Here is a 56,706-nt window from a genome sequence, read left to right on the forward strand (position 1 = left end):
CAATGATCATCAATCCCTCGAGAAACTATCCAGTCAAACCCAGACTTTCTCAAGAACGAAGGACTTCGTCGCCAGCAGCGCCGCCGCCCTCGTCAGTGACACGGCTTATACAAACCACCCCACCAAGCGTCAACACCTCATTTTACAAATTCGTCGCAAAACTAACAACTCACTGAAATATAAACGTAATTTCCGTACAGCCACAATAACCCACCCAATTCAACAAAACCCAAGCCGCCAAAACAACCAGCAATCAGGCCAAAACAGCACCCTCCGCACCCGATGCGATCCCCTNACAGCCACAATAACCCACCCAATTCAACAAAACCCAAGCCGCCAAAACAACCAGCAATCAGGCCAAAACAGCACCCTCCGCACCCGATGCGATCCCCTCGCCCGCGAATCTTCACAATCTGTCTCTAGAGCACGCTTTCAATGTCTGTTCGTGGCTGGTTTTGACATGCCGCCTTGAATTTGGCACACCGTAGGGGAATGACCGCGATAGACGGTTGGAAACGGGGATGGCTTCACGACATGGTTCCGCCACGCAACATGGTCTCTTCGCTCGGCAACGAGGAACCGATACTGGCGGATGGCCGTCGTTCTCCTGATCGGCGCGAGATATCACTTCGGTGGCTCTCCGGTACGTTCCTCACCGGAATAACCTCTTCAGTACTCATGGGTGTTGCTCTGTTTGCAGCGCTGGATGGGCGTCAGCGCTTGGCAATCCCGGCGGAGGCTTTCGCATCCATTCCATCTCACCCCAATGATACGGTCTCGCGTGGCAAGCGCCTGTTCGCTGGCAATGTCATCGCCATGCCGACAGACCGCAAGGTTATGGAAGTCTCTACCATGGTGAAGGAGGGAAACCGTGAGGTGGTTCGCAGGCAACCCTTCTCGCATGTTCGGATGACGCTCGCTGCGAACCATGTCACCCAGGAAAATTACCCTAACTTTGACCCGCTGACGATCTTCTCCACAGGCGAATCCCAGCCGGATCCGGGCGGACCGTCCACGGGCGTCATCTATGGCGCGCAGGTCGAGTCTGAAATCAGTCTGCAAACGGTAGCCTTTCCGACAACAAAGGCACCTCTGGATTATGCTCCTGGAATGACCGTCGACGAGGTCGAGGAAAACGTTCGCTCCAACGGCTCCCTTCTGACGGATGGCAGCAGCCAGATCGCGGCGATGTATTATGTCGATCCGCAACGCTTTGACGGTGACGACGAAGACGATGTGCTCTCGCTCGGCTCACAAATTTCTGCGCGCATCCTCGAACAGAACATGACCGTGTCTGTGCCGGAACCTGTGACACCCAAAACACGTGATTATGCGGATGACGTAATACCGATCCGAAGAAATACCACGATTGCAGATGCGCTTGTGGCCGTGGGTTATCCCAAGGAGAAATCGATTGAGATCGGCCGGGAACTCTCCTCGCGGCTGGTCAGCCCCAATCTCGAACAGGGCGATGTCCTGCGCGTCGGTCTTATCCAGGAAGGGGAGATGGTGTCGGTCATTCGCGTCAGCGTCTACCGGCAGAACGGTCATCTCGCGACCATCGCACTTGATGACCGGGGTGCTTACAAGACCGGCCTTGAGCCAAGCCATCTGGATGCCGTGGACACGGCCTTCTCAAATGACAAGCCAGTCATTCTTGCCGGTCGCGACCTCCCGAGCGTCTATGATGGGATCTACAAGGCTGCACTTTCCTACGGGATGACGCAGGACATGACATCGCTGATGGTCAAGCTGCTTGCAAGCACCATAGATCTCCAGGCGCAGTTGAAGCCGAGCGACACGATCGAGGCGTTCTTCTCTGCCGCGAACGACAAGGGTGCGGCCGGCCCGAAGTCCGAACTTCTCTATGTCAATGCACGGTTCGGGGATACGACGACACGCTTCTACCGTTTCCAGAATCCTGATGACAATTCGGTGGATTATTTCGATCAGGATGGCAAGAGCATCCGGCAGTTCCTCCTTCGCAACCCCGTTCCAAACGGTCGTCTGACCTCCGGCTTTGGCATGCGGCGGCACCCTATTCTGGGCTATTCGCGCATGCATACGGGAACGGACTGGGCGGCCTCTCGTGGCACACCCATCATTGCAACGGGTAACGGTGTGGTTGAAAAGGCCGGATGGGCTTCCGGTTACGGTAACCAGACGATTATCCGTCACCCTAACGGCTATGAAACCTCCTACAACCACCAGAGCGCCATCGCCAAAGGTGTCCGCGAAGGGGCCAAAATCACGCAGGGCCAGGTCATAGGCTATGTGGGCTCGACTGGTTCCTCGACCGGCGCGCATCTGCATTACGAGCTCATCGTCAACGGAACAAAGGTAGATGCCATGAAAGTGCGCCTGCCCGGTGGCAAATCGCTCAGCGGCACAGCGCTTGCCAAGTTCGAGGACGAACGCAAACGCATCGATGCGCTTTTGGCATCCAATACGGGCGAAATGGTCGCAAGCCGTTAAACCACTTGGCGCGGCCAAAATGCGAAATGGCGGCCGGAGCCGCCATTTCAATCTTCCATCACGCTGCTTCGGCGACGTCTTTCCTGACATAGAAGAGCAATCGGTCAGACCCGGCAGAAACCTTCACCGTTGCGCCGTCCACGATCTGGCCGCCCAAGATCTGTTCCGCCAATGGATCCTGGAGATACTTCTGAATGACCCGCTTCAAGGGACGCGCACCGTAAACCGGGTCATAGCCCTTATCTGCAAGCCATTCACGGGCATCTTCGCCAAGCTCAATTGCGATCTTGCGATCTGCCAGAAGCGACAGCAGCCGCTTCATCTGGATATCCACAATCGTGCCCATTTCGTTTCGACGCAGGCGATGGAACAGAATGATCTCGTCCACGCGGTTCAGGAACTCAGGCCGGAAGGACGCCTTGACGACATCCATCACCTGCTCCCGAACGCTATCGACATCCTGATTTTCGCCAAGGCCCGTGAGATACTCGGCGCCAAGGTTCGACGTCATGATGATGATCGTGTTCTTGAAGTCGACCGTCCGACCCTGTCCATCCGTCAGGCGGCCATCATCCAGAACCTGAAGCAAGACGTTGAACACGTCAGGATGGGCTTTCTCGATCTCATCGAACAGGACCACCTGATAGGGCTTGCGACGAATCGCTTCCGTCAGTGCGCCGCCTTCATCATAGCCTACATAGCCGGGAGGAGCGCCAATCAACCGAGATACGGAGTGCTTCTCCATGTATTCCGACATGTCGAGGCGAACCATGGCGGTTTCGTCATCGAACAGAAAGCGCGCCAGCGACTTGGTCAGCTCCGTCTTGCCCACGCCTGTCGGGCCCAAGAAGATGAACGAACCGATTGGCCGGTTCGGATCCTGAAGCCCTGCACGGGAACGGCGAACGGCACGGGAAACAGCCTGTACGGCATCGCCCTGCCCGACGACCGATTTCGCCAGCTCGTCTTCCATCCGAAGAAGCTTGTCACGCTCTCCTTCCAGCATCTTGTCGACCGGAATACCCGTCCAGCGCGACACCACATGGGCAATCGCATCCGGGGTCACAACCTCCTGAACCATGGACGTACTAGCCGAATCGCGGTCCTCCGCCTCCTTCAAAGCCTTTTCCAGGTTCGGAATGACACCGTAAGTCAGCTCTCCAGCACGCTGATATTCGCCCTTGCGCTGGGCAATGGCGAGTTCATTGCGAACTTCATCCAACTGGCGCTTCAGATCGGCCGCCAGACCAAGCTTCTGCTTTTCAGACTGCCAACGGGCGGTCAGCGCATCGGCCTGCTCTTCCAGCGCGGTCAATTCCGTTTCAAGCCGCTTCAAACGGTCCGCAGACGACTGATCGGTTTCTTTCTTCAGCGCCTCACGCTCGATCTTGAGCTGGATGATACGACGATCGAGTTCATCGAGCTCCTCCGGCTTGGAATCGACCTGCATCCGCAGGCGTGATGCCGCCTCGTCCATCAGGTCGATGGCCTTGTCCGGCAGAAACCGGTCCGTAATGTAGCGGTTGGAAAGCGTTGCAGCAGACACCAGTGCCGAATCGGAGATCCGGACCTTGTGGTGCTGCTCGTACTTTTCCTTCAGACCGCGCAGAATCGAGATCGTATCCTCAACCGTCGGCTCATCGACCACGACGGGCTGGAAACGACGGGCAAGCGCCGGGTCCTTTTCCACGTGCTTGCGGTATTCTTCAAGCGTCGTGGCACCAACGCAATGCAACTCACCGCGGGCGAGCGCAGGCTTCAGCAGGTTCGAGGCGTCCATGGCGCCATCGGCCTTGCCAGCGCCGACAAGCGTGTGCATCTCGTCGATGAAGAGGATGATTTCACCATTTTCAGCCTGAACTTCGTTCAGAACGCTCTTCAGGCGCTCCTCGAATTCACCGCGATACTTGGCGCCCGCAATCAGGGCACCCATGTCGAGCGCCATCAGCCGCTTGTCTTTCAGGCTTTCGGGAACATCACCGTTGATGATGCGCAAGGCGAGGCCTTCGGCGATCGCCGTTTTACCGACGCCCGGTTCACCGATCAGAACGGGATTGTTTTTCGTGCGACGCGACAGAACCTGGATCGTGCGACGGATTTCATCGTCGCGACCGATCACGGGATCGAGCCTGCCATCGCGCGCCTCAGCGGTCAGATCACGAGCGAATTTCTTCAGAGCGTCGAACCCCTGCTCGGCATTGGCCGAGTCAGCAGTGCGCCCTTTTCGGATATCATTGATGACCTGATTGAGCGCCTGGGCAGAGACGCCTGCCTTCTTCAAGCTGGCGGAGGTCGACGCAGTGCCTTCGATGGCTAGCGCAAGCAGCAGGCGCTCGACGGTCACGAAGCTGTCGCCAGCCTTCTTGGCGGCATCTTCTGCTGTCGAGAAAACACGAGCAAGCGGCTGCGAGAGATAGACTTGCCCGTTACCGCCGGAAACCTTCGGCAGCTTGGCGAGCGCCGCATCATTGGCCAGCCGTGCTTCCTTCGCGTTTCCGCCAGCGCGCTCTATGAGAGAGGATGCCATGCCTTGGTCATCGTCGAGCAGCACCTTGAGCACATGCTCCGGGGTGAACTGCTGATGGCCTTCCGAAAGAGCATGCGTCTGGGCTGACTGCAGAAAACCGCGAACGCGCTCGGAATATTTTTCGATATTCATAGTGAACCTCCGTAGATCGCCCTGCCCTTATAAGGCACAGGCCGATGGTTGGGTTTGAGCTCCCTCAAAGGCGAGCCCTTCCTGTCCGGTCATTTCCAAACAGGACTTCGATGAAGATATGGGAGGATTTTTTTCGAGTTTAAAGACGTCTCAAATGAAAAACCCCGGCTTTCGCCAGGGTTGCTCAAAAATCAAATTCGGCACGCCAGTGTCGCTTGGACAGCGCACGCGTTTCCTTCCGTCACCTTATTCCGAGGCCACGTCTTCAAGCGCCGGTGCATCGGAAGCTGCAGCTTCGGCACCTTCCTCGCCTTCCGCCGTGCGGCGTGGACGACGTGGACGGGTGCCCGGGGTGCGACGACGGGTCTGGCGCTGCGGCTGAGCGGTGGCACCTTCTTCTTCCAGGGCGACCTCGGCCGGAACACCTTCGATGACTGGCTGCGGACCAGTGCCATCGACAACCGCGTTCTCATCGAGAATCGGCGCAGGAGCGGCCTGAACGGGAGCACGTCTTGGTTCACGCGGCTCTCTCTGCTCTCTAGGCTCTCTAGCCTCTCTCTGTTCACGAGGCTCGCGAGGCTCTCTACCCTCACGCGGTTCTCTGGCCTCACGAGGCTCTCTGCCTTCGCGCGGCTCTCTTTGCTCACGCGGCTGCTGGTCACGCTGTTCGCGCTGCTCGCGAGGTTGCGGCTGAGGAGCGCTGATCTGCGGCTGGCTGCCGCCGTTATCGTCAAGATCGCCGCCGTCCGTATCGTCCTGCTCACGCTCATTGTAGTCGTGGCGATCATCGCGCTGGTAGCGTTCCTGCATCTGGGCCTGAGCCGCAGCAATGATACGATTGTAGTGTTCGGCGTGCTGCAAATAGTTTTCAGCCATGACGCGGTCGCCAGCGCTTTGGGCATCGCGAGCCAATGTCGCGTATTTTTCGGCTACATGCTGAGCCGTACCACGAATTTTTATATCTGGGCCTGAACTGTCATAGGTCCGGGTCAGTGGATTGGAACCCTTGCGGTTGAAATTATTACCGCCGCCGCCGCCGCCACCGCCGCCATTCTGGTTGTTATTGTTACCACGCCCCCGACCACGCTTATTCTGCTGTCCTGGCCTCATCGATTTTTCACCTGAATTCTTTGTGCTTTGCTGATTAAGGGCCACGCGGCTGCCCGTTCTTTCGGTGCAGTCTTCACGTGCCGCAAGCAAGCGGATCAATCCGTCCTGCTGCTGGTGGAAGTCAGTTTATCTGATGCACGCACCAGGTCTTGTTCAACCTCGGAAGCTCTCCAAGGAGAGCAGTTTGCGGTTGAGCTTAAATTGAACGAATCTCCGTTCACTCCCAGCCGCCTAATGCGTGCGTGCAAACTAGCCCGCTTCTTGTCCAATTCCAAGCCTTTTCTTTCGCGACTGCAACAACCTGCTAAACCGTGGCAGAATCATCGCTTTTTCGCGCAAAAACAAGAACGCGGTCATTTTCGCCGTAGTCTCGTACGGCGCATTCCAAAGTATATCCACAGCTGATGAAGATGGCCGTCACCGTTTGCTTTTGATCATAGCCAATTTCGACCGCTATAATTCCACCATGTTCAAGGTGGTCTCCTGCAGCACTGGCAATGTTCCGATAGGCATCGAGCCCATCCTTGCCACCATCGAGTGCAAGGTGGGGATCGAACATCCGCACCTCAGGTTCCAGCTGTGGAATGACCCCTGTCTCGATATACGGCGGATTCGACACGATTATGTCGAACCGGCCAGTAACATGCTCGAACCACCAACTTTCGAGCGTCGTGAAGCGTTGGCCCATCCCATTCAGGTCGGCATTGACCTTGGCCGTTTCAAGGGCGTCCGTTGAAATATCGACACCCAGGCCCGTGAACTGCGGCAGTTCATGCAGCAATGCAAGCGCAATGGCGCCCGTTCCCGTACCGAGATCCAGAAGCCGGGGAGAAGATACTCGCTGTGCGATTTCCTGACCGAGGGGAAGAAGAGCCTCGACAAGAACCTCTGTATCAGGACGCGGCTCCAGTGTGCCCGGAGACAATTTCAGCCTGAGATCTCTAAACTCCCGCTCGCCCAGAATGCGGTGCACAGGCTCGCGCGCCAGGCGCCGCCGAATTGCGCCTTCAATACGCGCAACGTCTGCAGCCGCAATCTCCTGATCTCCCTTGATCAGCAGATCCTTTGTTTCCAGCCCCAGCAGACTGAGCACCAGCATGCGTGCATCGAAGGCAGCGTCAGCAATTCCGGCCTCCGCGAGGCGGGCCTTGCATTGCGCCACGAGCTGCGCGAGCCGCATCGTCAACCCTGCTCGCCCAATTGAGCCAGCTGACCTGCCTGATAATCGGAGATCAGGGCATCCACCATCTCGTCGATATCACCCGCGATCATCCGATCCAGCTTATAGAGCGTCAGATTGATGCGGTGATCGGTCACGCGGCCCTGCGGAAAATTATAGGTACGAATGCGCTCCGAACGGTCGCCTGAACCGACTTGGCTCTTGCGATCGGCGGAGCGTTCGCTGTCCGCCTTTTGTCTCTCGATATCATAGAGCCTGGACCGCAGCACCTGCATGGCCTTGGCCCGGTTCTGGTGCTGTGACTTTTCGGAACTGGTCACGATCAGGCCGGTCGGCAAATGGGTGATTCGCACCGCGGAGTCGGTCGTGTTGACATGCTGTCCGCCTGCGCCGGAGGAGCGCATCGTATCAATCCGGATGTCTTCCGGCCGGATTTCAATGTCGATGTCTTCCGCTTCAGGCAGAACGGCAACCGTTGCTGCGGAGGTGTGGATTCGGCCACTGGCCTCGGTTTCAGGAACGCGCTGAACCCGGTGCACACCCGATTCGAACTTCAGCTTTGCAAAGGCGCCGCGGCCGGACACCGTCGCGATGATTTCCTTGTAGCCACCGGCCTCACCCTCGCTTGCAGAGAGAACTTCGACTTTCCACCCCTTTGTGGAGGAAAAGCGCTCGTACATCCGGAAAAGATCGCCTGCAAAAAGTGCCGCTTCCGAGCCTCCCGTCCCTGCCCGGATTTCCAGGATGGCGCTTTTTTCATCCGCAGCATCCTTGGGCAGCAGCAGGATCTGCATCTGCTGCTCCAGCGCTTCCACTTTTTCCTGGGCTTCCGGCAGCTCCAGCTCGGCCAGTTCACGCATTTCGCGATCCGTCGCCTTGTCGGCCAGGAGAGCACGTAGATCTGCTTCCTCTGCAACGGCTTTCTGGTATTCGCGGATTTTCGTCACAACCGGCTGCAGCTCGGAATATTCCGAGGCCAGCTTGACATAGACATCAGCAGCAGGGCCTTCCGCCATGCGTGCCTCGATCTCACCAAAGCGGCGCTCCAGCTCGCGCATCTTGTCGACAGGAAGCTTCGCCACCCTACTCAACTCCAGTCATGTCTGTGATCACGACAACGGAATATTGTGGGAAGCCGCAAAGCTTACCAACAGTTCCCGTATCGACGTGTTGGAACGGTGATCGTCCAGCACTTGGTTCAATTGTTCTGCCAGGAGATCGACGTCAAGACCGAGCAGCATGGCCTTGACCGGTCCGATGGACGTCGGCGTCATGGAAACCGAGCGGAAGCCGATTGCCAGCAGCGCCATTGCAGAGAGAGGTTTGCCAGCCATTTCACCGCACAGCGTCAGTGGCGTCTTGTTGCGATCCGCCGCCCGCACGATGTCGCGCAGGATCCGCAGGAACGGCTTGCCCAAAATATCGAAGCGATCGGACACACGGGCATTGCCACGATCCGCTGCCATCGAGAACTGGAACAGATCGTTGGAACCGACCGAGACGAAATCCACCTCCGTCATCAATTCGTCCAGCTGCCACATCAGGGCCGGCACTTCGAGCATGGCTCCGAACTGCAACTTGCGGGGCAGGCTGTGGCCAAATTTCGAGAGATGCTGAACTTCCTTCTGCATCAGGTCGCGCACCGCCCGGATTTCGGAGACTTCCGTCACCATGGGCAGCATCATCTTGAGCTCTGCGCCGGCAGACGCCCGCAGCAGCGCGCGCAACTGGGTACGCAGAAGACCTGGACGATCGAGCGACAGGCGGATTGCGCGCCATCCCAGAGCCGGATTTTCCTCTTCCTGGGCACGGAAATAGGAAACGACCTTGTCTCCGCCAATGTCCAGCGTCCTGAACGTCACGGGATGACCCGCCGACTGACGCAACACATTGCGGTAGAAGGCTTCCTGCTCTTCCAGCTTCGGCATCTGCGAGGCGATCATGAACTGCAGTTCTGTCCGGAACAGACCGATACCATCGGCGCCCGATTCAGCCAGTTGCGGCAGGTCGACCAGCAGACCTGCATTCATCAGGAGGCTGATCCGCTTGCCGTCACGCGTGACGGGATCCACATCGCGCAGAGCCCTGAACTGCTCCTGGCGCCGCGCCCGCAGACGAACCTTTTCCTCATAGGCCTTCACGAGGTCCGTCACCGGACGCAGATGAACCTGACCCTCATCCCCATCAATGATGACCGAATCGCCGTTTTCCGCCAGCGCCACAACACCGGCGGCCTGACCGATGACCGGAATTCCCATCGCACGGGCAACAATCACCACATGGCTTGTGACGGCTCCATCTTCCAGCACGAGGCCACGCAGATTGGCGCGGGGATAATCCAGAAGCTCGGCGGCACCCATCGCGCGGGCAAAAACGATTGCATCGCTCGGGAAGCTCTGATCCATGGCCCGGCCGGAAAAGCCGGTGAGCTGCCGCAGCAGACGGTTCGCCAGATCATCGAAATCGTGCATCCGCTCTCGCAGATACGGGTCCGTCAGGCGCATCATCCGCGCCTTGGTGTCGCTCTGTACCTTTTCGACAGCTGCTTCCGCCGTCAAACCGTTGCGGATGGCTTCTTCCATCCGTCGCACCCAGCCCTGATCGTGCGCGAACATGCGATAGGTCTCAAGGACCTCGCGGTGCTCGCCCTCTTGCGCCACTTCGCGACGCGACAGCATGTCATCAATGGACAGCCGGAGCGAACCGATGGCTTCCGCCAGACGGCTGATTTCCTTGTCAGCGTCCTCGTTCAGGAGATTGGTAACGACGACGCGCGGCTCATGCAGAACAACATGGCCGAGACCGATACCTTCATTATAACCATCGGCGTCGATGGTGATGGCACGCGTGAGATCCAGCTCCAGACCCGGCTGGGTAATCTTCTTCAGTTCTCCGGTCGCAATCATCTCGGCGATCACCATTGCGGTGGTTTCCATCGCCTCTACCTCGTCTTCGCGGTAGTTGCGCTGCGCCTTGTTCTGAACGACGAGAACGCCCAAAGTGCGACCAGCTCTCAGGATCGGCACACCGAGGAACGAATGGTAGATTTCCTCTCCCGTCTCAGGGAGATAGCGGAATGCTGGATGCGCCTGCGCATCCGAAAGATTGAGTGGTTGGGCAGATGCGGCAATCGTGCCGACAAGACCCTGCCCCATTTTCAATTGGGCAAGGTGAACGGCATCCTTGTTGAGACCTTCGGTAGCATAAAGTTCGAGCACGCCATCCGAACGCAACACATAGACCGAACACACTTCGGCCACCATGTTGCTGGCAATCTGGCGAACGATCCGGTCAAGACGCTCCTGCGGCTCGAGCGGTTCAGCCATCAGTTCCCGCAATCTTTTAAGCAGGACGCGCGGGCCCGCCGACAGGTCTCTCATCGGCATCTGTACTCCCGAATCTCTCATTCACTCTATCCGGAAGATCATGCGCCGCCCATTCGGACGACGCAACCGCGCCGGTTCGATATCAACTCTTATCGAGACCGTAAGCAGAATGCAAAGTGCGAACCGCAAGTTCCGAGTAGGCGCCGTCGATCAGGATCGAGATCTTGATCTCGGATGTGGTGATCGCACGGATGTTGATGCTCTTCTCGGCCAGCGCCTTGAAGGCCGTTGCGGCAACACCAGCATGGCTGCGCATGCCGATACCGACAACGGAAACCTTGCACAGGCCGGTTTCGTTCTGCACGACGTCGAAGCCGATCTTGTCCTTGTTGGAATGCAGAACCTGCATTGCCTTTTCAACGTCACCAAACGGCACGGTGAACGTCATGTCGGTCTTCGAACCGTCTTCGGAAATGTTCTGGACGATCATGTCGACATTGATATGCGCTTCGGCCAGCGGACCAAAGATAGCGGCTGATACGCCGGGACGGTCTGCTACGCGGCGCAACGAAATCTGCGCTTCATCCTTGGCATAGGCGATGCCGGTGACGACTTCCTGTTCCACGATCTCTTCCTCGTCGCAAATCAAAGTGCCGGGCGGATTGATGAGGTCACCCATGCCCGGCGCATCGGGATCCTCGAAACTGGAGCGAACGAAGGTGCGAACCTTGTGCACCATGGCAAGCTCGACAGAGCGAACCTGCAAAACCTTCGCGCCGAGGGAGGCCATTTCCAGCATTTCCTCGAACGAAATCTTCTTCATGCGTCGCGCCTTGGGCACGATGCGCGGATCCGTAGTGTAGACGCCATCGACGTCTGTGTAGATGTCGCAACGGTCAGCCTTAACGGCTGCAGCGATGGCGACGGCCGACGTATCGGATCCACCACGGCCCAGCGTCGCGATCCGATTGTCCGGGCCGAGACCCTGGAAGCCGGCGACCACAGCCACCTGGCCCTCGCCCATGCGGCGGATGATATCGGAACCATCGATATCGAGAATGCGGGCGGCGCCATGCGCATTGTCGGTTCTGATCGGGATCTGCCAACCCTGCCAGGAACGGGCATTGATGCCCATGGATTGCAGCGCAATCGCCAGGAGACCGGACGTCACCTGCTCGCCAGATGCCACGACGGCGTCATATTCGCGCGCATCGTAGAACGGCGAAGAGGCACCGGCCACCTTCGGCGTATCCTGTACCCAGCCTACAAGTTCGTTTGTCTTGCCCGACATTGCGGAGACGACAACGGCCACTTCATGGCCTGCGTCGACTTCGCGTTTTACATGGCGCGCAACGTTGTGGATGCGCTCGAGATTGGCGACCGAGGTGCCGCCGAACTTCATGACAATGCGTGCCATCGCTGATCAAAACCACCTTTGCGCGCCGTTGGGAGCGGGCGCGACTTGAACCCCGTTGGCGCTGGCCTTGGCGGCCAGAGCTTGCGGCGTCGTCTTAGCGAAAAGGTTAGTTAGGCGCAACGGAAAAGCGATTCGTTGCGGAAGGTCGCTCGGATGCGAAAGAAATGGCAAAGCAGGGTTGCGTGGGCCGCCTCTGCGGCAGCCCACGCAGTCTACAATCAGTTGCCCGGAATTTCGCACGGATTGCCCGGCGTGCAACCCCGGAAGCCGCCGCGGAACTGACGACCGGGGTCAGCCTCCTCGACCTGCGGCTGCGGCATCGGACGGGGACGCTCGAACTCGCCCTGACGATTGTCCCAACGCGGATCCCGACGTTCTGGCTCTCGATTATCCCACCGCGGATCGCGACGGTCGCCATTGTCATAGCGGTTACGGTCTTCGTAGCGATACCGATCGCGGTCGCGGTTCCAGTCTGGTTCCGGCCTGCGATCGCTCCAGCCCGGAGGTGGAGGCGGCGGCAGATCACGACGGTAATCCCAGCTGCGCCAGCGATCCCGCTCGCGATAGAAGTCGCGATCGCGATAGTAGCGGCCCCAGTAGGTATCCACGTCAAACGTAATGGTTGGAATGCCGAGCGAGCGATAATAGTTCGGCGCAACATAGACGCGGTTCTGACGGAACGTTGCCTGGATATAGTTGCCGGAAACCCAGCCGCGGCCACGTGCAAACGTCACGTCGCACCAGTTGACGGCATTCAGGCAACCATTGATGACGATCGGCGCACCGACCGGGATGACCACCACAGCCGGATAACGCGTGCTGGGTCCGGACCGCATGTTGACATTGGCCGTGGCAAAACCATTGGTCGCGGCGGATGCGACAGCCGGAACCGCACATAGACCCGCGACTGCCAAAGCCTTCAAAATATGACGTCTCACAGGTTTCCTCCTCGGGAAATCTTGTTTTCGCTTGTTCAACGTCCCTTCTGCGCTCACAGAACCATGTTGAATTTGGTTTTTTTAAGTCGTTCGATAACAGAAGAGAATCGAAACGGGCCCACCCCATCGCCAAGAGATGTGCCCGATTAGCCTCTGCGACAAGACGGCAGGCTTGACAAGTGAGCCGCTCCAACCGACTTGACGTACAATCAAGGATCAAGGAGCCGAACAATGTCCGATACCGCGACCACAATTGATCAAGGTGAAGTGGATCGTTTCTCCGCCATGGCGGCAGAATGGTGGAATCCCACCGGCAAGTTCAAGCCGCTCCACAAGTTCAATCCGGTACGATTGAGCTATATTCGCGATCGGGTCTGCGAAAACTTTGGCCGCGATCCCAAAAGCAGCCGTCCCTTCGAAGGTCTCCGCTTTCTGGATATCGGTTGCGGCGGCGGTCTCCTGTCAGAGCCGATGGCCCGGATGGGCGCAACCGTCGTCGGAGCAGATCCTTCCGAGAAAAACGTCCGGATCGCCCAGACGCATGCAGCCGAAAGCGGGGTTTCCGTCGATTACCGTGCGGTAACCGCCGAGCAACTTGCCGAAGCGGGCGAAAGCTTCGATGTCGTGCTCAACATGGAAGTCGTCGAGCATGTTGCGGATGTGAACCTGTTCATCAGCACCTGCGCTTCCATGGTGCGTCCAGGCGGGCTGATGTTCATCGCCACCATCAACCGCACCTTCAAGGCCAATGCGCTGGCGATCTTCGCCGCGGAAAACATCCTCCGTTGGCTGCCCAAGGGTACACATTCCTACGACAAGCTGGTCAAGCCGGAAGAAATCGAACGTCCCCTCACCGCCAGCGGCATGGATGTCATTCATCGCACCGGCGTGTTCTACAATGTTCTTCAGGACCGTTGGAATCTGTCGAGGGACATGGATGTGAACTATATGCTGCTCACCAAGCGGCCGCCTTCTGCCTGAAGGATCAGTTGGCATCCTCCGGCAGCACCGGAAGCGGCGCGACCTCGATCCCCTCGTCAATGAGCTCGCGCACCTCGTTCAGGCTCGCCTGACCGATGATACCGCGCTGCTCCGTCTCGCCGTAATGGATTTTCCGCGCCTCTTCGGGGAACCGCTCGCCCACATCTTCAGCGGAGGAGCGAATGGTCTGAACCGCCTCGCGCAGCTTCGCAATCGCCTCCTGCCGCGCAATATCCATGGCAACCTGCTGCCGTTGTTCCTGTTTGCGGGCGGTGGAAACAGATGGAGCCATCAACGCCTTGTAGACGGACGCGGAATTGCAGACCGGGCACGTTAGAAAACCGCTTTCCACCTGCTGATCGAAATCGGAACTCGAAGAGAACCAACCCTCGAAGGAGTGGGCGTTGTCGCAGACAAGGGTGTAGCGGATCACACTGCGATCCTCTCCGCCGTGAGACCTACCTCCTCGAGCGAAAAGTCTCTTGCATTGCGTAGGTTGGGAATCTTGCGCCGTGCTGCAGCCACCTCGCCCACATCTACATCCGCAACCAGAACCGCTTCGCCTTCGCCGGGCGCTTCGGCCAGCACGCGCCCCCATGGATCGATGATCATCGAATGGCCATAGGTTTCGCGACCGTCTTCATGCTTGCCGCCCTGGGCAGCGGCCAGCAGGAAGGCGCCGTTTTCGATCGCGCGGGCACGCAGGAGAATTTCCCAATGCGCCTCACCCGTCTGGCGGGTGAAAGCGGCGGGAACAGTCAGAATTTCGGCACCGGCCAGGGCTTCGCTGCGGAACAATTGCGGAAAGCGCACGTCATAGCAGATTGCGAAACCGAGCTTCCCGAAGGGAAGTGATGCGACGCGCGCCGCCTCACCTGCTTCATAGGCAGAGCTTTCCCGCCAGCTTTCACCATTGTCCAGATCGACATCGAACATATGGATCTTGTCATAGGCACAGACTTTGGCACCATCCGGTGCTGCCAGAAAACCACGATTGGCGATCTTGCCGTCCGGGCGGCCGATGGCCGTCGAACCGACATGAACATGGACGCCCAGTTCCTTTGCCAGCGACCGCGCACGGGAGATGATAAGATCACTTTCCTCATCGCGAAGGCTGGCGCGCAAGGCAGCACGATCGCGTTGCAGCGCTCCTGTCATCTCCGGTGTCTGGATATAGACGGCACCCTGGTCAGCCGCATCTCGAACAAGTCGCTCCATGGCGTCGGCATTTCGACCGACATCAACGCCTGAGCACATCTGAACCACAGCAAGCTTTGCCATGTCATTCAACCTCACGCCGCCAGAAGCGGATCCAGCTTGCCATCGCGATCCAGCGCGTGGATATCGTCGCAACCGCCAACATGCTGACCATTGATGAAAATCTGCGGAAAGGTCGTCCGGCCATTGGCCTTGCCGATCATCTCCTGGCGCAATTCCTGGGAGAAGGTAGCGTCATGCTCGACGAAATCGACGCCCTTCGACTGGAGAAGCGACTTCGCCCGCGCGCAGTAGCCGCACATCTGGCGCGTATAGATGACAACTTCAGCCATATCCTCATTCCCCTTATCGAGCACGTCCATATTGACTGTCATATAGGCTCAGGAACAGCCATTGCAAAGCTCAAAACCGTGATATCGACTGCACCTGCGCGCCGCAAAACCCGCGATGCCGCCGAAATTGTCGCACCCGTTGTATAGACGTCATCCACCAGCACGACGCGCTTTCCAAAGACATCGTTTTCATGGCCCTTCGCCATCCTGAAAGCGGCGCGGAGATTTTCCTCGCGACCGGACGCTGTCAGGCCGACCTGGCGGCGGGTCCGCTTTCGCCGGATGAGGGATGCCGCCATCATGGGACGATCGGAAAGGCGCGCCAGATGACGACATAGCTCCTCCGCCTGGTTGAACCGGCGCGAGAAGAGCCGCGTCCAGTGCAAGGGAACCGGAATGATGATGTCGCAGGCCTGTAATTCGCTCTGGGCGGCGCGCATCATCCAGGCGGCCAGCATGGGAGCAAGCTCCGTCCTGTCCTTGTACTTGAGAGAATGGACGAGACGTCGCGCCGGGCCTTCATGCAAGGCCACGCTTCTGAGGCGATCAAAGGGAGGCGGGTCGGCAATGGCCTGCGCTGACACCATGCCCTCTCCGTGATCCCGTCGAAATGGAATGCCAAGCACTTCGCAATAGGGACGTTCGATGAAACGCATGTCGCGCCAGCAATTGGGGCACAGCGCATAATGTCGCCTGGTCCGGATACCGCAGGCAGCACAGGCTGGCGGATAGATCGCGTCGAGAACGGGGCGGACCAGAACCGTCGCCCATCGCTTTACAAAATTCCTGTCGTGTCCGGGCAAAACAAAGCCCATATGAACAGATCTCCAGAAATGCTCTATCGAATTGTTTTTATGCAGTCCGGACGTAAACCGCTGACTCACTTTGACTGGACGTGCTTTGGAGAGACACTCAAACGGCATTGATAGAAAAGACAAACGAATTCAAATGAAGACGCTATCTATCATGCTGAACCCCAACGCGATAGAAGACGCATGCCGCGCGGACCTTCGACATTATCGGGTAAGTATCATCATGGACATTCTCTTCGATCTGGATCTGATCACCGCGCGACGGGAGCGCGCCGCACGCATGTTACAGCCCGGCAGTGACTTCCTGCTGAACATCGTGGCGCAAGAACTGGCGGAAAGACTGTCCGTGGTGGAGCGACAGTTTGACGACGCCGTGGAATTGCATGGCGCCACAGGTCTTGCTGCAGCGCATGCCCTGGCGACTGGGCGCATCGGAAAGCTGACCAGGATAGAGACCGGCAGCGCGTTCGCAACACCTGAGAGCACAACCGAGCTCGCGGGTCTCGAAGAGGTGCCGCTTGAGGACCAATCGGTCAACCTCATTCTCTCTCCGCTCTCGCTTCATGTCACCAATGATACGCCCGGCATGCTCATCCGCATGCGCCGCGCCTTGAGGCCCGACGGCCTGCTGCTGGCAGCCATTCCCGGCGCGGGAACCCTGCAGGAACTGCGCGAGGTATTGCTGGCCGCGGAGGCCGAGATCTACGCAGGCGCCAGCCCACGCGTCATTCCGTTTGCGGATGTGCGCGATATTGGCGGACTGCTGCAGCGGGCGGGCTTTGCGCTTCCGGTGATCGACGCGGAAAACTACACTGTTCGTTACGACACGATCTTCGATCTCATGCGGGATCTGCGTGCCATGGGCATGACGAATCCGCTCAGTGGACGCAGCCGCAAACCTGTCTCACGTCAGTTCTTCATGCGAGCCGCGCAAATCTATGCGGAGCGGTTTTCCGATGCGGACGGCCGCATACGCGCAACGTTCTCCATCGTTTATGTGTCTGGATGGGCGCCGCATGAAAGCCAGCAGAAACCGCTGAAACCCGGCTCCGCCAAAATGCGCCTCGCCGACGCACTGAAACCAAAATAGGCTGGAAGATCTCGGTCGACGAACCGTCAAACTTTGATGAGATCATTGATGGTTGTAAACATTGCGCTGAGATTGTCTGAAAAGGCGCCGATCCCAAGAATGAGCGCTCCTCCGATGATACCGGCAATAAGCCCATATTCGACGGCTGTTGCGCCTTCTGTGTGACGGAGACATCTTAGAATCCAGTACAATCCACTCTCCGTCAACACCGCATTGATTGTCGGTCACAGCGCTGGGCTTACTCCATTTGCAACCGCTTGCGCCAGGATATTAGCCCTGGCCAGTTAACAGGGGGTGGACGCGCCGTAACCTTGAACGATGCAGACGGAGCCAGGTGTATCCTGCAGAACGCTCTTGCGGATGGTATAATGTTTGACGCCACGGTCTGCGGGTTTGTCCGCTGGCTTTACTGATCCGGTCGTAATCAGATCGAAATCCTGCTGAACGTTGGCCAATCGTTTGCTGTCCTGCCGATTGGCAAGCATGGGAGTCACGATGAGCGACAGGGCGATGGCAGCCGTACCAAATAGGAGTGCTATATTCAGAACGCCGGTTCTACCGGTTCTGCCCGATCTGATCGAAGCCCGTTGCTGAGCACGGACCGTCTTCCAGAATTCGTCATCCATCGGAGCCTCGTCAATTTAGTTCAATAGCGCCTTATCTTGTATCGATCCCTTAAAGGATCTGTTAACGCGCGACTGATCTTATGCGTGAGCGCACCGTGTCTGTGGATAACTGAATCCCTGTCATATTCTTTTTTGAGATCAGAGTAGATCCTGCAGAAAAGGAATGAGCGGCTCATCCGCGGGCGGCATGGGATAGTCGCGAAGATTGGCCGGACGCACCCATTTAATGGCCTGTCCTTCTTTCCCAACGGGAATTCCTTCAAACCGCCGGCACACATAGAGCGGCATCAGCAAGTGGAAATCCTCGTATGTGTGGCTGGCAAAGGTCAGCGGCGCCAGGCACGGCACCTTGGTGGCAATACCGAGTTCCTCGTGAAGTTCGCGCACGAGCGTTTCCTCCGGGGTCTCGCCGGGCTCCACCTTGCCGCCAGGAAACTCCCAGAGACCCGCAAGGTTCTTTCCTTCCGGCCTTTGCGCCAGAAGGATGCGGCCGTCTGTGTCCACAAGGGCGCAGGCAGCAACCAGGAGCAGACGGCGACCTGGAGAGCTCATACAGTCGAATCCTTCTGTCGCCAGTAACGGTAATGATAGGCATTACGGAAGCCGAACTTGCGATACAACGCGATGGCTGCAGCATTGTCGGCATGAACCTGCAGCCAACTGCTTCTTGCGCCACTGATTCGTGCCCATCGAAGCGCAGCGGACAGCATTTCGGTACCGATCCCCTGACGACGGCGCCCTTCGAGCACGGCAAAGGAGAGGATACCCGCAAGATCATTGTCCTGCACGCAAAGTGCCGCCGCAAGCGGGCCATCCGTTGCATGCTCGGAGGTGAAGAACCCCGTCGCAGGACGGATCGCGGTCAGGATCTCGGCGAGCGCAGGCTTCAGAGAGAGATCATCCCCCTGAACGGCAAGAAGTACGTCGATGAAGCGGCCCACATCATGGCTCGGAATATGGTCGAGCGTATCCGGCAGCTCCAGAACAGTCAGGTCAGCCGTCATCACCTGAACGGTCTCGAATGGCTCCCAGCCGGATTGCGCCAACCGTCCAAGCAGAGGCTGGGGTGCCAATGGCGTTTCACGAACCACAAGCGGGCGACCGTAATGCTCGAAGCGCTTCCGGGCCTTTTCGATCCGCACTTCGGCATCATGATAGTCCGACGGGTCGAGCGGCACGACACAGTTGAGCCGTTTGGAGGGATGTCCGCCCGTCAGACGCACCTGCCAGCTGCCATCATAGACCACGGAGGCCGCTGGCCAGGCCCGGAAGCCCACAGCTTCCAGACGGCGCACGAGCGGCAGGTTGCCGTGGAAGGATGTCGCCTGCATCAATCGATCAGCTCCGGTAATCGCCATTGATCGCGACATATTCCTTGGTCAGGTCGCAGGTCCAGACCGTCGCCGTACCATTCCCGAGACCGATATCGGCGCGGATCGAGATGTCTTCCTGCTGCATGACGGCAGTCGTCGCGGCTTCGGAATAGTCCGGATCGCGCTCACCGTTGACAGCTACCCGGATATCGCCGAACCAGATCGCCAGCCGATCACGGTCCGCCATTTCTCCGGACTTGCCGACAGCCATTACAACGCGGCCCCAATTGGCGTCCTCACCGGCAACCGCGGTCTTGACCAGAGGAGAGTTGGCGATGGATAGGGCGATACGCTTTGCAGCTGCATCACTCTCGGCACCGGTCACCGTGACGGCCACCATCTTGCGGGCGCCTTCACCATCGCGCACGACCTGAAGTGCCAGATCCTTGAGGAGGTCGTTCAGCGCATCGCGGAAGGAAACGAGGCGCGGATCATCCGCCTTCTCGACCTTTTTCTGGCCGTCTTCACCCGCCTTGCCTGTTGCAAACAGAAGAAGCGTATCGGATGTGGAGGTGTCGCTGTCGACGGTCACGGAATTGAATGTGGGGCCAACGCCCTCGGACAAGAGCGCCTGAAGGGCGGCGGGCGCGATGTCCGCGTCGGTCACGACGAAGGACAGCATCGTGGCCATGTCCGGCGCAATCATTCCGGCGCCCTTGGCAATACCGTTGATCACGACTGGAACGCCGTCGATTTCGGCGGTACGCGTGGCAACCTTCGGATAGGTATCGGTGGTCATGATGGCTTTGGCCGCTTCCAGCCAGAAGTCACCGACCGCAGATCCATGCATGTCACCCAGTACACCAGCGAATTTCGTGGCATCCAGAGGTTCGCCGATAACGCCGGTCGAAGCCAGGTAGACCTCGTTCGTCTGGCAACCCACCGCCTTTGAGGCTGAGTCTGCCGTCAGCTCGGTCGCGGCCTTGCCCTTCACGCCCGTGAAGGCATTGGCATTGCCGGAATTGACGACGACTGCGCGCGCTACGCCATGGGGCAGGTTCGTGCGGCAGAAATCAACCGGAGCGGACGGGCATTTCGACCGGGTAAACACACCCGCAACAGAAGCGGGCTCATCGAATACCATCAGCAGAACATCGGTCCTGTTCTTGTACTTGATACCAGCGGCGGCTGTTGCCATCCGCACGCCGCGCACAGTCGGCATCTCTGGATAGGTTTTGGGAGCGAGGGGAGAAACAGCTGACGACATGGCTCAGTTTCCAGACAAGGATTGGCTTCCGGACAAGAAAAGGCCCGCCAAAGCGGGCCGGTGCAGGCTTGTTAAGAGCTATTACTCGCTCTTGGTCAGTTCGTCATAGCCCTTGCGCAGATTTTCGTCCACGATTTCCACCTTCTGGGCCTTCTTGGCCTCATCGATGATGGACGAATACTTTTCCTGCATCACGATCTGGCGAACCTGCGGCTCGACCTGGTCGAAAGCTGGCGGCTGGGCATTGCGCTTATCCTCGACCTTGATGACGTGATAGCCGAACTGCGACTTCACCGGGGTCTTGGTGTAGCTTCCCTTTGGAAGCGAGAAGGCTGCCTCTTCGAATTCAGGAACCATGCGGCCCTTGGTGAAGTAGCCAAGATCGCCACCGTCGGACTTGCTGGAATCTTCCGACTTCGCCTTGGCCAGTTCGATGAAGTCCTTGCCGGCATCAAGCTGCTTGATGATGTCCTTGGCTTCGTCTTCGGTCTTCACCAGGATATGACGTGCGTGAACTTCTTCTTCCTTCGGCATCGCTGCGATTTCCTTGTCGTAGCGTGCCTTGACCTCTTCCGGCTTCAGCTTGTCGAACTGATCGCGCAGATAGGCATTGTGCAGTTCGCGTTCCTTGAGGAACACCATGCGTTGCTTGAAATCATCGCTGTTCTGGATTCCGGCATCTTCAGCCTTCTTGGCCACCAGCTTGATATCGATGACCTGCGAAAGCGCCGCGACGGTCTTCTGTTCGTCCGGCAGCTGCTGATACTGCGCGCTCAGATTTGCGATTGCCGTATCGAGGTCGGACTTGCGAATTTCCACCGAACCCACTTTCGCAACGACAGGGTTGTCCTGCGCAGCGAGAGGCGAGTGGAACGTGAACGCTGCGGCCAGGGTCGCCGCTGCGACGAATTTGGAGCGAAACATAAGGTAGGACCTTTCAAGTAAAGCACCGGTTTCAGTCTGCCCGATTCCGGCCATGGCACCTTCAGAAACACCGGATTGTGGCCATTCTGTATCGGCCAGAACCGTTGACATCATTCAACCCCCCTCTTATCTGTCACGCTACTTCGCGTCTAGAACAGTTTCCGGGCGGGTACTGTAATTTGTCTGTGAAAATTTCATCGACTGAAGCAGTAACCAGGAGCGCTCGGCAGCCTGATGCCAAATCGATTCAGAAAGGACCATGTGCATGGTCAGCCTTGGTGCGATTGCACGCAAATTTTTCGGCTCCGCCAACGATCGCCGCGTGCGCGGCTATCGTTCGAGCGTGGAAGCCATCAGCGCCCTTGAAGAGAAGATGAAGGCGCTGACCGACGAGCAGCTTGCAGCAAAGTCGGTTGAATTCCGGCAGGAGCTGGCAAACGGCAAGACGGTCGAAGACATTCTTGTCCCCGCTTTCGCTGTGGTTCGCGAAGCAGCGCGCCGTGTGCTCGGCATGCGACCCTTCGATGTACAGTTGACCGGCGGCATGATCCTGAACCAGGGCGCAATCGCAGAAATGAAGACCGGCGAAGGCAAGACGCTTGTCGCGACGCTTCCGGTCTATCTTAATGCGCTGACAGGGCGTGGTGTCCACGTCGTGACCGTCAACGACTATCTCGCCAGCCGCGACGCAGGCATCATGAGCCGCCTCTACGGCTTCCTGGGATTGACGACGGGCGTTATCGTCCACGGTCTCGATGACGACCAGCGCCGCGCGGCCTACGCCTGCGACATTACCTACGCGACGAACAACGAACTCGGTTTCGATTATCTGCGCGACAACATGAAGTATGATCGCGGCCAGATGGTTCAGCGCGGCCACTACTTCGCGATCGTCGACGAAGTGGACTCGATCCTCGTCGATGAAGCGCGCACGCCGCTCATCATTTCCGGTCCGCTGGACGACCGCTCCGAACTCTACAACACGATCGACAGCTTCATCCCGGCCCTGACACCGGAAGATTACGAGATCGACGAAAAGCAGCGCTCCGCCAATTTCTCCGAAGTCGGCACGGAAAAACTCGAGAACCTGCTGCGTCAGGCGGGCCTTCTGAAGGGCGAGTCGCTCTACGACGTCGAGAACGTTGCGATCGTTCACCACATCAACAATGCGCTGAAGGCACACAAGCTCTTCCAGCGCGACAAGGATTACATCGTCCGCAACGACGAGATCGTCATCATCGACGAATTCACCGGCCGCATGATGCCGGGTCGCCGTTATTCCGAAGGCCAGCACCAGGCGCTCGAAGCCAAGGAAAAGGTGCAGATCCAGCCGGAAAACCAGACCCTGGCGTCCATTACCTTCCAGAACTATTTCCGGATGTACGAGAAGCTGGCCGGCATGACCGGTACGGCTGCAACGGAAGCGGAAGAGTTTTCCAACATCTATGGTCTGGATGTCGTGGAAGTTCCGACCAACCTCCCGATCCAGCGTATCGATGAAAGCGACGAGGTCTACCGGACCGCGGAAGAGAAGTTCAAGGCCATCATCGAAGAGATCAAGGCTGCCCATGAAAAGGGCCAGCCGGTTCTGGTGGGTACGACCTCCATCGAAAAGTCGGAACTTCTGGCGGCCATGCTCAAGCAGGCGGGCTTCGAGAAGTTCAACGTCCTGAACGCCCGTTATCACGAGCAGGAAGCCTACATCGTCAGTCAGGCTGGCGTTCCCGGCGCTGTCACGATCGCCACCAACATGGCCGGTCGCGGTACCGACATCCAGCTTGGCGGCAATATCGACATGCGCCTCGAGCGCGAACTGGACGGCATGGAGCCGGGTCCGGAGCGCGACGCGAAGGAAGCGGCCATCCGCGCCGAGGTCAAGCAGTTGAAGGAAAAGGCACTCGCCGCAGGCGGGCTCTACGTCCTGGCAACCGAGCGCCATGAAAGCCGGCGTATCGACAACCAGCTGCGCGGCCGCTCCGGTCGTCAGGGTGACCCGGGTCGTTCGAAGTTCTATCTGTCGCTTCAGGATGACCTGATGCGCATTTTCGGCTCGGATCGCATGGACAGCATGCTTCAGAAGCTGGGGCTCAAGGACGGCGAAGCCATCGTCCATCCGTGGATCAACAAGGCTCTGGAGCGCGCGCAGAAGAAGGTCGAAGCCCGCAACTTCGATATTCGCAAGAACTTGCTGAAGTATGATGACGTGACGAATGATCAGCGCAAGGTGATCTTCGAACAGCGTATCGAACTGATGGACGCGACGGACCTCACGGAAACCGTCACCGACATGCGTCATGAAGTGATCGAGATCCTGGTCACCAAGCATATTCCAGAGCGGGCATACGCCGAGCAGTGGGATGCGGTTGGCTTGAAGGAAGCGGTTCTGCAACAGCTGAACCTCGATCTGCCTATCCAAGACTGGGTGCTGGAAGAAGGCATCGCGGAAGACGATATCCGCGAACGCATCACAGCGGCTGCAGACGCTGCGGCCAAGGATCGTGCCGAGCGTTTCGGCGCCGAAATCATGACCTATGTCGAGCGGTCCGTTCTGCTCCAGACGCTCGATCATCTGTGGCGCGAGCATATCGTCAATCTGGACCATCTGCGGTCTGTCGTCGGCTTCCGAGGCTACGCCCAGCGTGACCCCTTGCAGGAATACAAGGCGGAAGCCTTCGAACTCTTCCAGGCGCTCCTGGCGAACCTGCGCGAGGGTGTAACGGCGCAGCTGATGCGTGTTGAACTGATGCGTGACGAACCGGAGGCACCTCAGCCACCGCCGGTCATGCAGGTTCATCATCTCGACGCGACGACCGGTGAGGACGAGTTTGGCCAGAACGGCGGCGGCTTCATGGCTGTGGCTGCTCCGGAAGACCGTGACCCCAATGACCCGCAGACCTGGGGACGCGTTGGTCGCAACGAACCCTGCCCTTGCGGTTCCGGCAAGAAATACAAGCATTGCCATGGCGCGTTCGAGCAGGCCTGATACGCAAAACTAAATCGAATGAGCAATATCTGAAAGGCTCCGGTTTCCGGGGCCTTTTTGCATGGCACGGCCTGAAGTAACGTCTGCAAGGGTGATGCACACGAAAGATGTGCCACGATCAGTGTGTTTTTACGAAACAGGATCACGCTTCCTTAACCGTGCACGGCGCAGAATTGGCATATATAATTGCTGCGCCAAGAGTATTGCGTTTTTCATGACAGTGATCGAAACAGCAGAGCGGCTTTTGCCGCTTGGCCTGAAGAACCGGCTGACGCCTTTGCTGCGTCGGCTGGAACCGATCCTGCGTGACGATAGTGAAACGGCGCGCGCCCAGCGTATGGCCCTGATTGCCTTTGCCATCCGCATCATCAGCGCAGCGATCGCCTTCCTCTCCCAGATCATTCTGGCCCGCCTGATGGGCGAATTCGAATACGGCATCTTTGCCTTCGTCTGGGTTCTGGTTGTCGTCTTCGGCAATCTGTCCTGCCTCGGCTTTCATACGGCCGTCATCCGCTTCCTGCCACAGCATCAGAACCGCGGCGAAAGCGAACTGGTGCGCGGCCTGAACTGGACGGCACGCATCGTCGCCATGCTTTCGGCCACGACGCTTGCCGTATCCGGCCTCGTATTCATGACAGTCTTCGACAGTCTCGTACCGGATTACTGGTTGATACCGGTCTTCCTGGGTCTGTTCACGCTGCCGATGATCGCGCTGGGTGACGTGCTGGACGGAACGGCCCGCGCGAACGGCTGGGCCGTCACCGCACTCAGCCCCACCTATATCATCCGTCCATTGCTGATCCTGTTTCTCATGCTTGTGGCCGTGTGGAGCGGTCAGCCGCAGTCCGCTCGAACGGCGATGGAGGCCGCCCTTGCTGCGACCTACATCACCACATTGTTCCAGTTCATCCGGATGACCTACCGTCTGCGTCGCCAGCTCGGCAGGGGCGCACTTTCGTTTGCGCTGATGCCTTGGTTTCGCTTCTCGCTGCCATTGTTCCTCGTCGATGGCATCGGCTTCCTGTTGACCAATGCGGATGTCGTCGTCGTCGGCTTCTTCCTGCCGCCGGATCAGGTCGCCGTCTATTACGCCGCCGCAAAGACCATCGCCCTTGTTCAGTTTGTCTACTTCTCCGTCAAGGCAGCGGCAGCACCGCGCTTTGCCGGCATACTTGCAGAACACGATCAATCATCGCTGGCGCAATTTGCAGCACAGGCAGCCCGCTGGTCCTTCTGGCCGGCTCTGGTGGTCGGCCTTTCCGTTCTGGCGATGGGAGAAATCCTTCTCGGCCTTTTCGGTCCCGCCTTCACCAGCGGCTACCCACTGATGGTCATCTTGTTGGCTGGCATCCTTGCCAAGGCACTCGTCGGCCCGGGCGAAGTTCTCCTGAACATGGCTGGACGCCAGTCTCTCTGCGTTGCCATCTATGCCGTGGTGCTCGCTTTCGCGGTGACGGTAAACATCATTATCGTTCCGCGTTTCGGCCTCTACGGTGCTGCCTCGGCGACTGCAAGCGCCATGATGCTGGAGGCAGTCCTCCTCCATATAGCTGTGCGCAAAAAGCTCGGGATCATCCTGTTCGCCTTCGCCCGCGCGGTGAGAAACCCAATTACGGAAGGAGCATCCCATGGTTGAGCTTCCGCCCCGCGGTCCTTTTCGTCTTGATCTGGACGTCACGCCTCAAAAGCCGAAGCTGTCCATTCCCGAAGCTCCGATCAAGGCATCGGTCGGCAGACCGGGACGGACCTTGTCCATCTATCCGGCATCGATGGGCTATGATCTGCAGGAGGAGTTGGATTTCCTGTCAAACCGCGCCATGGAGCCGAATGTCTTCTTTACGGGACGCATGCTGGCGCCCGCCATGCCGCGCGTGGAGGATCGTCAGGTCCAGTTCGCCCTGATCCGCGATGACAACAACAATCGCAGCCGCATGCGGCTGCTGATGCCCTTCTCGCAGGAGAAGCCAGGCTTTTCGCTGGGTGCTTCCATTATCCGGGCATGGGCGAACCCGTTCGGTCCATTGGGAACACCTTTGCTCGATGCAGAGGATGCGGCTGAAACCCTCGACAATCTGCTCGATGCACTGAGCCAGAAGCAGTTGCGCCTGCCTGACGTCCTCGTCCTTCCAGACCTGCGGCTCAATGGTCGCTTCGCGCAGTTGATGCGCGCGGTCGCGGTAGCGCGAAATCTGCCGGTCAGCATCACCAACACGTTCCAGCGCCCTTTCCTGCAGAGCACGGAAGATCCAGAACTCTATCTGCGCCGAGCAATCTCATCCCACCATCTGCGGGAAATGCGCCGACAGTGGCGGCATCTGGAGCGGTTGGGAACCGTGACCTATGACGTTGCCCGTCAGCCCGACGACATCCGCCGGCGAACGGAGGAGTTTCTGGCGCTGGAAGGCAAGGGCTGGAAGGGTCGCAAACGTTCGGCCCTGATCAATGACCGTTTCCGCGCAGCCTTCGCCCGGGAGGCGATCGGTAACCTGTCGGACATCGACGCTGTGCGTATTCACACGGTCAACCTGAACGGCCGCGCGATTGCCTCGCTCGTCGTCTTTGTCATGGCTGGAGAAGCCTATACTTGGAAGACTGCCTATGATGAGAACTTTGCCGCTTACTCGCCGGGCAAACTTCTCATGATGAAATTGACCGAATGGCATCTGGACGACCTCAACATCCAGCGTAGCGATTCCTGTGCCGTACCGGATCATCCCATCATGAGCCGCTTCTGGACGGAGCGGGAAGAGATGGGAAGTCTGGTAATCGGCCTGAGGGAAAACAGCGACCGCGATGTGCGCCAGGTCGCCGCACAACTTCATCTCTATCGAAACACGCGAAACATGGCGCGAATCCTGCGCGAGAAAATCCTCGGACTTGCCGGTCGGGACGGGTAGGAAAAGCTATCGCCAACGACACATGATCCACCCGTCACTCGGCGAGCCAGAGTCTCAAAATCATTGAAAAACGAAAACAAAGACCTTCAACTGGTTCGATGGTGCCCCGTGCCGGAATCGAACCAGCACTCCTCTCGGAACCTGATTTTGAGTCAGGCGCGTCTACCAATTCCGCCAACGGGGCATCGAAACAGGTGATTTGCGTCTAGCATAGCCAAAAGGCACGGCGCAAGCCGTTGCCAGAATGTTTCCGTCTTGATTTGCGAGAAAGTCACTCACGATCTTTTGCCGTCTTTCGGATGTCCCTGCGGCACCAGAAACATTTACAGCGGCTCTCGACTTGCCTATCAGAACCTCAGCCTTTCCATCCGGAGCTTTTCCATGTCCGCCACCCAATCTCCAGATCTTCGCCGCAGCCTGATGGGCCACTCCCTTGCCCTGGCTATCGGCATGGCGGCAACGGTTGGCACCGCGCTTGGCTTCCAGCACCTTGGCGGATACATTCCCTGCGCGCTCTGCCTGCTGCAGCGCGAACCCTACTACTGGGCCATTCCAGTCGCGCTCGGAGCGCTTGCCACCGCTGTATTTCGCCTTCCTGCCAATGTAACGCGAGGCCTCCTGGGTATTGTCGTGATCATGATGCTGGTGGGTGCGGGCATGGGTATCTATCACTCAGGCGTCGAGTGGGGCTTCTGGGCGGGACCGGCAACCTGCTCCACCACCGCCAACGGGCTAACCACCAATGCCGGAAATCTGTTGAGTGACCTGAACTCGGTTCATGGCCCCTCCTGCACGGAAGCAGCCCTGCGCGTTCTGGGTCTTTCTTTTGCAGGCTGGAATGTCATAGCAAGCATTGCGCTTGCAGCGATCGGCATCCGCGCCATCGTGAAAAAGGCCTAATCCAGGTCAGCCGACGTTACGGCTGAAGCTCGGAATCCCAGTAGAGGTAATCCATCCAGCTTTCGTGCAGGTAGTTTGGCGGGAAAAGTCGCCCGTTATTGTGGAGATCCTGCACGGTGGGGGGATAGGGCTTCTGGGCCGGGAACATGCCTGCCTGCTTTGGAAGTTTGCTACCCTTGCGCAAGTTGCAGGGTGAGCAGGCGGCCACGACATTTTCCCAGGTTGTTTCCCCGCCATGGGCCCGGGGTATCACGTGATCGAAAGTAAGGTCTTCGCGCGAGCCACAGTATTGGCATTCGAATTTGTCGCGAAGGAAGACGTTGAAGCGGGTAAAGGCCGGATTTCGTGTTGGCTGAATGTAGGTCTTGAGACTGACGACACTCGGTAATCGCATCGAGAAGGTGGGAGAGGAAACCGAGTGGTCGTATTCGGCTATGATATTCACACGGTCAAGGAAGACTGCCTTGATCGCGTCCTGCCAGGACCAGAGCGACAAGGGGTAATAACTCAGAGGCCGGTAGTCAGCGTTCAATACGAGCGCCGGCAGGGCCTGCGGGGAGACTGCTATCGTCAACGAACGCTCCTCACCGATTCGGCTTATGTCTATTCTATATTAGGTCCGTTGTTACAGGAATGTGAAGCCCTTTTGATGTCGCAGGGTCAGATTCGCGAATCAGTTGATAGGGATAGCGTTTCGGCCCATACACGTCGCGTAATAGGCCCAGAACAGCAGTGCCGCGACGGCGCGATAGGGTTTCCACCGGGTGGCAATGCTCTCCACCTCTGCGATAGATGGTCGCACCTCGTGGCCCAGAGCATTGCCAAGTGCATGGCCGACGGCTGCACGCAGCGCCACGTCACCCGCCGGAAACACATCGCGCTCGCCCAGACAGAACATCAGATAGACCTCTGCCGTCCACCGCCCAATGCCCTTCAGCGCCGTCAGCTTACCGATCGCCTCGGCCGCTGAAAGCCCGGTCAGGCCATCGAGGTCGAGATCTCCATTGATGATTGCCCGCGCTGCACCTTCAAGCGTCGAGGCTTTCGCACGCGAAAGCCCGAAGCTCGCCACGAGTTCAGGCGAGCAGGCAAGATAGCCTGTGGCCGAATGCGCGCCCTTGTCCACCATGCGCGCCCAGATCGCATTGGCGGCGGTTTTTGAAATCATCTGCGAAACGATGATGTATGCCAATCCCTCAAAGCCGGGTTCATGCAGCCGAAGCGGCACCGGACCAGCCGCGGCAATAACGGGCGCCAGAAGGGGATCGATCTCCACAAGACGGGCAAGACCCTCGTCGATGTCGGCTTCGTTTCGTATCAAATTCATCGTCAGTCTCATCGTTTTCTGTCACAAGGAAGCATGTCTGCGCCTGATCGTCATTCCGTTTTTCGTTTTGCACCTAGCCCGAATGGCCCGCTGCATCTGGGCCATGCCCTCTCGGCATTGCTGAACCGGCAGATCGCGCAATCCTGCGGCGGACGCGTTTTGTTGCGTATCGAAGATATCGACCAGACCCGCTGCCGACCGGAGCTTGAGCAAGCCATTTACGATGATCTTCGGTGGATCGGCTTCGAATGGGAAGAGCCGGTACGGCGCCAGACCGAACACATAGCCTCCTACGAAGCCGCTCTGCGAAAGCTGGAGGATCGTGGCCTTATCTATCCTGCCTTCATGACGCGCGGGGAGGTCAAGGCTCGCGTTGCGGCGGCAGAAGCGCGAGGTGAAGTCTGGCCGCGAGACCCGGATGGCGCACCGCACTACCCGGCGGACGACAGAGCCCGAAGCGCGTCCGAACGCGCCGATCTGATGAAGCGCCATCCCCGCTTTGCCTACCGGCTGGATATGGCGCGGGCGCTGAACGAGTTCTTGGCGCCGCTTGTCTGGCAGGAAACAGGCGATGGCCAGACCGGCACCATCCCGGCCGATCCATCGCAGTGGGGGGATGTTATCCTGTCACGCTCGGATGCGCCCTCCAGCTACCACCTTTCCGTGGTGGTCGACGATGCGGCGCAGGGCGTGACCCATGTCGTTCGAGGCCTGGATCTGTACCATGCCACATCCGTGCACCGACTGCTGCAGGAATTGCTCGGTCTGCCGCAGCCGGTCTATCATCACCACAGGCTTGTACTTGGGGAGGATGGCCGAAAGCTTTCCAAAAGTGCACAGGCAACCGGCCTTGGCAGCCTACGCCAGGCGGGGTTTTCACCGGCGGATATCCGCCGTCTTGTGGGCTTCGTCGAACCGGGGCTCGTTCAAGTCTGAAGCAATGACCTTCTGATAGTCCCGGGCGTGTTTCAGCGTCGAGTAGACGCGGTACTTCATCAGGGCTGCATTCACTTCAGCACCCAGCATGAAGATGACGCCGACCATATAGAGGAAAACGAGAACGATCATCACGGAGGCGAGACCGGCATAGGTCGCCGCATAATTGGCGAATGTCGAGAGATAGGACGCGAACACGAAGGCGAACCCGGTCCAGCACATCAGTGTCAGCAGGATACCGGGCAGAATGTCGATCACCCGGCGGCTGCCGGCGGGCAGAAACTTGTGACACACGATCAAGCCGAGGAAGAGCACGATGACCGTACCGAGCACGCCAAAATTCGAGATGGCCGCTAGCTCGTCCTGAAGCCACGGAAACCGCGTTCCTGCCACGCGTATGGCAATCGGTATCGCGACGAGTACGATGCTGATCGCGGCGAAGATGACGACGGCCACGATCACATAGCCAAGGCTGGTCAGACGCGTCACATACCAGGGTCGGCTTTCCGCAACCCGGTAGGCACGGTTCAGGGAGATCCGCAGCGCCTCGACACCGTTAGAGGCGAAATAGGCGGCGGCAAGAACGGAGATCGTCAGCAAACCGCCGCGCGGAATGTCGAGCACGCGTTTGATTTCCGCCGCCAGCGGCTCGGCAATATCGGACGGCCAGGTATCGAACAGCAGATGAACAGCGGTTACGGAGAACGTATTCGCGCCCAGAAATCCGGCAAGCGCCGTGCCGAAAATCAGGAATGGAAACAGCGCAAGCAAACCCGACAGGGCCACATGGCTTGCCATGGCCCATCCGTCATCGTCGTTGAAATGGCAATAGGCATCATAGAACACCTTGAAGGCAAGGCGATGCCACCGGATCTTCGCCGTTTCTTCTGCCAAGGGGAACTCCGTTGTCACTGCAGGCAAAATATGGGAAACGCGAAGGAAAATGTAAGGGAGAAACGATGCCGGAGCGCAAAAGCATCATCATTACCGGATGTTCTTCCGGCATTGGCGCCTTTTGCGCCCGCGCCCTGAAACAGGAAGGTTGGCGGGTTTTCGCCACCGTCAGAAATCCTGGCCACCTTGCCGCCCTCGAAGCGGATGGCATCGAGGCATTGCTCATGGATTACACGGACCCGAAATCCATTTCTGCGATGGTGGCAGAGGTCGTGCGCCGAACCGGCGGCACCATTGATGCACTCTTCAACAACGGCGCCTATGGCCAGCCCGGCGCCGTAGAGGACCTGACAACAGATGTGCTGCGGCTGCAGTTTGAAACCAATGTCTTCGGCTGGCATGAACTGACACGGCAGGTCATTCCCTATATGCGAGCGCAAGGGTTTGGCCGCATCGTTCAGTGTTCATCAATCCTCGGCCTTGTCCCTTTTCGGTATCGTGGAGCCTATAACGCCTCGAAGCACGCCATCGAGGGCTTGAGCGTCACATTGCGCATGGAACTGGATGGGAGTGGCATCTTCGTGAGCCTTATCGAGCCGGGACCAATCGAGTCGCGCTTCACCGCCAATGCGCTTGCCGCCGTTCAGGCCCACATCGACGTGGAAAATTCCGCTCACGCGGAGGAATACAAGCGCCAGCTTGCGCGGCTGGATGGGTCTGGCCCGGTGAACAAGCACAAGCTGGGCCCGGATGCCGTGCATGAGGTGCTGCGGCATGCCTTGACCGCCCCTCGTCCAAAGCCACATTACATCGTAACGAAGCCTGCGAAGAAGGGCGTTCTGGCCAAGCGCCTGCTGCCTGCAGATCTGCTGTACCGGCTTCTTCGTAGGATGGACTGACAAAGGCAATTCCAGGCAAGACCTTAAACCGGTCTTGCTCCCGCGATTGCCCGAAGACGAACGAGAAATCCGGATCGATGACGCGCCCCAGATCTGACGGGCGCGTTTCACCAGCGACACCTTTCAGGGGGAAGGCTTTAGTACCATGTCGAGTTTCACCACCGTTCTGGCTCTGATCGTCATGGGCCTCGTGGTCCTTGTTCTGATCAAGGGCCTGATGAATATGGTCAAGGGGCAGGACGTAAATCGTTCGAACAAGCTCATGCAGATGCGCGTCATGCTGCAGGCTGTTGCCATCATCCTTATCATGCTGACCCTGTGGCTGACGGGTGGGGGGCGCTGATCATGGTGAAGTTGAACAAGATCTACACCCGCACCGGCGACGATGGAACGACAGGACTGGTGACCGGCCCGCGGCGATTGAAGCATGACCTTCGCGTCGATGCCTATGGCACGGTCGATGAAACCAATTCGCTGATCGGCGTCGCGCGACTGCATACGGGCGCCCATGCCGATCTCGATGCCATGCTCTTTCGCATCCAGAACGATCTTTTCGATCTCGGAGCAGATCTCGCCACCCCGGACACCGGAGAAAAGGTCGAGTGGGAACCGCTGCGCATCGTGCAGTCGCAGGTGGATCGCATCGAGGCAGAGATCGACCAGCTGAATGCAGCGCTTGATCCACTCACCTCCTTTGTCCTGCCTGGCGGTTCCGCTGCTGCCGCCCATCTGCATGTGGCACGCACCGTATCGCGCCGTGCGGAACGGTTGATGGTGGAGCTCTCGAAGGCCGACGGTGAAATTGTCAGCCCGGCTGCACTCAAATATGTGAACCGGCTTTCCGACTTCCTTTTTGTCGCGGCAAGGTACGTCAACGAGGGCGGAAAGGCCGACATTCTCTGGGTGCCAGGCAAGAACCGCTGAGCCCCGAAAACATTGCCGAGCCAATCCTCGATGTCGCTCTTGGAATGGGGGCATGACAATTCCACATCTATGAAAGGCCGAAAACTCTTTGTGTTCGGTGCAAAAATGCGTATCCATGTCGCCCATTGACAATCAGCGGTTCGGGAGAGGCCGCATTTTCCCCATCAGTCGAATTGAGGAAGGAAGTCATGAAGATCCTGGTGCCTGTAAAGCGGGTAGTTGATTACAACGTGAAGATCCGTGTGAAGGCGGATGGTACGGGCGTCGAGCTTGCAAACGTCAAGATGTCGATGAACCCGTTCGACGAAATCTCGGTGGAGGAAGCCCTGCGGCTCAAGGAAGCCGGCAAGGCAGAAGAGATCGTCATCGTTTCCATCGGTCCGGCCAAGGCGGAAGAAACCATCCGCACGGCACTCGCCATGGGCGCCGATCGCGGCATTCTGATCGAGACGGATGAAGCCGTGGAGCCGCTGGCCGTTGCCAAGCTTCTGAAGGGCGTGGTCGAAGCGGAAAATCCGGGTCTCGTCATTCTTGGAAAACAGGCCATCGATGACGATAGCAACCAGACCGGCCAGATGCTGGCAGCCCTCCTGAAATGGGGTCAGGCAACCTTTGCATCGAAGGTCGAGATCGGTGAAGGGTCTGCGAAAGTCACGCGCGAAGTCGATGGTGGCCTCCAGACGATCGACGTGAAGCTGCCCGCTATCGTCACGACGGACCTGCGCCTCAACGAGCCGCGCTATGCTTCTCTGCCAAACATCATGAAGGCCAAGAAGAAGCCGCTCGACAAGAAGTCCCCAGCCGATTTCGGTGTTGACCTCGCGCCGCGTCTCAAGGTTCTGAAAACCGAAGAGCCGGGTGGCCGCAAGGCGGGCATCAAGGTCAAGAGCGTGGCCGAACTGGTTGAAAAGCTCAAAACCGAAGCTGGCGTCCTCTAAGGATACGAAAGGGAGAAACGTAAAATGGCTATTCTTCTTCTCGCAGAACATGATGGCGCAAGCGTCTCTGACCAGACCGCCAAGGCACTGACTGCCGCTGCCAAGATCGGCGGCGATGTGCATGTGCTGGTGGCAGGCTCAGGCGCCAAGGGCGCGGCGGATGCTGCTGCGAAACTCTCCGGCGTATCGAAGGTGCTGCTCGCCGACGATGCCGCCTATGCAAACAACCTGGCGGAACCGCTCGCCGATCTCGTCGTATCGCTCTCCGGCTCCTACGATGTCATTGTCGCTGCAGCGACCGCATCGGCCAAGAACGTCATGCCGCGCGTGGCCGCCCTGCTGGACGTGATGCAGATTTCGGAAATCATCGAGGTCGTCTCAGCCGACACCTACAAGCGTCCGATCTATGCAGGCAACGCCATCCAGACGGTACAGTCGACAGACGCCAAGAAGGTGATCACCGTGCGCACGGCGGCATTCGCTGCAACGGCGGAAGGCGGCTCAGCCTCGGTGGAAGCCATTTCGGCAGCCGGCAATCCGGGTCTCTCCTCCTTCGTGGAAGATGCTCTGTCGTCGTCCGATCGCCCTGAACTGACCTCCGCCAAGATCATCGTGTCCGGTGGCCGCGCGCTTGGTTCGTCCGAGAAATTCCAGGAAGTCATCCTGCCGCTCGCAGACAAGCTGGGTGCAGCCGTTGGCGCGTCGCGGGCCGCCGTCGACGCGGGCTATGCCCCGAACGACTGGCAGGTTGGCCAGACCGGCAAGGTGGTTGCCCCCGATCTCTACATCGCCTGCGGCATTTCCGGTGCCATTCAGCATCTCGCAGGCATGAAGGACTCGAAGGTCATCGTCGCCATCAACAAGGACGAGGAAGCCCCGATCTTCCAGGTGGCTGACTACGGCCTCGTCGGCGATCTGTTCGAACTTCTGCCGGAGCTGCAGAAGTCGCTCTGATCCCAAGTCAACTGAAATAAAAATGCCGCGTCACTGACGCGGCATTTTTTATGCAGTCTTGCAGCTGTGAAAGGTTATGGCGCGCCCGTCTGTTGACGCAGTTCCGCAACGCGTTTGGCAGCGGTTGGCGGCAGCGGCAGGTCGGGATTACGCTCCACGGCATCCAGCAGCACCTCATCGCTGGCCTTTTCAAGCACGTCGATCAGATGTTCGAAAAAGGCATCCGGGTCCATGCCGGGCTGAATGGCAGGAAGAATACGAACCTTGAAATGGCCGGGATAGCGCATCGTGCTGCGGCGAGGCCAGAAAAGACCGGGCTGCATGGCAATCGGCACGACCGGCACCTGTACATCGCGGTAAATCCGCGCGATGCCATAGCGATAAGCGGGCTCTGCACCCGGTGGACGGCGCGTGCCTTCCGGATAGATGATCAACTGGCGGCCTTTGTCCATTTCAAGCTTGGTGCGCCGCATCACATCGACCATGACCTTGCCGCGGGCACCGCGATTGACAGCAATCATCCGCTGTTTTTTGAGATACCAGCCAAACAATGGAATCCAGGTCAGCTCCCTTTTCAGGATGTAGACCGGGTCGCTCATCCATGGCAGCAGGGCATAGGTATCCCAGAAGCTTTGATGCTTGGGCGCGAAAATGCAGCCAGTCTCGGGGATATTTTCAAGCCCCTCGATCTCGAAGGTCGTACCGACGATCTTTTCCATCAGCCAGTGGTTCGATCGTGCCCAGGCTCTAGGCACGGAATAGGCCTTCTTTCGCGGCAGCAGAAAATACACCGGTGTCAGCACGATCATGCGGACAATCAGGTTTGCATAGAACAGGACATTGAAGATTTGCGAACGCAGAGCAAGCATCAGGCGCTTCCGAATGGCAGAATGGCCCGTCCCTACACCATGAGCCGCCGAAGCGAAAGCAGATCCCATCAACCGCCGAGGATATTCAGACGACTCAACGCCGGGGCTGCGTGCTCTCGGTCTCGATTTGCTGCTCGGACCGCAACCCGTCACTCTGGCTGTAGCCAATCACGGCCCGCATGCTGGCCGCTGCCATCTTGGCATATTCGGCCAGCATCAGGCGCAGGGCGTCCGGTTCCGTGAACCAGGCCTTTCGAGAGAGATCGGCATTGATGACCGGATAGGGAATGAATTCCGTTCGATGGTCGCGCCGTCGCAGTTCCAGCAAGGTTCGAGGCATGTGATAGTTGTTCGTTACGACCAGGACGGACCGATAGTCATGGTCGCTGATCCAGCGGGTGATCTCGTTGGCATTACCGATGGTATCGAGTGCCTCGTAGCCGATATCCACGCAGCACCTGAACAGATCGGGCGAGGCCTGTGTCGCGCGACGGATTGATCCGGGAGAAGCAGCCGGATGCGCACCCGAGATCAACAATCTTTGCCCTGCCTTGTCCCGGAGCAGACCGACCGCCTGGTCAACCCGCTGGTATCCTCCGGTCAGCACCACGATGGCATCTGCTTTCACACCATCCGGCGCCTTCAGCGAGGTGACCGTATCGGCAAACCACAGGAACCCACCGAAGAGCAGCGCAATCACCAGAAGCAGAAAAATGCCGATATAGCGTAGCATACGCCGCAAGGGCCCATGTCGACGAAACCATCCGCGCTGCCCCGGTTGCGTTAACATATGTGGAATCCCGGTACTCTGCTTTGCTTCGTCACCTCTCATTTTCCGTAGATAGCCCGAGTTGATTGAGGAAAACAGAGGTAATCATCTCTCACGATGATGGTATGCCATCAGAACGACCCGGATCGGACCGGATCAGGTCAATTTCGTCGATCGTCCGCATCACCGTAAAGCGCGCCGTCAGCGTGGTCAAAAGCGCAATCACGATCATGGTTGCGACAATTCCCAGATATCCGAAAAAATCGATCGTAAAGGTTCCAAACAGCGCCGTTGCCTGGTCGCTCTGCGGCGTAGCCAGAGAATTGCTCTGCCAAAGGCTAGCTGAAGCAAACAGAAGCGCGGCAAGCGCGCCGCCGGCGGCCGATCCCTTCAGGCTGATTTTCAGGAAATGTTTCTGGAATTCGCTGGCCACGAAGCCGCTCTCGGCGCCCACGAAATGCAAGACTTCCACGATATGGCGATTGCCGGAAAGCGCTCCGCGCGTGGCAAAGATGACAGTCAGGATCATGGCCGTGAAAACCAGAATCAGAATGCTCATTCCGATCAGGACCGTCGTATGCGCCATGGAAACGAGCCGGTCCACCCAGGTGCGGTGATCGTCAAGAAAGGCCTGCGGCACCTCCGCCTTGAGCAGATCCCGCATTCCGGCGAAGTCAGGCGGGTTTGCCTCGTCGATGGTGATGATGACGAGGCGTGGGACCGGCAGTTCCTTCAGGTCAAGCCCTGCGCCCAGCCACGGCTCCAGCAGACGCGCGGTCGCCGCATCATCCATGATGGTGCCTTGCTTGGTCCCGACAAAGGTCAGTGCAAGGTCCCGCGCCTTCTTGAGCGCCGCATCCATGTCCAGCCCGTCCTGCGGTTTGATCTGGATCGTGATTTCACGCGAAATCTGGCTCTCCCAGCTCGAAGCGGTGGCTCGAACCATGCTGACCCCGCCGAACGTGAGGCAGGCGAGAAAGGACATGATGGCAATGACGACCATCAGCGCATTGCCCTGAATATTCGACGGCGGCAGGATCGGACCTGTTGGGCGAACCCGCATCTCCGTTCTGCGCCCGCCGGAACTCGAACTAATAGGCGTGGCCGTTTTCTTTTCCGGTTTTGAACCGGATTTCTTCAGCGCGTTTTTCAGGCGGTTCAGGTCATTCATAAATATCGAGCCGCCCTTCGGTCAAAATCATGCGCCGCGCATCCACCTGATCCATCAGCCCCAGATCATGGGTGGCGATCACCACGGCCGTGCCCAGCCGGTTCAGTTCCAGAAACAGGTTGAGCAAACGCCGTGCCATGGGTGGATCCACGTTGCCGGTCGGCTCGTCGGCAAGAAGGATCTCCGGTCGATCCATCAAGGCCCTGGCAATGGCCGCGCGCTGCTTCTCCCCGCCTGAGAGAACCGGAGGCAGCACGTTTATGCGTTCACCCAGCCCCACCCATTTCAGAAGTTCTATGACATCTGTCCGGTAACTCGCCTCATCCTTGCCCCGGACTCGAAGAGGCAGCGCAACGTTTTCATAGGTCGTCAGGTGATCCAGAAGGCGGAAATCCTGGAAAACAATGCCGACTCGCCGGCGCAACATGGGCAATTCAGCGCGTGGTATCTGCGACAGATCCCGGTCGAACATGCGAATCAGCCCGCGTGTCGGCTGCAGCGACATGAAGAGAAGCCGGAGCAGCGTCGTCTTGCCTGCCCCGGAAGGTCCCGTGAGAAACTGGAACGATCGCCGCGGAATATCGAAGGTCAGGTCCCGCAGGATTTCGGGTCCCATGCCATAGCGCAGGCCGACATTTTCGAAATGAATCAATGCGACATCCAGTGTGAGGGTGTTCGTGTTCGGGTGACGATGACTCGACCGTTCGTAAACGGCAAGGGTTGACGGATCCTTTCTCGTCGATGGCAAAGCCTGCCGTCGCCTGATCCGTTTGCAAAGCATTAACCATATAATTTTACGACTGTCAGGATGAGGTTTCAATGCCTGCGGTTCACAAGGCCGTGGATCGAGAGCACGGAGAAAGCCATGGATGCATTCCGCTCACGGCGTACGAAGTCCGAAAACAGCTACGATATCCTGCCTCCCGATTCGATGGGATCAAAGTCAGTCCGTCGTGCCTTGAGCCGCGGCATCGTGGAAGATGCCGAGTTTGTGACTGTGCGCGACAGCGCCAAACAAACATCGCGGGAACAGGAAACCCGTCGCACCCCCTCCGGCTTTCACAATGACAACGCAACCAGAGCGGAGACCGCCCGTCAAAAGCCCGCCAGACGCCCTCATGTTGTGGCTGAAAATCAGCCAGCTCTTTCCCCAAAGGCAAGCCTGATCGAGCGGATCGAGCAGAAACTGATGCAAATGTCGGCGGATTTCTTTTCCGCCGTCGTCGCCTTCATTTTCGTCATGGTCTTCGGCTTTTCCGGCGGCTTCTCGCTGATTTCGACAGACACTCCCAAGGCAGCACAAGGCCTGGACATCACGAATGTCTCGCTCGCCAATCACGATAGCGGCGGCATGCAGATCCTGCAGATTTACGGCATCATTGAAAATCGCGGAACGGTGAGCCGGAAGGTACAGCCTATGCGGGCCGACCTGATGGTGGGAGACAAGGTGGTCTTCACCACGGTCATCCAGCCTCCGGCCCCGGAAATTGGCCAGCACCAAAGCCGCGGCTTCACGGCCCGGATCCCCCATCCTGGTGGAAAAAACCCGCAATTGAAGCTTTCATTCATAGAACCGGGTGCCACAGCCTCCTGATTGTGCTATCCGGAGCCTTGAACGGAGCAGGAAAGGCGCAAGATGGCGCCGCCCCACCTGCTCCTATTTTCGTTTTGGAGATGCGCGCCCGTTCACCGCGAGCAGATCCTGAAAAATCGCACCGGAAGTCCAAGGAGACGCTGATGCCTGTCGTTCGTGGCAAGACTATCGAGCCGCTGTTTACCGCCGAAATGATTGCCGAGCGCAACCGCAGCATGGCAAAGCAGATTGCCGAAGGCCCAACAAAAGATCTGCTGGTGATTGCCGTTCTGAAGGGCTCGTTCATCTTTGCAGCCGATCTACTGCGCGCACTGCACGATACCGGTCTTGCGCCGGAAGTCGAGTTCATCACCCTCTCCAGCTATGGCGCCGGCACCGTTTCCCAGGGCGTTCGGATCGTCAAGGATATCGATTCGGACGTCAAGGACCGCGACGTTCTGCTGATCGACGACATTCTGGAGTCCGGTCGCACCCTTAAGTTTGCGAAGGAACTGCTCTATGAACGCGGCGCGCGCCACGTGACCATTGCCGTGCTTCTCGACAAGAGTGTGAAGCGCAAGGAAAAGCTGGAAGCGGATTATGTGGGCTTCGAATGCCCGGATTACTTCGTTGTCGGCTACGGCATGGATGTCGCCTACGCCTTCCGCGAACTGCCATTCGTCGGCGTCGTCAAGGGCGATGCAGAATAGAACAGAGGCTCGGAAAGACACGGGGCGTTAACCATCAACACCCCGTGCCGGCAAATCTTTACTCCTCGAAAAGGAAAAACAGGTCATCTGGGTCCCGAATTGATGCACGGAGTAACCCAAGCCATGGCCAAGATCCTGATCACCGAAGACGAAGATTCGCTACGCTCCTTCGTTGCTCGCGCGCTCCGTCTCGACGGCCATGAGACCTATGAAGCTGCCGATGGTGCAGAGGGGCTGGAACGTCTGAATGAGGATAGTTTCGATCTGCTCCTGTCGGATATTCGCATGCCGGTAATGGATGGCATCGAACTGGCACACCGTGCCGCCGATCAGTTTCCGCAACTGAAAATCCTGCTGATGACCGGTTATGCCGAACAACGCGAACGCGCCGACGACCTGATGGCAAAGATCATCGATGTCGTTGACAAGCCCTTTGCGCTGCCCGATATCCGCCGCGCTGTAGCGCAGGCCTTGGCAACAGCCTCCCGCGCCGCTTGATAAAGACGGATTAGCTTGAATGGCAGGAAGCCGCGGCCCGTCCGCGGCTCTTTTAGTATGTCGCGCAAAAGTGTGCAGCGGTTTTGCGATGACGACATGCGAAAAACCAAAGAGATAAAAGCGTCAGGAGCGAATCTGAAAGATCGCGACCCGCTTTAATCACCGCGTTTCCAGCAAACGCTCGAGGTAGCGGCGCTCCATGTCATTGAACATCGGATTGCCGATCGTGCCCTGAAGCGTATCGTTCAGCTTTTCGCGAATGGCATCGAGAATGCGTCGCGCCTGCTGCGCATCGATTTCATCCGGCACCCGCAGACGCGTATCCGGCAAACCATCCGTACCGCCCGTTTCGCGACCGAGCGGATCACGACCCTGCTGGTTGCCTTGGCCAGCCTGCCCCGGACCTTGGCCCTGCCCCTGGCCCTCGCCGGGCTGCTGTCCGCGCATGGCCTGCATCATCTGGTTCATCATGTTCTGGGCGCCCTGCCGCAAGGCGTTCAACGCATTGCCCTGGCCTTCCACGGCCTGATCACCCTCGGCATTGCCAAGTGCCTTGCCGGCATTGCCCATTTCTTTCTGGGCCTGACCGAAGTTCTGGCCGGGATCCATACCAAGTTCTTTCAGGCCCTTTTGCAACTGATCCAGCTTCTGGCCGAGCCCCTCCTGCTGCGCCCGCAACTGCTTCAATGCCTCGCGCAACTGCTGCTCGGTCATTTGCTCTGGTTGCTGCTGCCCATTCTGGCCCTGTTGGCCCTGCTGCTGGCCTTGTTGTTGACCTTGCTGGTTCTGGCCCTGCTGATTCTGCCCTTGATTATAGGGCTGGTCCGGGTTGCCGCGCTGCATGCGGTCCCGCAGCGCCTCGTTCAGGCGGTGCGTCTGGTCCATCAGCCGCTGCTGCTCCTGCATGATCTCGCCGAGACGGTCGATCTGCTCACGCATCGGATTGCTTTGCTGCTGTTGACCCTGCTGCGGGCGCTGCATCCGCCCAGCTTGCAGATTGTTCATCATCCGCTGCAATTCGGAAAGCATCTGCTGCGCGGCGTCGCGGTTGCCGGAACGGGCGAGATTTTCGATCTGGTCCATCATCCGCTGCAAATCACGCTGGCGGATCGTATTCTGCGCCTGCATGTTCTGCTGCGACTGCGGCATGTTCTGCATGCGCTGGGCAAGCTCGTTCATGAAGTTCTGCATGGCCTGACGCAGTTCCTGCATCAGCTTTGCGATTTCCTGTTCCGACGCATTGTTCTGCAACGCGTCCTGAAGTGCCTGCTGCGCATCGCGCAATCTGCGTTCCGCCTGCGAGAGATCGCCATCCTCGATACCAAGCGCTATTTCCCACAGATAGGCAGCGGTATCCTTCAACTGCTCTTCCGTTCGGGCAAGCTTCATGCGCTCGCGGGCCGACCGGATCAGCAGATAGTGACTTAGGTTCGGTATCGTTTCGTCCGGACGCAGCGAAAGCGCCTGGTTGAGCGCCAATGCGCGTGGCATCTGTCGCGTATCGAGCGCAAAGACTTGCCTTTGCTCGGCCACGGCTGCGGCCAGAGGCTCCACAAAGCGCTTGCCGGGCATGATCATTTCCACGGGCGCGCTGCGCCCCTCCTGCCCTGCGCCGTCCGTTGCAACGAGCGTGATGCGAACCCGCTTGCCGGCGAGCGGATGTTCCGTCAGATCCCGGCTCGTGGTGCTGCGGATCTCCGGCTCCTTGCCGCGTCGCGGCAGCGTCAGCCGAAATTCAGGTGCAGGAAACAATGGCTTCGCGCCTTCCGCGGGCGGTTCGACTGGCTCTATTTTGGCCTCGGCCTTGACGATCCCGTAATCATCCTTCGCCACGGCCATCACCTCCAGCGCACCGTTGACAGCGCGCCTCGGCGGCTTGTCGAAGGCTATTTCCGGCACCTTGTCCGGAATGACGTCAAACAGCCACTGCTGGCCGTTGACAGAGAGATCGCCGCTTTCATTGATCTTCATGGCATAGGTGCGTGGCGTATTCACGGGGCTAGCGGGCGCGGGGGTCGCCTGTGCTGTCGACTGCGGTTGCGAACCGGGTGCAGTCTGCCCCGGCTTTGCCTGCTCATCCTGCAAGGGAACCGCACGCTGTGCGCCACCCTCCATGGGCAGGAAGTTCACCGACTCAGCGCCTTCGCCACCGGTCACTCGAACGGTCAGCTGCGAATATTGCGGCACCATGATCTTGTCCTGCGTCGGCGACTGGTTGCCGGTCAGGAAGATCGGGGCGCGACCGGTATAGGACGGCGGCGTCAGCCACGCATCGATACGCAGATCCGGGTCGGTCTTGGCGGGCGGAGCAGACGGACTGACGATGTCTGCAACAGAGCCGCCACCATTCGAATAGGAATAGGCAAAGGCCACGAAGACCAGAAGCGCTGGAATGGCGCGCAGCGCATAGCGGTCATGGCTTGCGATATCCGGCTGCGGCAGTCCGGCATCCAGATCCGCAATCCTTTGCGCCATGCGGATCTGGTGTTCTTTCCAGAGCGCCCGGGCGAAGGGGGAATCAAAGGCCGGTTCATCTTCCTGCACGCCCACGGGCTGGTGCGGCAGGTGATTGCGCTTTTCCAGCAGCCGGTCGGCCTCTGCGGCGGCAGGCCAGCGAAGGCGCGAGAGCGGCAGAAGAGATGTCAGGAATGCAAAAATGAAGATGAAGAAGACGGCCCAGCGTGCAATGTCTGGCATAAGCCGGAACAGGCCAAACCACGCGACGGACAGCGCGAGAGCCAGAATGGAAAGCGGGGCGAGAAGCTTGGGCGCCAGCCGCTCGAGGAAGAGAACGAGCCGCGCAAAGAAGCGCTTGGTTGCGACTCGGCGCGCCAAGGCCGGATGCGTTTCAAAGGCGCCCTTGCGGGAAAGGCTCATGCGGTCCGTCTCCTGAAGCTGGCGGCGTCAACCGGCGATTAGCGACGCAACCAGAGCGCCGCCGCTTGGCCAGAAGATACCAGCCTTTGTGGCGAAGACGAGGGGAAGCGCCAAACTTGATGCCGCTTTCCCGCCATTTCTCTGAAATGTGAACGGTCAGCCAGAAAAAACCGCTCAGGCCAGCCAGGCCGGAACACTGTCCAGGCCGATCAATTCCTCATAGGTTCCGCGCGGACGAATGACGTGGAACTCATCGCCCTTGACCAGAACCTCTGGCACCAGCAGGCGGGAATTATAGGTTCCCGCCTGAACTGCGCCATAGGCACCGGCAGAGCCAACCGCGAATAGATCGCCCGGATTGGGCTTCGCCATATCGCGGTCAAGCGCCAGGTAATCGCCGGTTTCACACACAGGGCCAACGACATCGGCCTTGATATGCTCCACATCGGCGGCGGGAAGCACGACCGGGCGAATGCCATGATAGGCTTCATAAAGCGTTGGACGGATGAGATCGTTCATCGCGCCATCCACGATGACGAAGGTCTTTTCGCCAGCATCCTTCACGAAGATGACTTCTGTCACCAGAATACCGGCATTGCCGACAATCAGGCGACCGGGCTCAGTCACGATCTTGCAATTGAGGCTTCGCAGTTGCGCCTTGACAATATCGGCATAGGCATCCGGCAGCGGCGGCGGCGAATTGTCTTCGCGGTAAGGGATGCCGAGCCCGCCGCCGATATCCACGTGCTCGATCGCGTGACCGTCAGTTCGCAGCGTCTCGACGAGTTCGCGCAGCAGACGGAACGCATCTTCAAACGGCTGAAGCTCGGTGATCTGGCTACCGATATGCATGTCGATGCCGCTGACATGAATGCCGGGAAGCGTTGCCGCATGGGCATAAACCGCACGCGCCCGCTCATAGGAGATACCGAACTTGTTTTCCTTTTTGCCGGTCGAGATCTTCGCATGGGTGCGCGCATCGACATCCGGGTTGATGCGGAAGGAGACATGCGCCTTGCGGCCCATTTTCTGCGCCCGGACGTTCAGGATTTCGAGTTCCGGCTCCGATTCCACGTTGAAGCAGTAGATGCCTGCCTCAAGCGCCAGATCCATTTCCGCAGGCGTCTTTCCGACGCCGGAGAACATGATGCGGCTCGCCGGAATTCCAGCCGCCAGAGCGCGACGCAATTCACCGCCGGAGACCACATCGACGCCCGCGCCCAGCCGACCGAGCGTCTTCAAGACCGCCTGGTTAGAGTTGGCCTTCATGGCATAACACACCATGGCATCCACATCGGCAAAGGCCTTCGAAAACACCTTGTAATGCCGCTCCAACGTCGCCGTGGAATAGCAATAAAAGGGTGTGCCAACGGCCTTGGCGATGTCCGGAATGGCAACGCCTTCGGCGTGCAGAACGCCGTCAATGTACTGAAAATGGTTCACGGCAATAACTCGGATTTAGAGAAGCGGATCAAGCAGGAAGGGCCGATCCGGAGCCGTATTCTGCTGCGGCTGGCTGCTGTTTTTGCGCAGGTTCTGCTGCTCGATCGGCGTGCTGGGTTTGTCCAGATTGCCCTTTCGGCCACAACCGGTGACAACGATACCAGCAATGCACATCACAGCGGTGATGCGAACGATTACGCGCAAGGTGGACATTCCAAATCCTTCAAAACAGCAGTTTCAGCCTGTTCATAGCGAAGTTCTTGCCGCTTGTGCAGTCACTTCTTCACGTCTTCAGTTGCGTCCGCGCCACCAGGCGATCTGCTTGCGCACTTCCGACGGAGCGGTTCCGCCGAAGCTGGTGCGGCTTGCCACGGAGGCATCGACCGTCAGAACGTCGAAAACATTCTCGGTAATCGCCTCATGGATGGACTTCAGGTCTTCGAGGCTGAGATCGGCGAGATCGCATCCCTTCTGTTCCGCAAGCGCGACGGCGCGACCGGTCACGTGGTGTGCATCGCGGAACGGCAGGCCCGCCTCGCGCACCAGCCAGTCGGCAAGGTCGGTCGCGGTCGAAAAGCCCGAACCGGCGGCAGCCCGCATGCGATCCACACGCACCGTCATGTCACGCACCATGCCAGCCATGGCCGCAACAGCAAGCTCCAGGTTCTCCGCCGCGTCGAACACCTGCTCCTTGTCTTCCTGCATATCCTTGGAATACGCGAGCGGAAGTCCCTTCATGATGGTGAGCAAGGCCACCAGCGAACCGTTGATGCGGCCGGTCTTGGCGCGCACCAGTTCGGCGGCATCCGGGTTCTTCTTCTGCGGCATGATCGAGGAGCCGGTCGAAAATGCATCCGAGAGGCGAATGAATCCAAACTGCGGCGTCGACCAGATGACGATTTCCTCGGCAAAGCGCGACAGATGGACCGCGCAGATGGAGGCAACCGACAGGAACTCCAGCGCGAAATCGCGGTCGGACACCGTATCGATCGAATTGCGGGTCGGCGAACGGAAGCCGAGCGCTTCTGCCGTCATGTGGCGGTCGATCTTGAAGCCGGTGCCGGCCAAGGCGGCGGCACCGATCGGGCATTCGTCCATGTGGTCGATGGCGTGGCGTACACGCGAACGGTCGCGGCCGAACATTTCCACATAGGCCATGCAGTGATGACCGAAGGTAACCGGCTGCGCCGTCTGCAAATGCGTGAAGCCTGGCATCACGGTATCGGCGTGTTCTTCCGCCTTGTCGAGGAGCGCTGTAATGAGGTCCGTCAGCGCAGCATCCGTCTTGACCAGCTCTTCCTTCACCCACAGGCGGAAATCCAGCGCCACCTGATCGTTGCGGGAACGCGCAGTGTGCAGGCGTCCGGCCGCCGGGCCGATCAGCGTTGCAAGGCGTGCCTCGATGTTCATGTGAATGTCTTCGAGCTTGCGCGAGAATTCGAAACGACCCGCCTCGATCTCTGACAGGATCGTGTTCAGACCTTCGACGATCTTGTCTTTATCTTCGCCGGAAATAATGCCTTGTTTCGCCAGCATGGTGGCATGCGCGATTGAGCCGCGGATATCCTGAGCGTAGAGCTTCTTGTCGAAGCCGATGGAGGCGTTTATCTCCTCCATGATGGCATCCGGACCGGAGGCAAAGCGCCCGCCCCACATCTGGTTGGAGGAACCCGCATCCTTCGTGCCGTCAGCCATGATTATCCGTCCTGGAGTCGTAAATGTCGAACAAGAGACCCTTGGGTCTGCCATCCGCCCGCCTGGTTATCGTCGCAGCCATCGCCGGAATCCTGGCGGGTGCGGTTGCGGTATACGTGAAGCATGACCCTTCTGGCAATGCCACAGAAATAGCAGGTGGCCAGTGCGAAGGAGCAATCGAACAGGCAAAGCTTGTCTCTGATCTGGCGACGGGCGAAATCGCGGCCATGAAGGGCGTCGATAGTCCAAGGCCGCTGCAGTCACTCGCCTTCAAAGGACCAGCGGGGCAGGATCTGAAACTGCCGAATTTCGAAGGCAAGACGGTTCTCGTCAACCTCTGGGCAACCTGGTGCGTGCCCTGCCGGGAAGAAATGCCGGCACTCAACAATCTGCAGAAGGCCAAGGGTAGCGATCGGTTTGAAGTCGTTGCCATCAACATCGATACCGGCAGTGATGAAAAGCCAAAGGCCTTTCTTCAGGAAACAGGCGTACACGATCTGGCCTATTACCGGGATAGTTCCATGGGCGTCTTCAATGCGCTGAAAAAGGAAGGCCTTGCTTTCGGCCTGCCTGTCACACTCATCGTCAACAGGAAAGGCTGCCTGATCGGCGCCATGAATGGCCCCGCCCACTGGGATAGCGATCGGGCCAAGGACATGATCGCAAAAGTGTCGGCGCTCTGAAGCGCCGACAGTTTCAGTCGAAAAGTCAGCGTGTTGGAACCGGCACTTCGCCACGGTAATCGTAGAAGCCGCGACCAGACTTGCGGCCAAGCCAGCCAGCCTCGACATATTTGACCAGCAGCGGACACGGACGATACTTGCTGTCGGCAAGGCCGTCGTAGAGAACCTGCATGATGGAGAGACAAGTATCGAGACCGATGAAATCCGCCAGCTGCAGCGGTCCCATCGGATGGTTCGCGCCCAGCTTCATGGCCGTGTCGATCGCCTCGACCGAGCCGACACCCTCATAAAGCGTATAAATCGCCTCGTTGATCATCGGCAAAAGTATGCGGTTGACGATGAAGGCCGGGAAATCTTCTGCAACCGTAACTGTTTTGTCGAGAGAAGCTACGAATTCCTTGGCCTTGGTGAAAGTTGCCTCGCCGGTTGCAATACCACGCACCAGTTCCACCAGCTTCATAACCGGCACCGGATTCATGAAGTGAATACCCATGAAGCGTTCGGGGCGATCGGTTGCGGAAGCAAGCCGCGTAATGGACAGTGACGATGTATTGGTTGCCAACAGGGCTTCGGGCTTCAGAACGGGGCAGACTTGCGCGAAAATCTTGCGCTTGACGCTCTCGTCTTCAGTTGCCGCCTCGATCACCAGATCGGCGGAAGCGAAGTCGTGCACATCGCCAGTCCCACGAATACGGGACAGGGTCGCGCGGCGATCCTCGTCGGCAAGCTTGCCATTGCTGACCTGCCGCGCCAGGTTTCCGTTGATGGTGGCAAGACCTGCCTCGATCCGCTCGGCGGAAAGGTCATAAAGCGTGACTTTGTAGCCTGCCAGAGCGCAGACATGCGCAATGCCACACCCCATCTGTCCCGCGCCGACGATTCCTACATTCGTGATCATGATGCCCCATTCTCATTGAAAGCGGTTTTGAAGAGACCCGCATGTGATGCGCAGCCGTACAACTTGCGTGCACAGATAAGCTTTTGGCCCCTGTACAAGTGATAATGCCCGAAACAGCAATTTACCAGCCCTGTTGCAACGCCGCATGAACAACAAGTCGTATTGTTGGCGCCATGATTAAGATGATAAAAAATCACCTTTCATGGTCCGGGCCACACACTGCGCCACCCCTTCCAGCCAGGCATCGCGAATCCCCATGTCACGCATATGCTCAACTGTATTCGTAACATAGGCGTGGTTTGGGCCGGACTTGCCTGTTGCTCCTGCGATAATCCGGGCCGCCTCATCGATTTCGAGTGAGCCGGCATACTGGGGATGATTTCTGTCGATCACGTAACCCGTCGCGCGAACCTTTCGTCCATCGAGCAACACGAGCGGCAGTGATTTTTCGAGATACACGTTAGTCACCAGCTCTCGCTCGCGAAGATAGGCAAGCACCTCCGGCCAATCGCCTTCAGCCACCCGAAAGGCCACACCCTTGCAGGAACCACCTCGATCAAGCCCCAGCACCAGCCCCGGCTGCTCGGGCGTTCCCCGGTGAACATAGGAGCGAACGCAGAGCGAGCGGCGATAGCCGAAGGTCAATGCATTGATCCGCTCTTGAAAGGCAAAGCCGGGGTTCCACATGAGGGAGCCGTAGCCAAAGACCCAAAATTCGTCCATATCGCACGCCACATCGCATAATCATTTTGCAAAGCACCATTGGAGATCATCATGGCAGCGTCAAGCCGAAGCAACGTGAGTGCAAAGATTTGGGCACTCGCAGCCGGCATTCTCCTGGTGATCGGGCTCTACACGGCCGGATGGTTCTATGCGGCATCAATGCTGAAGGAAAAGACGCTTGCGCTGCTTGGCGATCAGCAGCGCCATGGCGTTACCGCTGTCTGCCAGGATGCAGAATATCGCGGCTATCCGTTCCGGATCGGCCTGTTCTGCTCCAAAGTCTCCATCGATGACAAGACCAATGGCGTTGCTGCCACCTTTGGTGCATTGCGCTCCGCAGCGCAGATCTATCAGCCGAGCCACATCGTCTGGGAACTGGATGGTCCGGCGGAAACCCGCACCGGCACCGGCATTGCCGCTTCTTCGCAATGGGAAAGCCTGCAGTCCAGCCTCGTCACCACGCTGGGCGGTGTGGATCGTAGCTCCACGGTCATCAAGGGTCTGATGACCGGTATCGTTTCGACCCAGACCGCTCAGGCATTCGACGTCAAGGTCGGCCATACCGAGGCCCATCTGCGCCAGAATGGCAACGACCTTGATGCGGCCATCACCCTGCAGGATACGGATGTGACCGCAAAGGGCTCCCCGCAGATCGTGCCGCGCTTCACGGCAGTCGGTGACGTGACGCTTGCCGGAAAAGCGGCCCTGCTCGCCGGTCAGGATCCGGGTCGAGGTATCTATGGCACCAAGGGCGAAATGCGCCGCCTTGGCATCGACCTTGGCAATGGTCAGGCGCTGTCGATCAGCGGGCCATTCTCCGTGGGTGACGATGGCCGCATTTCCGGAAAACTGCGGGTGGAAGTCGACAAGCTGAGCGCCTGGCGTGACCAGATCAAGGCCAGCGCCCCGCAATTGGCCAAGACGGTCGACACGGCCACGAAAATGCTCTCTGCCATGACCGGCGGCGGCGACAGGGCCGCCATCGACCTGACCCTGAACAACGGCAAGGTCATCCTCGGCGGCTTCATCGCAATTGGCGAGATCCCGCCGCTATAACGGCTTCGTATCTCGTCAGGCCTTCGGGTCCAGCGCGTGGCGGCCAAAGTCGGGCGCGTCCACGTCCTGGCCCGCCTGAACGATGGAACGGCGAATGGTACGGGTGCGCGAGAACAATTCGAACAACTTGTCGCCCTCGCCCCAGCGGATTGCCCGCTGCAGATAGGCCAGATCCTCGGAGAACCGCGCCAGCATTTCGAGGATGGCATCCTTGTTATGCAGGCACACATCCCGCCACATCGTGGGGTCTGACGCCGCCAGACGGGTGAAGTCACGGAAACCGGACGCGGAATATTTGATGACTTCCGATTCCGTCACGGTCTCCAGATCGTCCGCCGTGCCCACGATATTGTAGGCAATGATGTGCGGCAGGTGAGAGACGATCGCCAGCACCTTGTCATGATGCTGCGGGTCCATCTCGTCGATCTTGGAACCGAGCGCGATCCAGAAATTGCGCAGACGACCGAGAGCTGCCTCATCCGTTTCCGGCAGAGGCGTGAAAATGCACCAGCGTCCGCGAAACAGGCCTTCGAAACCGGCATCCGGACCGGATTTCTCCGTGCCGGCCAGCGGGTGGCCCGGAATGAAATGAACGCCTTCCGGCACATGCGGTGCCATCTGCGCGATCACGGAGGCCTTCGTTGAGCCGACATCGGTCAGGATCGCACCTGGCTTCAGGTTCGGTGCGATCTGCTCCGCCACGAGGCCGGAAGAACCGACCGGAACGGAGACGATAACGAGATCCGCATCGCGAACCGCCTCTGCCGCTGAGGTCGTGTAGCGATCGCCGAGTGCAAGCTCTTCGGCGCGCTTCAGCGTTTCGGGGCTGCGGGTGGAGATCACCACTTCGCCCGCCAGACCCAGCGCCTTGATGTCGCGCGCAATCGATGAGCCGATCAGACCGATGCCGATGAGCGCGATCCGGTCAAACAGAATGCCGCTCATGCCTTGCCCAGAAATTCACGCATTGCGGCAATCACGCCAAGATTGGCTTCTTCCGAACCCACCGTCATGCGCAGCGCATTCGGGAAACCATAGCCCTTTACGGCGCGCAGGATGTAGCCGCGGCTGGTGAGGAACTCATCGGCGTCCGGCGCGCGCTTGCCATCGACATCCGGGAAGTGGATGAGAACGAAATTGGTCACCGACGGCGTAACAGTCAGCCCCATTTCCTCGAAGGCCTTGGTGAGCTTGGCTAGCCATTCATCGTTGTGAGCGACAGCCTTTGCGATAAATGCCTGATCGCGCATGGCAGCGGACCCTGCGGCAATGGCAGGCGCATTCATGTTGAACGGCCCGCGAATACGGTTCAGTGCATCGAGGATATCGGCAGGGCCGTACATCCAGCCCACGCGCAGTGCGGCCAGACCGTAAGCCTTGGAGAAGGTACGGGTCATCACAACATTCTGGCTGGACGAAACGAGCTCGATACCCGCTTCGTAGTCATGCTCGTGCACATATTCAGCATAGGCGGCATCAAGAACCAGGATCACATTCTTCGGAAGGCCAGCATGCAGACGGCGCACTTCCGCAGCAGGAACATAGGTACCGGTCGGATTGCCGGGATTGGCGATAAACACCATCTTCGTCTTCGGCGTGACGGCTGCGAGAATGGCGTCCACGTCAACGCGGGCCTCTTTCTCCTTCACCGTGACCGGCGTGGCACCGGCACCCATGATCTGGATCTTGTAGACGAGAAAGCCGTGCTCGGTGATGATCGCCTCATCGCCCTGGCCCAGATAGACGTGGCACAGCAGGCCCAGAAGCTCGTCCGAGCCGTTGCCGCACATCAGGTTCGCCGGGTTCAGGCCGTGCGTTTCGGCAATCGCGCCGCGCAACTGGTTCGCCTGACCGTCCGGATAGATTTCCAGATGACCCGCTGTCTGACGAAATGCATCGATGGCGCTTGGGCTGGCACCCAGCGGCGTCTCGTTGGAGGAAAGCTTGAACACGCGGGCCACGCCCGGCGCATGTTCCTTACCCGGCACGTAGGCGGCGATATCCATGATTCCGGGGCGGGGAACGGGCTTCAGCACGGCTGTATCCATGGGACAGGAACCTTCCATAAATTAGACCCTTCGCCCTTAATCCGGTCAGCCGCTTTTGTCGAGGCCAGACGAGGCCGGGGCCGACTTCAACTCAGGCATGACCTCAACTGCGGCTTCTGGTCGTCGGAACGCCCTGTGCGCCAAGCACGGGCACGAAGACGCGACGGGATGCGCGTGCCGCAACGGGAAGCCCCTGATAGAGGCGCTTCTGCGCTTCCAGAATAAGAACGCCCGAAAAGGCAGGCCAAAGCCTTCGACCGACGCGTTCCAGCCCGTGACGAAGCTTGAGGACGGCCCGCACCTTCGACGGCGGAAAGAACAGCGCTTCCGCGCTGGCGGCGGGGGTGAAATTTGTCTCCCGCAGCAGGTTCGTCAGTTGCCGGCGTGAATAGGGCCGTCCGGAACCGAAGGGCGTATGCTCCATGCGCGCCCAGACCCCGCGCCGGTTCGGCACGACGATGACCAGCCGCCCACCCGGCGCCAGCACCCGCCACATCTCTTTCAGGGTCTCGCGCGGATTTTCGGCAAATTCCAGCGAATGCACCATCAGGATGCGATCGATGGAGGAATCCGGCAGCGGCAGCTCCTCCTCGAACACCAGCGCCGTCGAGGAAAGATCGCCGACCGGCCAGTTTACCGCCCCCTGCCCTGCCGGCATGAAGGCAAATGTGCGCTCCGTATCAGCCTTGAAGCGCTCGATATAGGGAACGGCATAGCCCAGCCCCACCAGCCGCTCTTCCGGAAGCCGCGCCCAGAGCGAACTCAGGGCCATACCGATGGAATGCTCGGCAAAGGCACCCAGCGGCGAATGATAGAATTCTCTGAGATCGACAATATCGGCGTGCATTTCCCAAACCTGACCGATGGGAGGTTGGACTTCAAGTCGTCTGTCTCTACATTGTGTCGCAAACAGTGCAGCGCAACGGGTCTGGCGAATGAAACCTCTGGAAATCGAAGTCTTTACATGCCGAAGCGATAATTATGGCGTTCTGGTCCACGATCCCGAAAGCGGATTGACGGCCTGCATCGATGCTCCCGAGGAAGGGCCGATCGTCACGGCAGCGGAAAAGCGCGGCTGGAAGATTACCCATATTTTCACCACCCATCACCACACCGATCACGTCGAGGCCAATCTGGCGCTGAAGGAGCGCTATGGCTGCGAGATCATCGGCCCGATCAACGAAGCGGTTGCCATTCCGGGCCTTGATCGTACGGTCGGGGATGGCGATGAGTTTCAGTTCGGCGAACATCCGGTTCGGGTGTTCGAAACGCCGGGGCACACCGCGGGCCACATCTGTTTCCATTTCCCTGAAGACAAGATCCTGTTTGCCGCCGATACGCTTTTCGCGCTGGGCTGTGGGCGCCTGTTTGAGCGAACCGCCGCCGATATGTGGCATTCCTTCCAGAAACTGGCCGTACTGCCGGATGAGACGGCCATCTACTTTGGCCATGAGTATACGCAATCCAATGCCCGCTTTGCGCTGAGCGTGGACGGTAGCAACGAAGTGCTTCAGCGACGCGCCCGCCAGATCGATGAATTGCGCGCCGAAGGCAAGTTCACGATACCCACCATGATGGGGCTGGAAAAGGAAACCAATCCTTTCCTGCGCGTGGCAGATCCTGACATCCGCCGCCATCTGGTCATGGAAGGCGCCACCAATGAGGATGTTTTCGCCGAACTGCGCAAGCGCAAGGACAACTTCAAGTGACAGCAGCCGAGATCATAGAGACACTCGGCATGCAGCGTCACCCGGAAGGTGGCTGGTATGTCGAAACCTTCCGCGACACGAATGGCGGGCAGCGCGGACACTCGACTGCCATCTACTATCTGCTGGAACAGGGTGAGCGTTCTCACTGGCATCGGGTCACGGACGCAGTCGAAGTCTGGCATTTCTATGCGGGCTATCCGTTGAAGCTTCGGCTGGCAAAGGATAGCGAGAACCCGCGTGAAGCCATTCTCGGTCCGGATCTGCAACAGGGCCAGAGACCGCAGGTCATCGTCGAGGCCAATGAATGGCAGTCGGCCGAACCCATGGGTGCCTTCACCCTCGTCGGCTGCACCGTTTCACCCGGCTTCGAATTCTCGAAATTCGAGATGGCCGAACCCGGCTGGGAGCCGGGCACATAACGTTTATTCAGCGGGGGCTTCGCTTCGCTTAGGCTTCCGCCGGATCATCTCCTTTGCCGCCAGCATGGCACCACCGGTAATCAGCAGGCAGGCGAGACCAATCCTGAGACTTGGTTCCGCAAAGCCGAAGAGCGTGAGGATGAGGGTCGAGAGCAGCGGTGCTGCATAGCTGGCTGCACCCAGAATCTGGATATCGCCGTTTTTCACGCCGTAATCCCAGGCGTAGAACGCAGCGCCGACCGGCAGCAGGCCAAGACCGATCACGGCGGCCCATTCGCTGCCATTGGCAGGCCAGACGGTCGTTTCCAGAGCCAGATGGCAGAGGAAAGAAAGCGCTGATGTGGCGAGGCAGAAGCCGGTCACGACATCGGTGGAAACCGCCTCGAAACGCCGGGTCAACAGCGAATAGCCGGACCAGGTGAAGGCGCAGAGAAAGGCCGCACCATAGCCCAAGAGATAGGCCTGATCAAAATTGAGGCCCGAGCGGGAAATGATGGCGAAGGTTCCGGCAAGACCGGCAATCGCACCGGCCACATGGAACCAGCGCAGGCGTTCACCCGGCAAAAGCGCCGAACCCACCACGATCAGCAGCGGCCAGAGATAGGCGATCAGACCCGCTTCGACCGCCGGGGCATTTCGCAAGGCTGTGAAATACAGCGCGTGATAGCCGAACAGACCGCCAATGCCGATGAGCCAGACCTTTGGCGGCTGCCTCAAAAGCTTGATCCGCTCCGGCTTGACCGCCAGCAGCAAGACGCCTGGCAGGCTGCCGATGGCAAAGGTGATTGCAGCCAGCTGAAACGGTGGCATGGTGCCGGAGGCGGCAGTCATCAGTGCCAGCAGCGACCACATGAGAATGGCCGTAAAGCCAATCAGCGTTCCCCGAACCTTCATCCCCGCCCCTTCGATCTGCCCCATCGGGCGGAACGGGCACAGGCACCCTTAACCGCCGTATTTCGTTGCCGTTACATAGACATCGCCGACCTTGGTCGGAATGCGTGCATAGACGGGAGCGTATACATTAGCGCCCTCTGCCTTTGCAAACCACACTTCCATGCGCTGCTTCTTCAGGAACTCGATATCGCTGCGCCCCTTGCGATAGCCGGCTTTTGGTTCATAGCGCACCTCGCAAACCAGCGCATCGCCCTTGAAACCCTTGGTCGAGAACGGCTTCGAACCCTTTGGCGAAAGCACGAGATCCATGCGCGACTCACCGTCATAAACCTGCATGCGCGATGGGCAGACAGAGGCGCCATCCGGGAAAATCAGACCCGAAATCGGGTCCATGACCGAACGAAGATCCGCTTCGGTGACCGGCACCCAACTGGCCGGGCGCGTGCCCGGTTCAGGCGAAATGGAGGTGGAGACCACATCGCCATTCCGATAACCCACATTGTAGATGCGGGTTTTCTTCCCACGCGTATAGGTGAGTTTGTAGCTGCCGGTCTGCAGCTTCTTGCCCTGCACAACCCCCGTCACATCGGTATCGGCGGAGATGCGGCTGAATAGATTGACGAGCCCCGCAGACTTGAAGGATCCAGCGATCTTGTAGTCTTTCGCGTTGAATTCGCTGGCGAAAGACGCAGTGGCGATCGGCAGCAGGCCAAGCGAGATGTCGTATTCGCTGACATGGCGGATGGAGGCGGGCACCGCCGGTTGCGCAGCCAGACCCAAGGCAGCGACAGTCAGGATGAGAATGCTTCGGCCTTGCTTGAGCATGGTCTACTCTTCAAAAACGGATGATGTTAACAATTCTATAACCTTTGCACTGTGGCAACAAAATAGCGAAGCGAAGCGGCCAAGTGCCGGATTTCTGAGTCATTTAAGGATGTTTGTGCCCAGGAATGACTTGACGGCACCGCCCCCACTGACTATAGAACCGCAACTTTCCAATCAGGACCAGTTGGATCGGCAGGCCGGACTTTGTCCGAAACCCCATTCAATTGCAAAGAAGAACAAAGGTGTACCCATGTCCCGTGTTTGCGAATTGACCGGTAAGGGCGTCCAGTCGGGCAACAATGTCAGCCACGCCAACAACAAGACGAAGCGTCGGTTCTTGCCGAACCTGTGCCACGTTACGCTGATTTCCGATGCTCTCGGCCAGCGTTACCGTCTGCGCGTTTCTGCTCATGCCCTGCGCTCTGTTGAGCATCGTGGCGGCCTCGATGCTTTCCTTCTGAAGGCTGACGAGACCGAGCTGTCCATGCGCGCTCGCCTCCTGCGCCGCCAGATCGTGAAGAAGACG

Annotated in this window: 56 protein-coding genes and 1 tRNA gene (1 of these 57 only partly in view); 21 read left to right on the forward strand and 36 right to left on the reverse strand. The window is 58.7% G+C overall.

Going from position 1 to position 56,706, the window contains the following annotated elements; genetic code table 11:
- The first annotated feature begins 534 nt into the window (after positions 1-534).
- Positions 535-2,475 (forward strand): M23 family metallopeptidase, encoded by a 1,941-nt coding sequence (locus ASD54_RS18260; protein WP_062556000.1) that lies wholly within the window; start codon positions 535-537, stop codon positions 2,473-2,475.
- Between the two features lie 58 nt (positions 2,476-2,533).
- On the opposite strand, the gene clpB is transcribed toward ASD54_RS18260, so the two are convergent.
- The 7 genes from clpB to ASD54_RS18295 all read right to left on the reverse strand — a co-directional run bounded on the left by clpB (position 2,534) and on the right by ASD54_RS18295 (position 13,105).
- Positions 2,534-5,134: an ATP-dependent chaperone ClpB gene (gene clpB / locus ASD54_RS18265; RefSeq protein WP_062556001.1), complete on the reverse strand. Its 2,601-nt coding sequence runs from the start codon at positions 5,132-5,134 to the stop codon at positions 2,534-2,536.
- A 246-nt stretch (positions 5,135-5,380) separates the two neighbouring features.
- Positions 5,381-6,244, reverse strand: coding sequence for a DUF4167 domain-containing protein (locus ASD54_RS18270; protein ID WP_062556273.1), 864 nt, complete (start codon positions 6,242-6,244; stop codon positions 5,381-5,383).
- Between the two features lie 304 nt (positions 6,245-6,548).
- Positions 6,549-7,424, reverse strand: coding sequence for a peptide chain release factor N(5)-glutamine methyltransferase (gene prmC, locus ASD54_RS18275; protein WP_062556002.1), 876 nt, complete (start codon positions 7,422-7,424; stop codon positions 6,549-6,551).
- Positions 7,425-7,426: 2 nt separating this feature from the next.
- Positions 7,427-8,506: a peptide chain release factor 1 gene (prfA, locus tag ASD54_RS18280; protein ID WP_062556003.1), complete on the reverse strand. Its 1,080-nt coding sequence runs from the start codon at positions 8,504-8,506 to the stop codon at positions 7,427-7,429.
- A gap of 27 nt (positions 8,507-8,533) precedes the next feature.
- Complete coding sequence (gene ptsP / locus ASD54_RS18285; RefSeq protein WP_062556274.1) at positions 8,534-10,804, reverse strand: phosphoenolpyruvate--protein phosphotransferase; 2,271 nt, start codon at positions 10,802-10,804, stop codon at positions 8,534-8,536.
- A gap of 88 nt (positions 10,805-10,892) precedes the next feature.
- Positions 10,893-12,167, reverse strand: a complete 1,275-nt coding sequence (locus ASD54_RS18290; RefSeq protein WP_062556004.1) for an aspartate kinase — start codon at positions 12,165-12,167, stop codon at positions 10,893-10,895.
- A gap of 218 nt (positions 12,168-12,385) precedes the next feature.
- Positions 12,386-13,105: an SH3 domain-containing protein gene (locus tag ASD54_RS18295; RefSeq protein WP_082547274.1), complete on the reverse strand. Its 720-nt coding sequence runs from the start codon at positions 13,103-13,105 to the stop codon at positions 12,386-12,388.
- 231 nt (positions 13,106-13,336) lie between these two features.
- Between ASD54_RS18295 and ubiG the strand changes: the two genes are divergently transcribed.
- Positions 13,337-14,086, forward strand: coding sequence for a bifunctional 2-polyprenyl-6-hydroxyphenol methylase/3-demethylubiquinol 3-O-methyltransferase UbiG (gene ubiG, locus ASD54_RS18300; RefSeq protein WP_062556005.1), 750 nt, complete (start codon positions 13,337-13,339; stop codon positions 14,084-14,086).
- 4 nt (positions 14,087-14,090) lie between these two features.
- Here the strand turns inward: ubiG and ASD54_RS18305 are convergent, their stop codons facing one another.
- The 4 genes from ASD54_RS18305 to ASD54_RS18320 are packed head-to-tail and all read right to left on the reverse strand — an operon-like array spanning position 14,091 to position 16,451.
- Positions 14,091-14,519, reverse strand: a complete 429-nt coding sequence (locus ASD54_RS18305; RefSeq protein ID WP_062556006.1) for a DUF1178 family protein — start codon at positions 14,517-14,519, stop codon at positions 14,091-14,093.
- On the reverse strand, positions 14,516-15,367 hold the full coding sequence (locus tag ASD54_RS18310) for a carbon-nitrogen hydrolase family protein (RefSeq protein WP_062556007.1): 852 nt from the start codon (positions 15,365-15,367) through the stop codon (positions 14,516-14,518). The genes ASD54_RS18305 and ASD54_RS18310 overlap by 4 nt, the downstream gene beginning before the upstream one ends.
- Before the next feature lie 11 nt (positions 15,368-15,378).
- A complete protein-coding gene (gene grxC, locus ASD54_RS18315) occupies positions 15,379-15,636 on the reverse strand; it encodes a glutaredoxin 3 (protein ID WP_062556275.1) in 258 nt (85 codons plus the stop codon).
- 38 nt (positions 15,637-15,674) lie between these two features.
- Entirely contained in the window at positions 15,675-16,451 is a 777-nt protein-coding gene (locus tag ASD54_RS18320; RefSeq protein ID WP_062556008.1) for a ComF family protein, read from the reverse strand.
- Positions 16,452-16,671: 220 nt separating this feature from the next.
- On the opposite strand from ASD54_RS18320, the gene ASD54_RS18325 reads away from it, so the two are divergent.
- The gene (locus tag ASD54_RS18325) at positions 16,672-17,538 is read left to right on the forward strand and encodes a methyltransferase domain-containing protein (protein WP_062556276.1); all 867 of its coding nucleotides are present in this window, start codon (positions 16,672-16,674) and stop codon (positions 17,536-17,538) included.
- A 26-nt stretch (positions 17,539-17,564) separates the two neighbouring features.
- Here ASD54_RS18325 and ASD54_RS27465 read toward each other — a convergent pair whose 3' ends face one another.
- The 6 genes from ASD54_RS27465 to ASD54_RS18350 form a co-directional block, all read right to left on the reverse strand.
- Complete coding sequence (locus tag ASD54_RS27465; protein WP_156379291.1) at positions 17,565-17,747, reverse strand: Flp family type IVb pilin; 183 nt, start codon at positions 17,745-17,747, stop codon at positions 17,565-17,567.
- A 75-nt stretch (positions 17,748-17,822) separates the two neighbouring features.
- Entirely contained in the window at positions 17,823-18,164 is a 342-nt protein-coding gene (locus tag ASD54_RS18330) for a hypothetical protein (RefSeq protein ID WP_062556009.1), read from the reverse strand.
- Between the two features lie 138 nt (positions 18,165-18,302).
- Complete coding sequence (gene mutT / locus ASD54_RS18335; protein ID WP_062556010.1) at positions 18,303-18,716, reverse strand: 8-oxo-dGTP diphosphatase MutT; 414 nt, start codon at positions 18,714-18,716, stop codon at positions 18,303-18,305.
- Entirely contained in the window at positions 18,713-19,522 is an 810-nt protein-coding gene (locus tag ASD54_RS18340) for a GNAT family N-acetyltransferase (RefSeq protein WP_062556011.1), read from the reverse strand. Before ASD54_RS18340 ends, mutT begins: the two co-directional genes overlap by 4 nt.
- Positions 19,503-20,744, reverse strand: a complete 1,242-nt coding sequence (gene argJ, locus ASD54_RS18345; protein ID WP_062556012.1) for a bifunctional glutamate N-acetyltransferase/amino-acid acetyltransferase ArgJ — start codon at positions 20,742-20,744, stop codon at positions 19,503-19,505. The genes ASD54_RS18340 and argJ overlap by 20 nt, the downstream gene beginning before the upstream one ends.
- Before the next feature lie 81 nt (positions 20,745-20,825).
- Positions 20,826-21,668, reverse strand: a complete 843-nt coding sequence (locus tag ASD54_RS18350) for a peptidylprolyl isomerase (protein ID WP_062556277.1) — start codon at positions 21,666-21,668, stop codon at positions 20,826-20,828.
- A 265-nt stretch (positions 21,669-21,933) separates the two neighbouring features.
- Here ASD54_RS18350 and secA point away from each other — a divergent pair, with 265 nt between their 5' ends.
- The 3 genes from secA to ASD54_RS18365 all read left to right on the forward strand — a co-directional run bounded on the left by secA (position 21,934) and on the right by ASD54_RS18365 (position 27,548).
- Positions 21,934-24,651, forward strand: coding sequence for a preprotein translocase subunit SecA (gene secA, locus ASD54_RS18355; protein WP_062556278.1), 2,718 nt, complete (start codon positions 21,934-21,936; stop codon positions 24,649-24,651).
- A gap of 214 nt (positions 24,652-24,865) precedes the next feature.
- A complete protein-coding gene (locus tag ASD54_RS18360) occupies positions 24,866-26,287 on the forward strand; it encodes a lipopolysaccharide biosynthesis protein (protein ID WP_062556013.1) in 1,422 nt (473 codons plus the stop codon).
- Complete coding sequence (locus tag ASD54_RS18365; RefSeq protein WP_082547276.1) at positions 26,280-27,548, forward strand: GNAT family N-acetyltransferase; 1,269 nt, start codon at positions 26,280-26,282, stop codon at positions 27,546-27,548. Before ASD54_RS18360 ends, ASD54_RS18365 begins: the two co-directional genes overlap by 8 nt.
- A gap of 99 nt (positions 27,549-27,647) precedes the next feature.
- On the opposite strand, the gene ASD54_RS18370 is transcribed toward ASD54_RS18365, so the two are convergent.
- Positions 27,648-27,732, reverse strand: a tRNA-Leu gene (locus ASD54_RS18370).
- A 197-nt stretch (positions 27,733-27,929) separates the two neighbouring features.
- On the opposite strand from ASD54_RS18370, the gene ASD54_RS18375 reads away from it, so the two are divergent.
- Positions 27,930-28,448 (forward strand): disulfide bond formation protein B, encoded by a 519-nt coding sequence (locus ASD54_RS18375; RefSeq protein ID WP_062556014.1) that lies wholly within the window; start codon positions 27,930-27,932, stop codon positions 28,446-28,448.
- Positions 28,449-28,464: 16 nt separating this feature from the next.
- Here ASD54_RS18375 and ASD54_RS18380 read toward each other — a convergent pair whose 3' ends face one another.
- Positions 28,465-29,022 carry an HNH endonuclease gene (locus ASD54_RS18380; protein WP_062556015.1) on the reverse strand — a complete coding sequence of 186 codons (558 nt, stop codon included), beginning with the start codon at positions 29,020-29,022 and terminating at the stop codon, positions 28,465-28,467.
- A 99-nt stretch (positions 29,023-29,121) separates the two neighbouring features.
- Positions 29,122-29,775, reverse strand: a complete 654-nt coding sequence (locus tag ASD54_RS18385; RefSeq protein ID WP_062556016.1) for a DNA-3-methyladenine glycosylase — start codon at positions 29,773-29,775, stop codon at positions 29,122-29,124.
- A gap of 33 nt (positions 29,776-29,808) precedes the next feature.
- On the opposite strand from ASD54_RS18385, the gene gluQRS reads away from it, so the two are divergent.
- Positions 29,809-30,711 (forward strand): tRNA glutamyl-Q(34) synthetase GluQRS, encoded by a 903-nt coding sequence (gluQRS, locus tag ASD54_RS18390; RefSeq protein WP_062556017.1) that lies wholly within the window; start codon positions 29,809-29,811, stop codon positions 30,709-30,711.
- Here gluQRS and ASD54_RS18395 read toward each other — a convergent pair.
- Positions 30,652-31,605, reverse strand: a complete 954-nt coding sequence (locus ASD54_RS18395) for a YihY/virulence factor BrkB family protein (protein WP_082547277.1) — start codon at positions 31,603-31,605, stop codon at positions 30,652-30,654. The genes gluQRS and ASD54_RS18395 overlap by 60 nt on opposite strands.
- Positions 31,606-31,670: 65 nt before the next feature.
- Between ASD54_RS18395 and ASD54_RS18400 the strand changes: the two genes are divergently transcribed.
- The 5 genes from ASD54_RS18400 (at position 31,671) to ASD54_RS18420 (ending at position 35,320) form a co-directional block, all read left to right on the forward strand.
- Entirely contained in the window at positions 31,671-32,504 is an 834-nt protein-coding gene (locus tag ASD54_RS18400) for an SDR family oxidoreductase (RefSeq protein ID WP_062556018.1), read from the forward strand.
- Between the two features lie 145 nt (positions 32,505-32,649).
- Entirely contained in the window at positions 32,650-32,847 is a 198-nt protein-coding gene (locus ASD54_RS18405; protein ID WP_062556019.1) for a twin transmembrane helix small protein, read from the forward strand.
- Between the two features lie 2 nt (positions 32,848-32,849).
- Positions 32,850-33,428, forward strand: coding sequence for a cob(I)yrinic acid a,c-diamide adenosyltransferase (locus ASD54_RS18410; RefSeq protein WP_062556020.1), 579 nt, complete (start codon positions 32,850-32,852; stop codon positions 33,426-33,428).
- Positions 33,429-33,616: 188 nt separating this feature from the next.
- Positions 33,617-34,366, forward strand: coding sequence for an electron transfer flavoprotein subunit beta/FixA family protein (locus tag ASD54_RS18415; protein ID WP_062556021.1), 750 nt, complete (start codon positions 33,617-33,619; stop codon positions 34,364-34,366).
- A 24-nt stretch (positions 34,367-34,390) separates the two neighbouring features.
- Complete coding sequence (locus ASD54_RS18420) at positions 34,391-35,320, forward strand: electron transfer flavoprotein subunit alpha/FixB family protein (protein WP_062556022.1); 930 nt, start codon at positions 34,391-34,393, stop codon at positions 35,318-35,320.
- Positions 35,321-35,394: 74 nt separating this feature from the next.
- Here ASD54_RS18420 and ASD54_RS18425 read toward each other — a convergent pair whose 3' ends face one another.
- The 4 genes from ASD54_RS18425 to ftsE all read right to left on the reverse strand — a co-directional run bounded on the left by ASD54_RS18425 (position 35,395) and on the right by ftsE (position 38,781).
- Positions 35,395-36,189, reverse strand: coding sequence for a 1-acyl-sn-glycerol-3-phosphate acyltransferase (locus tag ASD54_RS18425; RefSeq protein ID WP_062556280.1), 795 nt, complete (start codon positions 36,187-36,189; stop codon positions 35,395-35,397).
- A 94-nt stretch (positions 36,190-36,283) separates the two neighbouring features.
- Positions 36,284-36,979 carry a YdcF family protein gene (locus ASD54_RS18430; protein ID WP_156379292.1) on the reverse strand — a complete coding sequence of 232 codons (696 nt, stop codon included), beginning with the start codon at positions 36,977-36,979 and terminating at the stop codon, positions 36,284-36,286.
- A gap of 91 nt (positions 36,980-37,070) precedes the next feature.
- Positions 37,071-38,021, reverse strand: coding sequence for an ABC transporter permease (locus tag ASD54_RS18435; protein WP_156379304.1), 951 nt, complete (start codon positions 38,019-38,021; stop codon positions 37,071-37,073).
- 100 nt (positions 38,022-38,121) lie between these two features.
- Positions 38,122-38,781: a cell division ATP-binding protein FtsE gene (gene ftsE, locus ASD54_RS18440; protein WP_062556281.1), complete on the reverse strand. Its 660-nt coding sequence runs from the start codon at positions 38,779-38,781 to the stop codon at positions 38,122-38,124.
- Between the two features lie 213 nt (positions 38,782-38,994).
- Between ftsE and ASD54_RS18445 the strand changes: the two genes are divergently transcribed.
- The 3 genes from ASD54_RS18445 to ASD54_RS18455 all read left to right on the forward strand — a co-directional run bounded on the left by ASD54_RS18445 (position 38,995) and on the right by ASD54_RS18455 (position 40,910).
- The gene (locus ASD54_RS18445) at positions 38,995-39,723 is read left to right on the forward strand and encodes a hypothetical protein (RefSeq protein ID WP_062556025.1); all 729 of its coding nucleotides are present in this window, start codon (positions 38,995-38,997) and stop codon (positions 39,721-39,723) included.
- Positions 39,724-39,866: 143 nt separating this feature from the next.
- A complete protein-coding gene (hpt, locus tag ASD54_RS18450; protein WP_062556282.1) occupies positions 39,867-40,412 on the forward strand; it encodes a hypoxanthine phosphoribosyltransferase in 546 nt (181 codons plus the stop codon).
- Between the two features lie 123 nt (positions 40,413-40,535).
- A complete protein-coding gene (locus ASD54_RS18455) occupies positions 40,536-40,910 on the forward strand; it encodes a response regulator (RefSeq protein ID WP_062556026.1) in 375 nt (124 codons plus the stop codon).
- Between the two features lie 159 nt (positions 40,911-41,069).
- On the opposite strand, the gene ASD54_RS18460 is transcribed toward ASD54_RS18455, so the two are convergent.
- From ASD54_RS18460 to argH, 4 genes are all read right to left on the reverse strand, one after another.
- Positions 41,070-43,787 carry a TIGR02302 family protein gene (locus ASD54_RS18460; protein ID WP_062556027.1) on the reverse strand — a complete coding sequence of 906 codons (2,718 nt, stop codon included), beginning with the start codon at positions 43,785-43,787 and terminating at the stop codon, positions 41,070-41,072.
- Positions 43,788-43,961: 174 nt separating this feature from the next.
- Positions 43,962-45,230 (reverse strand): diaminopimelate decarboxylase, encoded by a 1,269-nt coding sequence (lysA, locus tag ASD54_RS18465; RefSeq protein ID WP_062556028.1) that lies wholly within the window; start codon positions 45,228-45,230, stop codon positions 43,962-43,964.
- A gap of 15 nt (positions 45,231-45,245) precedes the next feature.
- Positions 45,246-45,443, reverse strand: a complete 198-nt coding sequence (locus ASD54_RS18470; protein WP_062556029.1) for a hypothetical protein — start codon at positions 45,441-45,443, stop codon at positions 45,246-45,248.
- 78 nt (positions 45,444-45,521) lie between these two features.
- Positions 45,522-46,925 (reverse strand): argininosuccinate lyase, encoded by a 1,404-nt coding sequence (gene argH, locus ASD54_RS18475; RefSeq protein ID WP_062556030.1) that lies wholly within the window; start codon positions 46,923-46,925, stop codon positions 45,522-45,524.
- Between the two features lie 23 nt (positions 46,926-46,948).
- Here argH and ASD54_RS18480 point away from each other — a divergent pair, with 23 nt between their 5' ends.
- Positions 46,949-47,608: a TlpA disulfide reductase family protein gene (locus ASD54_RS18480; RefSeq protein ID WP_062556031.1), complete on the forward strand. Its 660-nt coding sequence runs from the start codon at positions 46,949-46,951 to the stop codon at positions 47,606-47,608.
- A 25-nt stretch (positions 47,609-47,633) separates the two neighbouring features.
- Here ASD54_RS18480 and ASD54_RS18485 read toward each other — a convergent pair whose 3' ends face one another.
- Complete coding sequence (locus ASD54_RS18485; RefSeq protein ID WP_062556032.1) at positions 47,634-48,506, reverse strand: 3-hydroxybutyryl-CoA dehydrogenase; 873 nt, start codon at positions 48,504-48,506, stop codon at positions 47,634-47,636.
- 177 nt (positions 48,507-48,683) lie between these two features.
- The gene (locus ASD54_RS18490; protein WP_062556033.1) at positions 48,684-49,229 is read right to left on the reverse strand and encodes a gamma-glutamylcyclotransferase; all 546 of its coding nucleotides are present in this window, start codon (positions 49,227-49,229) and stop codon (positions 48,684-48,686) included.
- A 51-nt stretch (positions 49,230-49,280) separates the two neighbouring features.
- Here ASD54_RS18490 and ASD54_RS18495 point away from each other — a divergent pair, with 51 nt between their 5' ends.
- Positions 49,281-50,285 (forward strand): DUF2125 domain-containing protein, encoded by a 1,005-nt coding sequence (locus tag ASD54_RS18495; protein WP_062556283.1) that lies wholly within the window; start codon positions 49,281-49,283, stop codon positions 50,283-50,285.
- Between the two features lie 15 nt (positions 50,286-50,300).
- Here ASD54_RS18495 and ASD54_RS18500 read toward each other — a convergent pair whose 3' ends face one another.
- The 3 genes from ASD54_RS18500 to ASD54_RS18510 all read right to left on the reverse strand — a co-directional run bounded on the left by ASD54_RS18500 (position 50,301) and on the right by ASD54_RS18510 (position 53,180).
- Positions 50,301-51,230: a prephenate/arogenate dehydrogenase family protein gene (locus ASD54_RS18500; RefSeq protein WP_062556034.1), complete on the reverse strand. Its 930-nt coding sequence runs from the start codon at positions 51,228-51,230 to the stop codon at positions 50,301-50,303.
- Positions 51,227-52,333: a histidinol-phosphate transaminase gene (gene hisC / locus ASD54_RS18505; protein WP_062556035.1), complete on the reverse strand. Its 1,107-nt coding sequence runs from the start codon at positions 52,331-52,333 to the stop codon at positions 51,227-51,229. Before hisC ends, ASD54_RS18500 begins: the two co-directional genes overlap by 4 nt.
- A 103-nt stretch (positions 52,334-52,436) precedes the next feature.
- Positions 52,437-53,180 (reverse strand): class I SAM-dependent methyltransferase, encoded by a 744-nt coding sequence (locus tag ASD54_RS18510; protein ID WP_062556036.1) that lies wholly within the window; start codon positions 53,178-53,180, stop codon positions 52,437-52,439.
- An 88-nt stretch (positions 53,181-53,268) separates the two neighbouring features.
- Here ASD54_RS18510 and gloB point away from each other — a divergent pair, with 88 nt between their 5' ends.
- Both gloB and ASD54_RS18520 read left to right on the forward strand, forming a co-directional pair.
- Entirely contained in the window at positions 53,269-54,042 is a 774-nt protein-coding gene (gloB, locus tag ASD54_RS18515; RefSeq protein WP_062556037.1) for a hydroxyacylglutathione hydrolase, read from the forward strand.
- Positions 54,039-54,461 carry a cupin domain-containing protein gene (locus tag ASD54_RS18520; RefSeq protein ID WP_062556038.1) on the forward strand — a complete coding sequence of 141 codons (423 nt, stop codon included), beginning with the start codon at positions 54,039-54,041 and terminating at the stop codon, positions 54,459-54,461. The genes gloB and ASD54_RS18520 overlap by 4 nt, the downstream gene beginning before the upstream one ends.
- Before the next feature lie 3 nt (positions 54,462-54,464).
- Here the strand turns inward: ASD54_RS18520 and ASD54_RS18525 are convergent, their stop codons facing one another.
- Together ASD54_RS18525 and ASD54_RS18530 are read right to left on the reverse strand one after the other, a co-directional pair.
- Complete coding sequence (locus ASD54_RS18525) at positions 54,465-55,355, reverse strand: EamA family transporter (protein WP_062556039.1); 891 nt, start codon at positions 55,353-55,355, stop codon at positions 54,465-54,467.
- Between the two features lie 48 nt (positions 55,356-55,403).
- The gene (locus ASD54_RS18530) at positions 55,404-56,180 is read right to left on the reverse strand and encodes a DUF3108 domain-containing protein (protein WP_062556040.1); all 777 of its coding nucleotides are present in this window, start codon (positions 56,178-56,180) and stop codon (positions 55,404-55,406) included.
- Between the two features lie 250 nt (positions 56,181-56,430).
- Here ASD54_RS18530 and rpmB point away from each other — a divergent pair, with 250 nt between their 5' ends.
- Positions 56,431-56,706 carry the 5' portion of a 50S ribosomal protein L28 gene (gene rpmB, locus ASD54_RS18535; RefSeq protein WP_062556041.1) on the forward strand. The gene runs 15 nt beyond the window's last position, so the window shows 276 of its 291 coding nt (coding positions 1-276); it begins with the start codon at positions 56,431-56,433; the stop codon falls past the right edge of the window.

This window comes from Rhizobium sp. Root149, assembly GCF_001427345.1.
Taxonomy (GTDB): Bacteria; Pseudomonadota; Alphaproteobacteria; order Rhizobiales; family Rhizobiaceae; genus Neorhizobium; species Neorhizobium rhizoryzae.

Bases quoted from the DNA above. Each gene is read 5' to 3' on its own strand.
- gloB (WP_062556037.1), top strand. From the start codon at position 53,269: ATGAAACCTCTGGAAATCGAAGTCTTTACATGCCGAAGCGATAATTAT.
- ASD54_RS18375 (WP_062556014.1), top strand. From the start codon at position 27,930: ATGTCCGCCACCCAATCTCCAGATCTTCGCCGCAGCCTGATGGGCCAC.
- hisC (WP_062556035.1), bottom strand. From the start codon at position 52,333: ATGGATACAGCCGTGCTGAAGCCCGTTCCCCGCCCCGGAATCATGGAT.
- ASD54_RS18460 (WP_062556027.1), bottom strand. From the start codon at position 43,787: ATGAGCCTTTCCCGCAAGGGCGCCTTTGAAACGCATCCGGCCTTGGCG.
- ASD54_RS18290 (WP_062556004.1), bottom strand. From the start codon at position 12,167: ATGGCACGCATTGTCATGAAGTTCGGCGGCACCTCGGTCGCCAATCTC.
- ASD54_RS18470 (WP_062556029.1), bottom strand. From the start codon at position 45,443: ATGTCCACCTTGCGCGTAATCGTTCGCATCACCGCTGTGATGTGCATT.
- ASD54_RS18480 (WP_062556031.1), top strand. From the start codon at position 46,949: ATGTCGAACAAGAGACCCTTGGGTCTGCCATCCGCCCGCCTGGTTATC.
- ASD54_RS18430 (WP_156379292.1), bottom strand. From the start codon at position 36,979: ATGTTAACGCAACCGGGGCAGCGCGGATGGTTTCGTCGACATGGGCCC.
- ptsP (WP_062556274.1), bottom strand. From the start codon at position 10,804: ATGAGAGACCTGTCGGCGGGCCCGCGCGTCCTGCTTAAAAGATTGCGG.
- ASD54_RS18420 (WP_062556022.1), top strand. From the start codon at position 34,391: ATGGCTATTCTTCTTCTCGCAGAACATGATGGCGCAAGCGTCTCTGAC.
- ASD54_RS18405 (WP_062556019.1), top strand. From the start codon at position 32,650: ATGTCGAGTTTCACCACCGTTCTGGCTCTGATCGTCATGGGCCTCGTG.
- secA (WP_062556278.1), top strand. From the start codon at position 21,934: ATGGTCAGCCTTGGTGCGATTGCACGCAAATTTTTCGGCTCCGCCAAC.
- ASD54_RS18410 (WP_062556020.1), top strand. From the start codon at position 32,850: ATGGTGAAGTTGAACAAGATCTACACCCGCACCGGCGACGATGGAACG.
- ASD54_RS18270 (WP_062556273.1), bottom strand. From the start codon at position 6,244: ATGAGGCCAGGACAGCAGAATAAGCGTGGTCGGGGGCGTGGTAACAAT.
- ASD54_RS18325 (WP_062556276.1), top strand. From the start codon at position 16,672: ATGGACATTCTCTTCGATCTGGATCTGATCACCGCGCGACGGGAGCGC.
- ASD54_RS18415 (WP_062556021.1), top strand. From the start codon at position 33,617: ATGAAGATCCTGGTGCCTGTAAAGCGGGTAGTTGATTACAACGTGAAG.
- ASD54_RS18485 (WP_062556032.1), bottom strand. From the start codon at position 48,506: ATGATCACGAATGTAGGAATCGTCGGCGCGGGACAGATGGGGTGTGGC.
- ASD54_RS18365 (WP_082547276.1), top strand. From the start codon at position 26,280: ATGGTTGAGCTTCCGCCCCGCGGTCCTTTTCGTCTTGATCTGGACGTC.
- ASD54_RS18340 (WP_062556011.1), bottom strand. From the start codon at position 19,522: ATGGCGATTACCGGAGCTGATCGATTGATGCAGGCGACATCCTTCCAC.
- ASD54_RS18385 (WP_062556016.1), bottom strand. From the start codon at position 29,775: ATGAATTTGATACGAAACGAAGCCGACATCGACGAGGGTCTTGCCCGT.
- ASD54_RS18500 (WP_062556034.1), bottom strand. From the start codon at position 51,230: ATGAGCGGCATTCTGTTTGACCGGATCGCGCTCATCGGCATCGGTCTG.
- gluQRS (WP_062556017.1), top strand. From the start codon at position 29,809: ATGTCTGCGCCTGATCGTCATTCCGTTTTTCGTTTTGCACCTAGCCCG.
- grxC (WP_062556275.1), bottom strand. From the start codon at position 15,636: ATGGCTGAAGTTGTCATCTATACGCGCCAGATGTGCGGCTACTGCGCG.
- ASD54_RS18495 (WP_062556283.1), top strand. From the start codon at position 49,281: ATGGCAGCGTCAAGCCGAAGCAACGTGAGTGCAAAGATTTGGGCACTC.
- argJ (WP_062556012.1), bottom strand. From the start codon at position 20,744: ATGTCGTCAGCTGTTTCTCCCCTCGCTCCCAAAACCTATCCAGAGATG.
- ASD54_RS18435 (WP_156379304.1), bottom strand. From the start codon at position 38,021: ATGCGGGTTCGCCCAACAGGTCCGATCCTGCCGCCGTCGAATATTCAG.
- ASD54_RS18425 (WP_062556280.1), bottom strand. From the start codon at position 36,189: ATGCTTGCTCTGCGTTCGCAAATCTTCAATGTCCTGTTCTATGCAAAC.
- clpB (WP_062556001.1), bottom strand. From the start codon at position 5,134: ATGAATATCGAAAAATATTCCGAGCGCGTTCGCGGTTTTCTGCAGTCA.
- ASD54_RS18310 (WP_062556007.1), bottom strand. From the start codon at position 15,367: ATGGCAAAGCTTGCTGTGGTTCAGATGTGCTCAGGCGTTGATGTCGGT.
- ASD54_RS18455 (WP_062556026.1), top strand. From the start codon at position 40,536: ATGGCCAAGATCCTGATCACCGAAGACGAAGATTCGCTACGCTCCTTC.
- argH (WP_062556030.1), bottom strand. From the start codon at position 46,925: ATGGCTGACGGCACGAAGGATGCGGGTTCCTCCAACCAGATGTGGGGC.
- ASD54_RS18445 (WP_062556025.1), top strand. From the start codon at position 38,995: ATGGATGCATTCCGCTCACGGCGTACGAAGTCCGAAAACAGCTACGAT.
- ubiG (WP_062556005.1), top strand. From the start codon at position 13,337: ATGTCCGATACCGCGACCACAATTGATCAAGGTGAAGTGGATCGTTTC.
- ASD54_RS18530 (WP_062556040.1), bottom strand. From the start codon at position 56,180: ATGCTCAAGCAAGGCCGAAGCATTCTCATCCTGACTGTCGCTGCCTTG.
- ASD54_RS18320 (WP_062556008.1), bottom strand. From the start codon at position 16,451: ATGGGCTTTGTTTTGCCCGGACACGACAGGAATTTTGTAAAGCGATGG.
- ASD54_RS18330 (WP_062556009.1), bottom strand. From the start codon at position 18,164: ATGGATGACGAATTCTGGAAGACGGTCCGTGCTCAGCAACGGGCTTCG.
- ASD54_RS18510 (WP_062556036.1), bottom strand. From the start codon at position 53,180: ATGCACGCCGATATTGTCGATCTCAGAGAATTCTATCATTCGCCGCTG.
- ASD54_RS18490 (WP_062556033.1), bottom strand. From the start codon at position 49,229: ATGGACGAATTTTGGGTCTTTGGCTACGGCTCCCTCATGTGGAACCCC.
- ASD54_RS18360 (WP_062556013.1), top strand. From the start codon at position 24,866: ATGACAGTGATCGAAACAGCAGAGCGGCTTTTGCCGCTTGGCCTGAAG.
- hpt (WP_062556282.1), top strand. From the start codon at position 39,867: ATGCCTGTCGTTCGTGGCAAGACTATCGAGCCGCTGTTTACCGCCGAA.
- mutT (WP_062556010.1), bottom strand. From the start codon at position 18,716: ATGAGCTCTCCAGGTCGCCGTCTGCTCCTGGTTGCTGCCTGCGCCCTT.
- ASD54_RS18400 (WP_062556018.1), top strand. From the start codon at position 31,671: ATGCCGGAGCGCAAAAGCATCATCATTACCGGATGTTCTTCCGGCATT.
- prmC (WP_062556002.1), bottom strand. From the start codon at position 7,424: ATGCGGCTCGCGCAGCTCGTGGCGCAATGCAAGGCCCGCCTCGCGGAG.
- ASD54_RS18260 (WP_062556000.1), top strand. From the start codon at position 535: ATGGTTCCGCCACGCAACATGGTCTCTTCGCTCGGCAACGAGGAACCG.
- ASD54_RS18350 (WP_062556277.1), bottom strand. From the start codon at position 21,668: ATGTTTCGCTCCAAATTCGTCGCAGCGGCGACCCTGGCCGCAGCGTTC.
- ASD54_RS18525 (WP_062556039.1), bottom strand. From the start codon at position 55,355: ATGAAGGTTCGGGGAACGCTGATTGGCTTTACGGCCATTCTCATGTGG.